The sequence below is a fragment of the Phaeobacter italicus genome (genome assembly GCF_001258055.1).
GTDB lineage: Bacteria > Pseudomonadota > Alphaproteobacteria > Rhodobacterales > Rhodobacteraceae > Phaeobacter > Phaeobacter italicus.
The window spans coordinates 280,523-335,376 of the sequence record NZ_CVRM01000022.1 but is presented as its reverse complement, the minus strand read 5'-3'; the positions used below and the strand labels follow the sequence as shown (position 1 = coordinate 335,376).

Below are 54,854 nucleotides of genomic sequence, written 5' to 3'. Positions count from 1 at the left end.
CTACCTGCACCTGGCCCCCGATCCCGAGCAGACCCACGACCTGCTGGAATCGGGCTGCACCGCCATCGCGTATGAGACCGTAACCGATGACCGTGGCGGCCTGCCCCTGCTGGCCCCGATGTCCGAAGTTGCGGGCCGTCTGGCCCCTCAGGTCGGGGCCTACACTCTGCAAAAGGCCAATGGTGGTCGGGGTGTTCTGATGGGTGGCGTTCCGGGCGTTTCCCCGGCCAAGGTTGTCGTGATCGGTGGCGGTGTTGTCGGCACCCACGCGGCCAAGATTGCAGCTGGCATGGGCGCGGATGTCACCATTCTCGACCGATCCCTGCCCCGTCTGAAGTATCTTGATGATGTCTTTGGCCGCGAGTTCAAGAACCAGTATTCCACCGCCGGTGCCACCGCTGATCTGGTGCGCGAAGCCGATATGGTGATCGGTGCGGTTCTGATCCCCGGCGCGGCCGCACCGAAACTGGTGTCCCGCGCGCAGCTGTCCGAAATGAAGCCCGGCGCAGTGCTGGTGGACGTTGCCATCGACCAAGGCGGCTGTTTCGAAACCTCCCGCGCGACCACCCACGCTGATCCGATCTACGACGTTGACGGCATCATGCACTACTGCGTGGCCAACATGCCGGGCGCCGTGGCGCGCACATCGACCCAGGCCCTGGGCAATGCCACCCTGCCCTTCATGCTGGCACTGGCCGACAAGGGCTGGAAGCAGGCCTGCGCAGATGATCCGCATCTGCTGAACGGTCTGAACGTCCACGCGGGCAAGCTGACCTACTTCGCGGTCGGCAAGGCGCTTGGCCTCGACGTTGTTTCTCCTCAGCTGATGATCAAGTAACTCCCTCCCCAAACTTGGCATCAGCCCCGACAAGGCCTCGCATCACGCGGGGCCTTGTTGCATTTGGCCCCCTCAAACAGCCCAGAAAAATACCCTAAAAAAATCCCTACCCCTAGACAATCGGTCTAGTGCTCCTATCTTCTCCGCATGAGCAACACGCGTACGCATATCCTCGACACCGGTCGCAAGCTGACGGCACAGCGTGGCTATACCTCGGTTGGCCTGTCCGAACTGCTTGCCACGGCTCAGGTACCGAAGGGGTCGTTTTATCATTATTTCTCCTCGAAGGAGGATTATGGATGCGCGCTGCTCAGCCACTATGTTGATCAATATCGCGGCGAACTGCGCCAGACGCTGGACAATCCGGCGCTCAGCGGTCGCGATCGGCTGTTGGCCTATTTCACCGCTTGGCAAGACCGGCAACTCTCCGGCCAGGCCGATCAGAAATGCCTGATCGTCAAACTGGGCGCTGAAATCTCCGACCTCTCCGCAGACATGCGCGCCATCCTGCAAACCGGGGTAGAGGCGATCGTCGCCAAGCTCGCAAGCTGCGTCCGCGCGGCACAGTCTGACGGCTCTCTGAACGCAACGGTCGATCCCCAGACCACCGCCACCACACTTTACCAAATCTGGCTGGGCGCCAGCCTCATGGCCCATCTGTCACAGGATGACCGCCCCTTCAAAACCGCCATGGCGCAGACCCGCGCCCTGTTGCCCACCAGCTGACCGAAACCGCAGCCTGCCCCTCACATTGTGTGCGCACTGCTAAAAAAATTTGCCGATCACTAGACGATCGGTCTAACGCCCAAATGCCCCAGGAAAGGAGCACATCATGCCACAATCCGAGACACAAAACCGCCAGTTCGTCCTTGCCGAACGTCCCAAAGGCGAGCCGACAGACAACACCCTGCGCCTTGAAACCACCGAGGTTCCAACCCCTGGCAAGGGCCAGATGCTCCTGCGGAATGAATATCTGTCGCTGGATCCTTACATGCGCGGCCGCATGAGCAGCGCCCCCTCCTATGCGCCGCCCGTCGAGATTGGCGAGGTCATGGTCGGCGGCACCGTCGCACAGGTCGTCTCCTCCGATGTTCAGGGCTATGAAGCAGGCGATTGGGTCGTCGCCTTTGGCGGTTGGCAGGACTACACGCTGTCGGATGGCACCGGTGTGATCAACATGGGCAAATCGCCGCAAAACCCGTCCTGGGCGCTTGGTGTTCTGGGGATGCCAGGGCTGACAGCCTGGGCAGGTCTCACCCAGATCGGCCAGCCCAAAGAAGGCGAAACACTGGTCGTGGCCGGTGCCAGTGGCCCGGTCGGGGCAACGGTCGGCCAGATCGGCAAGATCCTCGGCCTGCGCGTGGTCGGCATCGCCGGCGGATCCGAGAAATGCCAGCATGTGGTCGACACCTTGGGCTTTGACGCCTGCATCGACTACAAGGCAGACAGCTTCGCAGATGATCTCGCCAAGGCGGTTCCGGATGGCATCGACATCTACTTTGAAAACGTCGGTGGGGCTGTCTTCGACGCCGTGATGCCGCTCTTGAACCCCTCTGCCCGCATCCCCCTCTGTGGCCTGATTTCGCAGTACAACGCCACTGCCCTGCCCGAAGGCCCCGACCGGATGAACTATCTGATGGGCCAGCTCTTGCGCAAACGCATCACCATGCGCGGCTTTATCGTGTTCGACGATTTCGGCCACCTCTACCCGGAATTTGCCAAGCAGATGACCGGCTGGGTGCAGGAGGGCAAAGTGAAATACCGCGAAGAAATGATCGAAGGTCTGGAACAAGCCCCCGCCGCATTCGTTGGTCTGCTGAGAGGCGAAGCGTTTGGCAAACGCGTCATCCACCTCGCCGACTAACTGACACAGAATAAGGAGACCAAAGATGAAAATCCTGATGGTTCTCACCTCGCACGACAAACTGGGTGATACCGGCGAAAAGACCGGCTTCTGGCTGGAAGAGTTCGCAGCCCCCTACTACGTGCTGAAAGATGCTGGCGCCGACATCACATTGGCATCCCCAAAAGGGGGGCAGCCGCCGCTCGATCCCAAGAGTGATGATGAAAGCGCGCAAACCGATGCGACCCGCCGGTTCAAGGACGATGCTGCCGCACAGGGTGCGCTGGCCAACACCAAGGTTCTGGCAGAGGTCAAGGACGATGGCTATGACGCGGTATTCTACCCCGGCGGCCACGGCCCGCTGTGGGACCTGGCAGAGGACGCCGACAGCCGCCGCCTGATCGAGGCCTTCGCACATAGCGACCGCCCCGTCGGTGCCGTGTGTCATGCCCCTGCCGTGTTCCGCCACACCAAGGACGCAGATGGCGCGCCATTGGTGCAGGGCAAACGCGTGACCGGTTTCTCCAACAGCGAAGAAGACGGCGTCGGCCTGACCGATGTGGTCCCCTTCCTGGTTGAGGACATGCTGGGCCAAAACGGTGCGACCTACGAAAAAGGGGATGACTGGGCCTCATTCGTCGTCACCGACGGCAAGCTGGTCACCGGCCAGAACCCCGCCTCATCAGAAGAGGCCGCCAAACAGCTGCTCGCCCTGCTCTGAGGCACCCAGCTGATTTCGAAATAAGAAAGGCCGCCCAGCAGGAATGCGGGCGGCCTTTTGCATCGGCATATGACGTCGCGATCAGATCGCTTCTTTCATGCTTTCTTCCAGATAGATCTCGCGCAGGCGCTTGGCGATCGGGCCCGGTGTCCCATCCCCCAGTGCCACGCCATCAATCTCCACCACCGGCATCACAAAGGCACTGGCCGAGGTGGTGAAGGCCTCATCTGCGGCCTTGGCTTCCTCGATGGTGAACAGGCGTTCTTCCACTTTCAGCTGGGCTTCCTCGGCCATGCGCAGAACCGCCTTGCGGGTGATGCCATGCAGAATGTCATTGGACAGCGGGCGGGTAACAATCACACCGTCCTTCACGAAATAGGCGTTGTTCGATGTGCCTTCGGTCACGTGACCATCTTCGATCATCCAGGCATCATCGGCCCCGGCCTTCTTGGCCATCATCTTGCCCATCGACGGATAGAGGAGCTGCACGGTCTTGATGTCACGACGGCCCCAGCGGATGTCCTCGATAGAGATGATCTTGGCGCCTTTCTTGGCCGCCGGGCTGTCGGCCAGACCGGGTTTGTTCTGGGTAAACAGAACCAGTGTTGGCTTGGTGTCCTCCGACGGAAACACAAAGTCACGATCCCCGTCAGAGCCACGGCTGACCTGCAGATACACCAGCCCCTCGTCGATACCGTTCAGCTCAACCAGCTTGCGGTGGATCTCCAGCAGCTCTTCCTTGCTGCAGGGCTCCGCCATCTCCAGTTCGTCCAGCGACCGCTTCAGGCGCACGGCATGACCTTCGAAATCAATCAGCTTGCCGCCCAGCACCGACGTCACCTCATAAACCGCATCCGCCATCAAAAAGCCGCGATCAAAGATAGAGACCTTGGCTTCGGTCTCGGGCAGGTATTCGCCATTTACGTAAACGGTACGGGTCATCTGTGGTTCCTTATCCATCCGGGCTCAGCCGGGGTTGGTCTCTGGCAGGGCCAGAAAAATCTATGCGCATCCCATCAGCCGGACGCCAACCGCCTGCCTTATCCCCAGAGCGCAGCCTGAGGCGGGTGCACGCCCTTGTCATCGAATTCAAGCGGCGTATCGCGGTCTTCGGCCAACAGAAGCGGTCCGTCAAGGTCTGTGACAACGGCGCCCTGTGCCACCAGTGTCGCAGGCGCCATCGCAAGCGAGGATCCAACCATACAGCCAACCATCACCTCAAAGCCCCGCGCCAGCGCCGCCTCGCGTAGCTTCAGCGCCTCGGTCAGGCCACCGGTCTTGTCCAGTTTGATGTTGATGACGTCATATTTCCCATCCAGCGACGAAAGGCTCTCGCGGTCATGACAGCTTTCATCCGCACAGACGGGCACCGGGCGGTCCATCCCGATCAGGGCATCATCTTCGCCAGCAGGCAGCGGCTGCTCGACCAGAGCCACCCCCAACCGCACCAGATACGGCGCCAGATCAGCGTAAACCTCGGCGCTCCAGCCTTCGTTGGCATCCACAATGATCCGCGCATCGGGCGCACCGGCCCGCACCGCTTCAAGCCGCGCCATGTCATCTGCCGTGCCCAGCTTGATCTTCAACAACGGGCGATGGGCATTCTTCGCCGCCTGCGCCTGCATGTTCTCGGGACTGTCCAGCGACAGCGTATAGGCGGTGATTTCCGGCTCCGGCTCGGGCAGGCCTGCCAGCTCCCAGACACGCTTGCCCGCCTGCTTGGCCTCCAGATCCCACATCGCACAATCCACCGCATTGCGCGCAGCACCCGCAGGCAAAAGCGACTGCAGCTCTTCGCGGCTAAAGCTCTCTGGCAGACCTTCGATCTCGGCGGTGACACTCTCCAGCGTCTCACCATAGCGCGCATAGGGCACGCATTCGCCCCAGCCCGTGACACCATCCCGCTCGATGCGGACGGTCAACACCTTGGCTTCGGTGCGCGAACCGCGGGAAATGGTGAAAACCTGCGCCAGCTTGAATGTATCGGGGGTCACGCTGATCTGCATAGGTCTCTCCAGTGCTGTGGGTCTGTTGTTTTCTGTGGCCGTGAATGACCTTGGCCAAGACGCCCGCCGATGCGCGCGCCTGCTTGTCATCTTTCCAAAAATACTCCCGCCGGAGGCACCCGCATGGGCAAGCCCCCCGACGGCAGCTGGGTTAGATCACACCGCGTCCAGCGCGTCCACCAGGCGGCCTGCGCCGTGGCGATAGGGGTCAACAGCCGGCAGGCCCATCCGCGCCTCGACCTCGGCCAGATACTTGACCGCGTCTTCCTCGCCCAGGTGCTGGGTGTTGACAGAGATACCGACCACTTTGCAGTCGGGGTTTGCAACCTGCGCCAGACCAAGCGCCGTGTCGCGCAGCTGTTCAAGGCTCGGCAGTTTATAGCCCGGCAGGCCGCGCATATGCTCGCGGGTCGGTTCATGGCACAGGATCAGCGCATCGGGCTGACCGCCGTGAACCAGCGCCATGGTCACACCGGAATAGGACACATGGAACAACGAGCCCTGACCTTCGATCAGATCCCAGTGATCGTCATCATTGTCCGGGGTCAGATACTCGATCGAGCCCGCCATGAAATCGGCGATCACCGCATCCAGCGGCACGCCGTGGCCGGTGATCAGGATGCCGGTCTGGCCAGTCGCACGGAAAGTCGACTTCATGCCACGCTTCTGCATCTCGGCGTCCATCGCCAATGCGGTGTACATCTTGCCCACCGAACAATCGGTGCCAACCGCCAGACACCGCTTGCCGCTGCGCTTTACGCCATTGGCGATGGGGTAGCCGACGGTGGGAACACGCACATCATGCAGGGTGCCGCCGTGGGTCTGGGCAGCCGCCACCAGATCGCCTTCGTCGCGCAGAAGGTTGTGCAACCCCGACGCCAGATCATAACCCATCTCAAGCGCCTTGATCAGCACCTCTTTCCACGCGGCGGAAATGACACCGCCCCGGTTCGCCACGCCAATCACCAGCGTCTTGGCGCCGGCTTCCTTGGCCTCGGCAAGGCTCATCTCGGTCAGGCCAAGATCCGCACCGCAGCCCGGCAGGCTCAGCTGGCCAACCGCGTGGTCCGGCCGCCAGTCGCGGATACCGATGGCCACTTTGGCAGCCAGCATGTCGGGCGCATCGCCCAGGAACAGCAGATATGGGGTCTCGATCATGGCGGGTTTCCTTTTCTAACTCACGGGTGAGTTTGTGAGGAATTCATCGCAAGTTCATACCGATTTTGCAGACCTGTAGCAGCGACACGCAAGATCTTCCCGCAATTTGCACTTCAAGTCGAAGATTTCTGCGTTAGGTCAGCAGAGGTTCCATTATTATCCTCTTCCAACCACGATTCCGCCTGCAACACCCCCGCCTGTGGCGCACCAAGCACCGCAATAGCCTGCAAGTTGCCGGTTTCTTCCGGTGCATCCTCTTGTCGGCGGCGCACAACAGCAACCGCTGCAACTAGGAAACACAGGGCCGCGAGCGCAATCAGGAACCCCTTTCCGTCAGCAATGCTGACCGTATTTGGCCCGACCAACGTGCCGACAAACTGCCCGACGTTCAAAAGAAACAGCATCGTGCCGCTTGCAGGCACAATCTGCGCCCGGCTCAGCTGGTCGTTGGCATGGGCCGTACAGACCGCATACATCGGCAAACTCGCCCCCGCGAGAACACCAAACCCAACAATAAGCGAGGTCTGCCCGGGCTGCAGCAGCATCCACAGGCTCGCTGCGGCTCCGGCAACCGCCAACCCCAGCAGCACAAGCCGCCGGTCGGTCTTGTCGCTGATCCAGCCCACCGGATATTGCACCAGCGCCCCCACGATCATGGCGACAACCAGCACCCCAGACGCCTGCGCTGCGCTCATCCCCAGGGACAGCGCATAAAGCGGCAGCGAGATGAACCAGACGGCAACCGCAACAGCACTCAGGAGATTGCCGACAACGGCCATCGGCGACACCCGGTACAGTTTGCGCACAGGCATCTTGTCCGGCACCTCGTAATCCGGCGCCTTGTTTCCGGACAACAGCAGCGGCACGATCGACAGCGAAATCAGGATCGACACCACGCCAAACAGCAGATTGCCCCCCGGATCCGGAACAGCCACCAACGCCGTGCCGATCGCAGGACCCGCCATCCAGATCATGAAATAGATCGACAGAATCTGCGCGCGGTTGTGGTTTTCCGCCTTCGCCTGCAGCCAGCTCTCGGTGATCACATAAAGACCGGGATAGCAGAACCCCGCCAAGAACCGCATCGCAGACCATGACAGCGGGTCAGATGTCAGCAAATGCAGGATCGCTGCAATCGACACCAGCGAGGCCAGCGCCGAAAATGCCCGGATATGGCCCACATTCTCCACCATGCGCGGCGCCGCGGCGGTGCCCACCAGCGCCCCCAACGGATAGGCCGCCTGCATCAACGAGATGGTGAACTCCGAAAACCCCAGCCCAGCGCCCCGGATCGTCAACAATGTCACCAACAGCCCATTGGCGATCATCAGCAGCAACATGCCCAGAAACAGGGCCCAATTTTCAAGAAATGCATGTCTCATACTGGCGTCCTGACAGCGTGGCTGCGCAGGGTCTTGTCTGTTTGCGGCATGAAATGCGGCGCCGCATTGCAGCGCGAGCTTTCTGCGTGCGCAAAATTCCCTTGCGAATGACGGCGCAACTTCATAACAATCAAGCCGATCAATACGACATTTCATTACCCAGAGGTCGCCGACATGAGCTTTCGCATCCAACCCGCCGCCCCGGCCCGCCCCAATCGCTGCCAGCTGTTTGGCCCCGGCTCCAACACCAAGCTGTTTCCCAAAATGGCGGCGTCGGCGGCAGATGTGATCAACCTGGACCTCGAAGACTCCGTGGCCCCTTCGGACAAGGATATTGCCCGCGCCAATGTGATCGAGGCGCTCAATACCGTTGATTGGGGCAACAAATACATGTCGGTGCGCATCAACGGGCTGGATACGCCCTATTGGTACCGCGATGTCGTGGATCTGCTGGAGCAGGCAGGCGACCGCATCGACCAAATCATGATCCCCAAAGTGGGCTGCGCCGAGGATGTCTATGCCGTGGACGCGCTGGTCACCGCGATTGAACGCGCCAAGGGCCGCGGCAAACCCGTGTCGTTCGAGGTCATCATCGAATCTGCGGCAGGCATCGCCCATGTCGAAGCCATCGCCGCCTCCAGCCCCCGCCTTCAGGCGATGTCACTGGGCGCGGCGGATTTCGCGGCCTCAATGGGTATGCAGACCACCGGGATCGGCGGCACGCAGGAAGACTACTACATGCTGCGCGCGGGCGAAAAACACTGGTCCGATCCCTGGCACTGGGCGCAGGCCGCCATTGTCGCCGCCTGCCGCACGCATGGCATCCTGCCGGTGGATGGGCCGTTCGGCGATTTCTCCGATGACGAGGGCTACATCGCGCAGGCCAAACGCTCTGCCACCCTTGGCATGGTGGGCAAATGGGCCATCCACCCCAAACAGATCGCGCTCGCCAATCAGGTCTTCACCCCGTCTGATGAAGCGGTCTCCGAGGCCCGCGAGATCCTGGCCGCGATGGAAACGGCCAAGGCCAATGGCGAAGGCGCCACGGTCTACAAGGGCCGGCTGGTCGATATCGCCTCCATCAAACAGGCAGAGGTCATTGTCGCGCAGTCAGAGCTGATCGCCCAAAGCTGAGCCAACCCGGCACCTGCGGGCCTCCCCAACGTGGGTGCCGACCCAACAGAGGCTGTTTGCCAAGACAGGCAGACGCAAAAGGCAGAGCCGAATGACTGATCTGACCCTTCTGCACACAGCCGAGGTGCATGTCGCCACCTTTGATGCCCTCGCATCAGGGGCGGCGCTCAGCCATCTGGTCCGCCCCGACTGGCTGGCCCGCGCCCAGAACGACCCAAGCGGACTGGACGCAGAATTGCGGGCAGAAATCACCGCAGCCATCACCAGTGCCCAGCACACAACCGGGCAGCCAGTCCTGTGCACCTGCACCACTTTGGGCGAAATCGCCGAAGCCGCAGGCGCGATCCGGCTCGACTGGCCCATGATGCAGATGGCTGCACAGATGGGCGGGCCCGTCCTGCTGACCTATTGCCTGGACAGCACTGCCATCCCGTCAACATCGCTCTTGCAGCGGGCGATGACCGGCGCAGGCAATCCCCATCCGATCCTCTCGCTGCCTCTGCCCCATCTTTGGCCACTGTTCGAACAAGGTGACAGCGTGGCGTTCGCCACCGCCATCGCGCAGGCCATCACAGATTTTCTGGCCACCAGCCCCATCCCGGCAGATCATCCCAACGCTATTGTGCTGGCGCAGGCCTCTATGGCCGGGGCTGCGGATCTCGTAGACGCCGACACGCCGGTTCTCGCCTCACCCGCCATTGCCATGCAGCAGCTGCTCACCAAACGCTAGGGGCCGAGACTAGGTTTGCGCCGTCATCTTTCCCCAAATACTCATAATTCTCCGGCCGCGGCACTCAGCTGCGCAGATCCTTGGGGGATCCCATCACCACATAGGTCGTGATCGCTGTCACATAGGGCGATGTTCCAAGAATATCGGTGTGAAACCGTTTGTAGCTCGGCAGATCCGCACATTCGACACGCAGAAAATACTCGATCGTACCAGTGATGTTGTGGCACTCCACGACTTCTGGCGCCTCGGCCATCGCCCGCTCAAACGCCTGCTGCGCCTCTTTGGTATGCTCGCCCAGACCGACGCCGATATAGGTGACAAAGCCCAGCCCCATAGCCTGACGGTCCAGCACCGCGCGATAGCCGGTGATAACACCGCTGCGTTCCAGCTCCTGCACCCGGCGCAGGCAGGCCGAGGGCGACAGCCCCACCCGGTCTGCCAGGTCAAGGTTGCTGATCCGGCCATCGCGGGTCAGCTCTTGCAATATCTGCTGATTTATTCGGTCCATTTTCGCCATTAATTGCAGAGATAGCAGACTTGCGCACAAAAACGCAATTTCATTCCCGGCTGCGCGCGTCATTCTCCGCGCCATGACTTATGAACTCTTCCTCGCCCTTGCGGGCTTTGTCTTTGGCACGGTGTTCACCCCCGGCCCGAACAATCTGATGCTGATGGCATCGGGTGCCAATTTCGGCTTTCGCCGCTCCATTCCGCATCTGACAGGTGTGGCCGTGGGCTTTCCGCTGATGATCCTGCCCGTTGGCCTTGGCGTGATGCAGCTGTTTGATGCCTTCCCGCCGCTCACATGGATCATGACAGCCCTGTCTGTGATCTACATGCTCTGGCTGGCGTGGAAGATCGCCAATGCCGCCCCCCCGCGCGAGGGAGAGGCCCAGGGCACGCCGCTCAGCTTTGTGCAGGCCTGCGCCTTTCAGTGGGTGAACCCAAAGGCCTGGGCGATGGCACTGGGAGCCATCACCCTCTATGCGGCCAGCCGCGACCTGACGGCCATTCTCTGGGTCTCGGGCACCTATCTTCTGGTCGGTACCTTCTCTGCCTCGACCTGGACGCTGCTTGGCCAGCAACTCCGCCGGCTGCTGACCAAACCAGCGCAGCTGCGGGTGTTCAACTGGACGATGGCCGCCGTCCTCCTGGCCTCACTTGCCGCGATTTTGCTGCAACAATAGTCACTTCAACGGCAAACAGATCTCCGTCAACAGATCCTCGGGCGCCACCGTCTGGGGATCGTTCAGATAGATCTCATAGCAGGGCAGGTCTGCGGGCTCCTCGCCTGATTTGGGCAGCCAGGCCCCGAACAGATCGCCATAGGCACCGTGAATGCCAGAATATGGCCCCTTGTAGGTCATCACCGCTGTCCTGCCACCGCGCAGCGTCAGCTGCTCCATCCCGTCCGGCGCATCGTCCAGATCGCTCGACGCCCCCGCATAGCTGCGCAGATCGCTCTCTGCTACGGTGTCCGGCGCATCAAGATAGACCCCGATCATCTCTCGCATCCGCGGCCACAGCCCGCGCGAGGAACAGATGGCGGCAAAACTCTCGAAACTGCGGCCAATTTCGCCATATGCCCCCTTGTGGGCCACGGCGGTCAGGGTGCGGGCGGGTTCGTTGCGAATGTCGACGGGATACATGGGCGGTCCTTTCTGCAAAAGCGTCTGATCAAAGGGCAGAAGACGGCCCGCCTTGCGAAAGGCAGCAGGCGTCATGCCATAGGCCTCGGCAAAGACCCGCGCAAAGGATCGGCTGTTGGGATACCCCACCTGATAGGCCACCCGGTCGATGGACTCATCTCCCTGCACCAGCGCCATTGCAGCCAGATGCAGCCGGATCCGGCGCACCATCTGCGCGCAGGTCTCCCCGGTCAGAGCCCGAAACACCCGATGCCAGTGAAACCGCGACATCGCAGCCACATCCGCCAGAGCATCCAGCGACAAATCCCCGGCTGGGTTGTCATAGATATGTTCCAGCACACGCAAAATGCGGTCTTCGTAGGAATGTGCCATCGCAAATTGGTCCTCTTCTGCTGGTCTTTGAGTGCCATAGCAGCTGTTCACAAATCTTGCTGAGTTGCATCTACCGCCGCGTAAGGCCATATATCGGTCAAACCGCCCGAGTGAGACGACATGACCCAGTACCTGGACTTTGAAAAACCGCTGGCCGAGATCGAAGGCAAAGCAGAAGAGCTGCGCGCGCTGGCCCGTGCCAATGAAGAGATGGATGTAGCCGAAGAAGCTGCCGCTCTGGACGCCAAGGCGGCTCAGCTGCTGGTGGACCTCTACAAGGATCTGACCCCCTGGCGCAAATGCCAGGTTGCCCGTCACCCAGAGCGGCCCCATTGCCGCGACTACATTGACGCGCTGTTCACCGAATACACCCCTCTGGCTGGGGACCGCAACTTTGCGGATGACCTCGCCGTCATGGGTGGCCTGGCCCGTTTCAACGACCAGCCGGTTGTGGTGATCGGCCATGAAAAGGGCTCTGACACCAAGGCCCGCATTGCCCATAACTTTGGCATGGCCCGCCCCGAAGGCTACCGCAAGGCGATCCGCCTGATGGAGATGGCCGGCCGGTTCGGCCTGCCAGTCGTGACCCTCGTGGATACCGCTGGCGCCTATCCCGGTAAGGGCGCAGAAGAGCGCGGCCAATCCGAGGCCATCGCGCGCTCGACCGAGATGTGCCTCAAGATCGGCGTGCCGCTGATCTCCATCATCATCGGCGAGGGTGGCTCTGGTGGCGCCGTTGCCTTCGCAACCGCCAACCGCGTTGCCATGCTGGAACACTCCATCTACTCGGTGATTTCGCCCGAAGGCTGCGCCTCCATTCTGTGGAAAGACGCCGAAAAGATGCGCGAAGCAGCCGAGGCGCTTCGCCTGACGGCGCAGAACCTCCGCGAACTCGCCGTGGTTGATCGGGTGATCCCTGAACCGCTCGGCGGGGCGCACCGCGATGCGGATTCCGCTTTCTCTGCGGTTCGCGCAGCGCTGGCTGAAATGCTCAAGGAGCTGAGCGGCAAGGACGCCGCGGAACTGGTCAAGGACCGTCGTCAGAAGTTCCTGGCGATTGGCTCCAAGGGCCTGCCCGCCTGAAGCCAACCAACCCCATGATCTGATTGCGAAACCCCGGCCCCAGCGCCGGGGTTTTTGCTGTTGCGCCCTTGGAAGGGCACGCAGGAAAGGGAACATTTGGACAGGCCTGCGCATTGATCTCACACCTGCCCCCTACCGCGTCAGGAGCGTACCAATGCCGGATCATCAGACCCGAGATCACCAAAACACCGCAACATTTGCCAACGCGTCGACCGCGAAGGGCCTCGCCGGACGCGCCCTGCCCTCGCAGTCGACACGCGACGAGATCCTCGACCAGATCAATCCGGATGATTTTTCCTGGGCCGTGCCAATCATGCGCGCAGGTTACGCGGGCCGTGCGCTGGTGTATCTGACGGTCGCGGGCACTTCGCTCTGGTCGATCTGGCAGGGCGGCGAGGCCAACAGCACGACGGATGCGCTACGCTGGCTGGACGACGGGATTGGCCTCGCGGTGCTGCTGCTGATCATCCTCGGCCTCTCGGCCTATGCGCTATGGCGGGTCGTGGACAGCGTCTGGGATCTCGAAGCCTATGGATCGGGCCTCAAGGGCATGATCGCCCGCGCAGGCATGATTGTGACGGGTCTGGTGCACCTGGCGATGGCTGGCCTTGCTCTGACCGTTCTGATCGGCAGCCGCTCGGGTTCTGGCAGCGGCATCACGGACGCCGCCGCGTCTTCGGCCGGGACAGCAATCCTGGCAGTGGTCGGCCTGCTGACACTTGGAGCGGGGGGATACTACCTGCACAAGGCCTGGAGCGAGGGCTACCGCAACCACCTGCGCGGCAATCAGATCACGCTGCGGCTCAATACGCTGCTCAAGATCGGCGTGGCCGCAAATGGTGCGGTGATCGGCATCATCGGGCTGCTGATCCTGCAGGCTGCGCTGTCGGCCTCGGCAGAAAATCCCGAAGGGATCGGCAGTGTCTTTGACTGGCTGCGCGAACAGATGTTCGGCCAGATCCTTGTCACCAGCCTTTGCCTGGGCCTGCTCGGGTTTTCGCTCTTTTGTGCCGTCAACGCGCTTTACCGCATCGTGCCCAAGGCCAGCGATCGCGGCACGCAAACGCTGCGCGACGCATTGAGCAGCGGTTAACCCGCCAAAAGACGCAGCCCCTGCGTCACGTCAGAGCGAACTGCCAGCCGCAGGCCGGGCTCATCTCCGGCCTTCAGCGCTGCAATGATCAACTTGTGATTCTGCGGTGGTTCCGTCCGACGCAGCCGACCATAAAGCGCGCGCATGGTCGGCCCCAGCTGCAGCCATACAGTTTCCGCCATCGCCAGCATGGCAGGCGCCTGCGCCCGCAGATACAGGGTGCGGTGAAATTCCAGATTGGTGCGAAGATAGCCCACCGCATCCCGTTTCGAGATCATCTCGGCCACATTCGAATTGATGCTCTGGAGCCGGTCAATCAACGCCATATGCGCCCGCGGCAGCGCACGGCTGGCCAGCTCCACCTCAAGCAGCGCGCGCAGGGCGGCCAGCTCCTCAATCCGCTCGTTGGTCAGCTCAGGCGTGGACACGCGCCCCGACGTCGACAGAAACAGCGCCCCTTCTGCGACCAGCCGACGGACCGATTCGCGCGCGGGCGTCATCGAGACATCAAACTCCTTGCCGATCCCGCGCAACGTCAGGGCCGCGCCGGGCGCCAATTCGCCATGCATGATCCGCGTCCGCAACGCGCGATACACCCGATCATGGGCAGATCCGGTGGACAGTTCGGCGGCAGGGCGAGCAGGCATAGACATGACAGCGGTTGTGATCACAAAACAGCGGCCCGTCAATCAAAACGGCGACACCCCGGCGACAATCTGCGCCTCAGAACCGAAAGCGGTGCAGATGATTGCCTTCACTGCGCAGCCAGCCCCGGGCCCCGTCATAGTTGCCATATAACCCCTGCACGAGATCCCAAAAGGCCTGCGAGTGGTTCATCTCCTGCAGATGGGCAACCTCATGCGCGGCCACGTAACGCAGCACTTCAGGCGGCGCGAGTATGAGCCGCCAAGAATACATCAACGCCCCTTCCGAAGAACAGGACCCCCAGCGCGACCGCGTATCGCGGAGCGTGATCCGGCTGTAAGGCCGCCCCAAAGCGGCAGAATAGCGGTCTGATGCCTCTGCCAGCCGATCGCGGGCCAGTTCCTGCAAGTACCGCTGAATGCGACGGCCAGGACCGGCATCGCTGCGTAGATCGGGCACCATCAACGCGCCATCCTGCAACAGGATGCGGCGACCAGATCCCGCGACGATCCGACGGGGCTGACCATCAATGGGCAGCACCGCACCAAAGGTCACGGCAACCGCCTCGGGCCGTCCTGCCAGATGGCTGCGGATCCAGCTTTCCTTTTCCCGGGCAAAGGCCAGCGCCTCACGGTCCGGCACCCGCGTCGGCAGGGTCAGCGTCACCCGTCCATCCAGCCCTGAGATGCGCAGGCTGATCCGGCGCGCCCGCGCAGAGCGGCGCAGCGTCAGCGGAACCGGCGGATCTCCCGGCAGGTGATGATCAGCCATGAAGGCCTCCCTTTTGGCAAAGGCTTTGACAGCACCCGGCGCATATGGCAAGGCACCTGAATCGTCGAACCGACTCAGCAGAAAATCAAGGGGATCCACATGCCCAAGGAAGAATGGGGTGTAAAGCGCGTTTGCCCGACGACCGGCAAACGTTTTTACGACCTGAACAAGAACCCGATCGTCAGCCCCTACACCGGTGAGGTTGTCGAACTGGACAGCGGCAAAAGCCGCATGATCGAAGCCGACGCAGAGGACGCCGCAAGCCGCAAGGCAAAAGACACCGTCGACGCCGATGACGTGGTACTGGACGATGCAGATGACGTCGATATGGACCTCGGTGACGACGTCCTGGACGATGATGATGACGAGGATAACGTCTCCCTCGACGAGATCGCAGACGTCGCGTCCGAAGACGACGATTCCTAAGGTCTTCAGACCCTTGGGGGAGGTTTAACCACCTCCCCCGGACCTCCCTTTTGCCTCTCGATCGCGGTGTTCCGCTCGCTCTGGATGGGAAGTCAAAAAAATTGTGACAGGGATGCATTTTCCGCTTGCGGCCCGCCGCCCTGTCCCGTAAATCACCGTCACACACCGCGACGCAGCATCGCAGAGCGGTTGGTTCGGGGCCTTAGCTCAGCTGGGAGAGCGCCTGCATGGCATGCAGGAGGTCAGCGGTTCGATCCCGCTAGGCTCCACCAAACATCCTTCTCTGAAAACTCAATCCAGCCCCTTCCTGGGATCAGCTTGCCTATCGTTTGCGCGCCAAACAGGTCCGGCCGCCATATCCGCGCGCGGCATGTCAGATCACCCCGCCAACCGCAGGCCCGCTTAGGCAAAAACGATCTCAGGCGCGATGATCCGGCTGATCTGCCCGCCCGTGTTCACAGCCTCATAAGTCGATCTTGGCGGCCGGGCAGTACCATCAACGCTGCGCAAAACCCAACTCTTCGCCTCCATCGCCTTCAGCGACTGCGACAATGCCCGGTCGGTAATGTTTGGCAGCTGCTGCTTGATGTCGGTGAAATGTCGCGCCTCATGCAGAGAGCCGAGAACCGGCAAGGTCCAGGATCGGCGCAACAGGGGCCAATCGGCCTCTGCCGCAACATCGCGCACCCGGTCAGCCATCGCTGCAACCGTCCTGCCCAGCGGCGTCAGCCGGAACTCTGGCCGCAACGGATGCCCGTAGCCCGGATTGCGCTCCAGAAGGCCCAGCTCAATCAGATGATCGAGACTTTGCGCAAAGGCCGTCCGCCCTGCCCCCGTGGCCGCCAAAAGCGGCGCCTGCCGCCCCGCGACACCCGAATGCAGGCTCGACAAGATGGGCATCGCCCAGGCCCTTGAGGTGATGTTGACAAACAATCCAATGTCCATAAAGTATAGTTAGTATATTTTTAAAAGATAGGAAACCCCATGTCCCTTATTTCCGTTGATCAGACCATCACCATCGCCATGTCCGTTGCAGATCGCCACGCAAGCGCGAAATGGTACGAAACCATGCTCGGGTTTGAGCTGTTGTATCACGCAGATGACGCGGGCTGGTCCGAGGTTCAGACAAACACCCCGGGCGTTGTCATCGGGTTCGGTGAACACACCAAGCCAGCGCCGGGAAACTGCGTGCCTGTCTTTGGGATTGCCGATCTGGACACCGCCCGACACAAGCTGGAGCAGGCTGAGGTGAAATTTGACGGCGACACTGAGGTCATCGACGGCATGGTCAAAACCGCAACCTTCTATGACCCCGACGGCAATGCGCTGATGCTCGCGCAGGATCTGACAGGCGGGAACGGATAAGGCGCAGCTCCAGATCAGTACACCATCAGAGCGACGGCCAACGGTCTTTCCGGTCGCAGGCTGCGTTCATCAGGCTCTAACAAGGGCAAATACTGAAAAAGAAGAGAGGTCTGCGCCCCCCAGCGCAAACCTCTCCGGCCCGGCGGGCCCTGATCCGGGGGAGGGATGACATCCCCGGATCAAACCAAATCAGCATTCAGACATTCATTGCCGCAAGGCTGGCAGACATTCGACCAATCAGCGCGTCATCCTCGCCGCCGATCAGGATGTAGCGATACCCGCCTTGCTGCCACAACGCCGCGCTCAACCCCTCCATCCGGCGCAATTCTGGCGCGCGCTCTGCCCCCTCTTCGGCCCGCATGATGCACAGCGCCAGCGGGTCCCCCGTGCTGGTCAGAAAGGCAAGCTGGATCAGGGGCTGCCCCTCAAAGCTCAGGATCTGCGAGCGGGCAAACCGCACGTCCGGAAAGATCTGCAAATGTTCGACCGACATGCTCTTGCCGATAGAGGCCGCGACCCGGTCCAGCTCTGCCTGCTGCAACGGGGTTGGCACATCGATATGGGCAAGCGTGCTATTGGAGTAAAGCGCCTGATAGGCGGCAACATATTCTGCCCAACCATCGCGCGACGGGCTTAATGCGGCCCCCAGAAACACCCCCACCACCAAGGCGGCGGCAATCGCCCCAGCCCAGAAACCCGACCTCAGGCCCGCTCTGCCGTGGGGGGCTGGGTCTGCAATCTGACCCGACCAGCCGCCGTGTCGCGCACCCGGGGAAAGCACTGCAACAGACCGCAGGCCCGCCTCAGGCTGCAGGTCCGCAAACCCCTCGGCCAGCGCCGCCCTGTCGATCTCCAACGCCGCCAACCGCGCCTGCAACGCGGGATCCTGCGCCAGGACGGCGGTGATCTCTGCCACGGGCGCGAAATCCGTTTCCCCATCCAGATAGGCGACCAGTTCCTCGTCCGTGAAATATCTATCGTGCATTCCGCCCCCCTTTCTCAGTGCGGAACTTCTGCGCCAGAACGGCCCGCGCCGCCGCCAACCGGCTCATCAGGGTGCCGACAGGAACATCCAGGATCATGGCAGCATCCCGATAGGAATAGCCTTCGACGTAAACCAGAACCACCGCCTGGCGCTGCACCTCCGGCAGATGCAGGACGGCCTGCAACAGTTCGCGCCGTTCTTGCCGCACGTCACTGTCCTGAGTGGGGTCAACGATCTCTGCCGTCTCGATCCCGACCAATCCATTGCCGCTGCGCACCTGCCTGTGTCTCACCTCTGTCACCCACAGATTATGGGCAATGCGAAACACCCATCTGTCCAGATGCGAGTCCGGCTGAAACTGGTCGGCCCGCTCCATCGCCCGCAAACAGGCCGCTTGCGCCAGATCGTCGGCCTCTGGTCGTGATCCCGTAAGGCTGAGCGCATATCGCCAGACCCGCGGGAACACCTGGCTCAGCCCCTCGCGTACAGCCGCATCAGAAGGTTTACGCCTGAAAAAAGACACCATCGCCCGACCTCACCCTCTGCCAGAATCTGTCAGATCAGGGGTCGGGCGCAGGCTCATTTCTGAAACACCATGCGGACCGTGACGGGAACAGCGCGGGTGATACTGTCGAGACTTGCGAGCTCCTTCAGCGTGTCGATGCCCGCATCAATGCCCAGATCATCCGTGGACAGAACGATAAAATCGGCCGTCGTCACCAGCACCTTGTCCTCGCCCAGCCGCGCGACCAGCATCTCGGCTTCGACATCCGCCTCCACCCCGGCGAAACTCAGCACACCCTCAAAATCGGTCAACGCGGTATCGCCCACCGCCAGACCTTCGAAATCATCCAGCTCGACCGAACCGCTCAGCACCGCAGTCGGGGCAGCCGCGCGAAAGACATGTTCGATCATGCGTTTGTTTCGGATGTCGATGTTCGTCTCGACAGAGCCGAGATCAATGCTGATGGTGACAGCGCCATCTTCGCCAACCGTTCCGGCGACAGAGGTGAAATGATGCACCTCGCCATAGTCATTGCCCTTGATAGAGCCGAATGCCACCCGCGACTGATCCTCAACCGCAGACCAGACGCTGTGCCCGCCCGCAAAGGCGGCGCCGGCTGACACCACACAGGCCGCTACGCATGCCAACAATTTCTTCATGTGCCTTCTCCCAAGAGACCAGAACAAAAACGTTCCTATGAAACACAACGCGCCAGCGCCGGAATCCATCTGAACTTTTTTGTCCGCCCCTGCATTTTTTGCGAACACTTGCACCATGCCCGATCCAGCCAGGCATGTGGCTGCACGTTCGCTCACATCTGGGAGAGGGAGAGCGCAGGCGGCAAACGCCACCCTGCGCGCTCAGGACAGGACGTCGACCCCAGAAAGGTCAGCCGATATCCGGATCAGCGGGCTGGTCACACCGGGACAGAGCCGCCCCAGCCCCGCCAGCCCCATCAGTTCGGCCGGGACACGCGTCGCTGCCGCCAGCGCCTGTTCCAACGGCACGCCGACCTGGTGGTGCAGCACCCGCAGCGCCGTGGTCAGATCCAGATCCGCCCCGGCCAATGTGCCATCGGCCAGCGTCAGTCGGCCGTCCACACGGCAGATCTGCCGGCCTTCCAGCTCAAACGCGGTCTGATCTGTTCCCGCAGGCGCCATCGCGTCACTCACAAGAAAGATCTTCCCCGGTCCCCGCTTTGCAGCCCAGGCCGCGCGCATGGCTTCGGGGTGAACATGGATCGCATCGGCAATCAGACCCGCGCTCAGATCACCACTGGCCAGAACAGCCCCCACAAGACCCGGCTCGCGATTGCCAAGCTGGCTCATGGCGTTGAACAGATGGGTGGCGCAACGCGCGCCCGCCTCGGCATATCTGAGGCAGGTCGCAAACCCGGCGTCCGTATGCCCCAATGACACCACAGCCCCGGCTGCAACCAACGCCCTGACCTGATCCGTGGTGGCGTTCTCCGGCGCAAGCGTCAGCATCAGCGCAGGCAAGTCCTGCGCAGCCGGAATCAATGCCGCAAGATCCGCCTCTTCCATCGGACGGATCAGCGCGGCGTCATGCGCGCCCTTCCGTGCCACCGACAGATGCGGCCCCTCCAGATGCAGCCCGGCAATCCCCGGCACTCCCGCAGCAATCGCGGCCTTGGCGGCCGCAATCGCAGCAACGGTCTTCTCCCGCGCGTCCGTGATCAGGGTTGGCAGAATCGCCGTCGCGCCAAGCCCGCGATGGGCCAGGGCAATCCGACGCAGCGTATCAACCGATGGATCATCATTGAACATGACCCCGCCGCCGCCATTCACCTGCAGATCCACAAAGCCCGGCGCCAGAATGTCACCGCCCAGATCCACCCTCTCTCCCGCGCCAAGGCTGGCCACAGGTCCGATCGCGGCCACGCCCCCCTGCTCGACGCGCAGGCCAAGCCCCTCTTGCAAGGCCACACCGTCAAAGACGGATCCACCGTGATAGATGGTTGCCGGGCCGCTCATACCGTTTCCGTCACTTTGCGCAGATGGCGGGGCGCATCCGGGTTGATCCCGCGCTGCACCGCGACCTGCTCAACCATCGCATAGAACGAGACGATGGCCGCCACCGGGTCAGTCAGCCAGTGATCGGTCCTGACATGGGGCAGCTCTTGCGCGGTCTTGACCAGCGGGCTGGTCGCAAACACCCGCGCGCCCTTGGCCGCCAGCGTATCAGCGACCTCCGCCAACAGCGGCTCTGCCGCATCCTTGGCAGCAAAGGCAATCACCGGAAAGCCACCCGCCACAATCGACACCGGCCCATGCAGCACCTCGGCCGAGGAATAGCTCTCGGCATGGATCTGGCAGGTTTCCTTGAACTTCAGCGCCGCCTCATTGGAAATCGCCATGCTCGGCCCCCGCCCCAGCGTGAACAGCGAACTTTGCGTGACCGCCTGGGCAGCGGCGCTCCAATCACACCGCGTGGCCTTGTCGAGATGCTCGGGCAAGCTGCGCAAAGCCGCCAACAAATCGCCATCGCCTTTCAGTTCTGCCAGCAACCACAGGCCAGCCACCAGCGAGGTGACAAAGGTCTTGGTCGCCGCCACACTGCGTTCTGGTCCCGCATGCAGCGGCAGCGCCGCCTCAGCCGCCAGAGCAAGCGGCGAAGTCGGATCATTGGTTATCGCCACCGTACTGGCGCCAGAGGCGCGCGCGCTCTTGGTCAGCTGCACGATGTCCGGGCTCTGGCCGGACTGGGACACCGACAGGCACAACGCGCCCGCAGCCTTCAACTCGGCCCCATAGACAGAGGCGACAGACGGGCCAACCGAGGCCATAGGCAGGCCAAGCAGCAGCTCGCTTGCGTATTTCAGATAGGTGCAGGCATGGTCGGACGAGCCGCGCGCCGCAGAGATCACGAACCGCGGCCCCTCCCGCCCAGCAACAGCCACAGCCGCAGCCAGCGCATCGGTGCCCTTGGTCAACAGACGCTCAACGGCGACAGGGATTTCTTCGATTTCCTGACGCATCAGGGTGGAGTTCGGGGTCATCGTGGCAGCCTTTCCATCAGGTGTCCGGATCACGGTGTCAGCCGCAGCTCTGCCACGAAATCGTAGGCATCACCGCGATAATTGGATCTGGTGAACTCAGCCACGCGGCCGCTCTCAAGATATGAGATCCGCTGAATGCTGAGCCCGGCCACACCCTCGGCAACCCCCAAGAGGGTCGCATCTTCTTCCGCCAGGTTGACGGCTGAAATCTTTTGAATTGCGCGCACTGGCCTGCTGCCGCTTTCGCCAAGCAGATCGTACAGAGAATCGCGCACCGCCAGCGGGTTGGGCAGGATATCCAGCGGCAGCGAGGCCCGCTCAACCGCCATCGGCCTCCCCCCCGCCTCGCGCAGGCGACAGATCCGCGCCACCTGCCCATCCGCAGGCAGGCCCAGCACCTCTATTTCCTCGGCGGACGGCAGAAAGACGCCCCGCTCCAACCACTTGGAACTGGTCTCCATCCCGCGATGGCGCATGTCCTCGGTAAAGGACGTCAGATGCGACAGCGACTGCTCAAGCCGCGGCGCCGCATCCCGCACGAAAGAGCCGGACCCCTGCCGCTGCACAATCGCCCCCTGCTTGACCAGCTCCTGAATCGCTTTGCGCACGGTGGCGCGGGACAGACCGGTGATATCGGCGATTTCGCGTTCTGGCGGCAACGAAGAGTTGGGCGGCAGAACGCCATCCTCTATTCCCTGCTCCAGCCTCTGCCGCAGACGCACGTATCGCGGCCCACCGCTGGTTTCGAGCCACTCATCAGGGGAAAGAAACGCCGCCGCATTCATTGTGTCTGCTCCTTCTGAAGCGCGTAAGCCAGCGCAATCGCACCCTCGATCGGCGCCCCCTTGGGCGCAACAATCGCAGCCTGCGCCTCTGGTGGGAGATAGGGCGCATATAGCGGACCAATCCCGCCCGTCAGGCACAACGCCATCTGCGGTGTCCATCCCATCGCGCCCAGCGCCTGCCACAGATAGCCCGCGCCCTCCCGCATCAACCCTTGGCCGGCCACATCCCCGGCCTGCGCAGCCGCAGTCACCCGCCGCGCGATCTGACCCAGCTCATGTGGCGGGGCCTCAGCGGCAAAGGCAACGATGCCGCCCGTGCCGTCATAATCCGCAAGCAGGCGTCGGGTCAGATCGCTTTGCTCCGCAAGGCCGTCATGGGCGTTCAGCGCCACCGCAAGGGCCCGGCGACCAATCCACTGCGCCGACGCCTCGTCACCCAGAACAGGCCCCCACCCTCCGGCAAAGCGACGCGCCTCACCCGCTTGCAAGGCCAGAAACGATCCGGTGCCACAATGGGCAATCGCCCCGTTTGCGTCGCCATGCGCACCCGCCAGGGCAGGATGGCGATCATCTTCCACCCGCACGACCTGAAACGGCAGATCCGCCGCAACGCGGGCGGCGATTCGCGGGCTCGCAACACCGGCCAGACCAAGATACGCAGGCGCCCCGTACAGCGCCTCTGCGCCGCCGGTCACATGGCTCGCCAGCTCGGCAATTCCGTCACGAAGACGGCCAAGGGCACCATCGTAGTCACTGCTTACATTGGCTGGGCCAACCTCAACGACACATCGCCCCTGCGCACTAACGCAGGCGATCCGACAGGTTGTTCCGCCACCGTCAACGGCGACCACGGGGGAAAGGATTGGATGAGGATATGGCAGGTTCATGACCACACCTATACGCATCCACCACCCTCGTGTAAATACCAAAACCAGTCCAATGCACTCCAAAACCAGACCTAATAGCCTGTTTTCACCAACCAATTGCGCTTCAAAAAATATTTGTAGACAAATGGTACTGTATAGGTATGCTTTTGGCCAACGAGGAGAGAAACCGTGCTGCCACACACCACAGAGCAAGTGCACCCGGATGCGCACAAGCTGAGCGATGCCACGCTGAAAGACGCCGCCCGCGCCCTAGCCAAGGGGCAGAGAGAGGCCGCAAAAGCGCCCCAGCAGGCCATCTCCGCCATCTGCAGCGGCGCCAGCGCAATGGCGCGCAGCCTCACCTCTGACGGATCGCTCTATTATGTCGCGGCGGGCTCCTCCGGCCTGATGGCGGCAGCAGATGCAATGGAACTGGGCGGTACCTTCAGCATTGATGAAAGCCGCATCCACATTCTGATGGCCGGCGGCCTTCCCCAATCCGCTCATATGCCCGGTGACACAGAGGATGACATCCACGGCCTCTCGGAACAGCTCGCACAGCTGCGTCCGCAGGACACGGTGATTGCCGTATCCGCCAGCGGCACCACCCCCTTCACACTGGAAGCCGCGCGCCTGGCGAGGGCCGCGGGGGCCGCATTGATCGGCATCGCAAACAATCCCGGCAGCCCCCTTCTGGAGCAGGCAGACCATGCCATCGCGCTTGCAACCCCGGCAGAGCTGATTTCCGGCTCGACGCGAATGGGCGCCGGCACGGCCCAGAAAATCGCACTCAACATGCTGTCCAGCCTGATGGCGGTTGAGCTGGGCCATGTCCATGACGGCATGATGGTGAACCTGCGCGCAGACAACAGCAAACTGCGCGCCCGCGCCGTCGGCATCGTCAGCCGGATCACCGGCGCAAGCGCGACCGACGCGCAAATCGCCCTGGATCAGACCGGTGGCGCGGTAAAGCCCGCAGTGCTGATCTGCGCGGGCGCCACCTCTGTCGGGCATGCGCTCACTCTGTTGCAAGACAGCGCCGGGCGGCTGCGCCCCGCGCTTTTGGAACTACCGAAAAGACAAAACAAAACAGACTAACCTTGGGAGGAAATAATGCTACGAAAGTCTCTTACCATTGCGCTGACAACAACGGCGCTGACGGCAACCGCGGCCTGGGCCGAGGATGTGACGCTCACCATCGAAAGCTGGCGCAACGACGACCTGACCCTGTGGCAGGACAAGATCATCCCCGCCTTCGAAGCAAAACACCCCGGCATCAAGGTGAAATTCACCCCCTCCGCCCCTGCGGAATATAACGCGGTGCTCAACTCCAAACTTGATGCGGGCTCTGCGGGCGATCTGATCACCTGCCGCCCCTTTGATGCCTCTCTCGCCCTGTTCGAAGCAGGCCACCTGGCCGATCTCGACGACATGGAGGCGATGAACAACTTCTCCGACGTGGCCAAATCCGCCTGGCAGACCGATGATGGCTCCGCCAGCTTCTGCGTGCCGATGGCTTCGGTGATCCACGGGTTCATCTACAACGCCGATGCCTTTGCCGAACTCGGCATCGACGCCCCCGAGACCGAAGCAGAGTTTTTTGCCGCGCTGGACAAGATCCGCGAAGACGGCACGTATATCCCGATGGCGATGGGCACCAACGACCAGTGGGAAGCCGCCACGATGGGCTACAACAACATCGGCCCGAACTACTGGAAAGGCGAAGAAGGCCGCCGGGCTCTGATCGCAGGTGAGCAGAAACTGACCGACGAGGCCTGGACCGCCCCCTATGCGACCCTTGCCAAATGGGCGCCGTATCTCGGCGATGGCTATGAGGCGCAGACCTATCCGGACAGCCAGAACCTGTTCACCCTTGGTCGCGCCGCCATCTACCCCGCGGGCTCGTGGGAGATTTCGGGCTTCAACACCCAGGCCGATTTCCAGATGGGCGCCTTCAAACCGCCGGTCCAGAATGCAGGCGACACCTGCTATATCTCTGACCACACCGATATCGGCATCGGCATGAATGCAGCCACCGACCATCCTGAGGCCGCAAAGACCTTCCTTGCATGGGTCGGCTCGCCGGAATTTGCGTCGATCTTCGGGAACGCCCTGCCCGGCTTCTTCCCGCTGTCCAAGGAACCTGTCGAACTGGCCGATCCGCTAGCCAAGGAATTCGTCAGCTGGCGTGGCGAGTGTGAAAGCACCATCCGCTCCACCTATCAGATCCTGTCCCGCGGCACGCCGAACCTCGAAAACGAGACCTGGGGCGCATCTGTCGCTGCCATCAAGGGCACGGCCTCGCCTGAAGAGCTGGGTGCCAAGCTGCAGGATGGCCTGGCCAGCTGGTACGCACCGCAGCAGTAACCCCTGCGCTGCAATTGTCTCCGGGCGGTGCATCGCCGCCCGGACACCTCAGGAGACTCCCCATGACCAAGCCCCGCGTCCGCTGGCACATCGCCGTCTTTCTGGCGCCTGCCGTGCTGATCTACTCTGCCGTGATGATCTTTCCGCTGTTCAACACCCTGCGGCTCGCGCTCTACAGCCGCGTCGATCAGGAGCGGATCTTCACCGGATTGGACAATTTTCGCACCCTGTTTTTTGACCCCATCTGGGCCGAGCAGTTCTGGAACGCTCTGGGCAACAACTTCTGGTTCTTTCTGGTTCACATGCTGGTGCAGAACCCGATCGGCATCGCACTCGCCGCGATCCTCAGCCATCCACGGCTTCGCTTTGCCGCGCTTTACCGCTCTGCGATTTTCATTCCCACCATCCTCAGCTTTGTCATCATCGGCTTTGCCTGGAAACTGATCCTCTCGCCGATCTGGGGCATTGCCCCCTCAATGCTGGACGCGGTTGGTCTCAAATCCCTGTTTGCTCCGTGGCTGGGCAAGGAAGAATACGCCCTCACCACACTGGCGCTCATCTCTGTATGGCAGTTCGTCGGCATTCCGATGATGCTGATCTACGCCGCCCTTCTGTCGATCCCCGAAGAAATCCTGGAAGCCGGTGAAATCGACGGCATCACCGGTCTGGCCGCCTTCTGGAAGATCAAGCTGCCGCTGATCCTGCCGTCAATCGGGATCATCTCGATCCTGACATTCGTTGGCAATTTCAACGCGTTCGACCTGATCTACGCATCCCAAGGCGCGCTGGCTGGGCCCGACTATTCAACCGATATCCTGGGCACGTTCATGTATCGCACGTTCTTTGGCTTCCAACTCCAGCTGGGCGATCCGCATATGGGGTCGGCCATCGCCGGGGCGATGTTTGCGATCATCCTCGTCGGCGTCTGTATCTATCTCTTTGGCATCCAGACCCGGATGCGCCGCTACCAGCTGTAAGGAGGTCGGACCATGAACAAGGCCCGCACAAACCCCCTAAACGCGTTCGCCATGCACGGCGCGCTGATCCTTTACACGCTGATTGCGCTGTTTCCGGTCTTTGTGATCCTCATCAACAGCTTCAAGACGCGCAAGGCGATATTCCGCGAGCCACTGGCGCTGCCGGATGCCGACAGTTTCTCGATGATCGGCTACCAGACAGCTCTCAAACAGGGCGATTTCTTCCTCTATTTCCAGAACTCGCTGATCGTCACGGTCGCCTCACTGGCGCTTGTGCTGCTGTTTGGCGCCATGGCGGCCTATGCGCTGAGTGAATACCGCTTCAAGGGCAACACGCTGATGGGGCTGTATCTGGCCCTTGGCATCATGATCCCGATCCGCATCGGCACTGTTGCGATCCTTGAGATGATGGTGGCGACAGGACTGGTGAACACCCTCTGGGCGCTGATCCTTGTCTACACGGCCCAAGGCCTGCCGCTGGCGGTGTTCATCCTCAGCGAATTCATGAAACAGGTGAGCGACGATCTGAAAAACGCAGGCCGCATTGATGGGCTCAGCGAATACACCATCTTCTTCCGACTGGTGCTGCCCCTGGTGCGCCCGGCAATGGCCACCGTCGCCGTGTTCAACATGATTCCGATCTGGAACGATCTGTGGTTTCCGCTGATCCTGGCCCCGGCCGAAGAGACCAAGACGCTGACACTGGGCAGCCAGGTCTTTATCGGGCAATTCGTCACCGACTGGAACGCGGTTCTGTCGGCGCTGTCGATGGCAATCCTGCCGGTGCTGATCCTCTATGTGATCTTCTCCCGCCAGCTGATCCGCGGCATCACATCGGGGGCGGTGAAATGATCTGTTCAGCCCTTGCATCAACAGGCCCGCTCCCGTCCGCGTGGGGGCGTGAAGCGCCCCGGCTCAGGCTGCGCAAGACCGCTTGTCCTGATCTTCTTGCAGGAGTCTGCTCATGACCCGTGTTCTGATCGCAGGCCTTGGCAATATGGGCCTGTCCCATGCCCTTGCCCATCACGGCCACCCCGACGCCGAAATCATCGGTCTGGTGAACCGCTCCGGCACCGTCGACCACCCAGACCTGCAGGGCTACCCTGTCTTTACCGACTTTCACGCCGCCCTGCACAAGACCAAACCGGACCTCGTGGTCGTGGCCACCTATTCCGACAGCCATGCCGACTACGCCGTGGCCGCGATGGAGGCAGGCGCGCATGTCTTTGTCGAAAAACCACTCGCCACAACCGTCGCCGACGCCCGCCGCGTGGTGGCAAAAGCGCAGGAAACCAACCGCAAGCTCGTGGTCGGCTACATTCTGCGCCACCACCCCAGCTGGGTCCGCCTGATCGCTGAGGCCCGCGGGCTTGGTGGGCCATATGTCTTTCGCCTGAACCTCAACCAGCAATCCAGCGGCGCCGAATGGGAAACCCACAAGGCGCTGATGCAGATCACCTCTCCCATCGTGGACTGCGGGGTGCACTACGTCGATGTGATGTGCCAGATCACCGATGCCGCACCGGTCCGCGTCCACGGTATGGGGCTGCGCCTGTCGGATGAAATCGCTGCCGACATGTATAACTACGGCCAGTTCCAGGTGGTGTTCGCTGATGGCTCTGTCGGCTGGTACGAGGCAGGCTGGGGGCCGATGATGTCGGAAACCGCCTTTTTTGTGAAAGACATCATCTCCCCCAATGGATCCGTCTCCATCACCGACGGCAACAAAGGCGCCTCTGCCGATGTGGACGGCCATACGCGCGTCGGCAGCATTCTGGTGCACCGTCCCGGCGGCGACCACAGCATCGACCTGCCGGATGAGCCGGGCCATCAGGCCCTGTGCGATGCGGAACAGGCCTACATGCTGCGCGCCATCGCCGAAGACATTGATCTCACACGCCATATGACCGACGCCGTGCAATCCCTCGCCATTTGCCTGGCCGCGGATGAAAGCATCCGCACCGGCCAACCCGTTTCTCTTGAGGAGCCCCGCTCATGACCGCCCTGTCGCTGAAGAACGTCAACAAATCCTTTGGCCCTGTCCACGTCCTGAAAGACATCAACCTTGAGGTCGAAGACGGCGAGTTCGTGGTCTTTGTCGGCCCCTCCGGCTGTGGCAAGTCCACCCTTTTGCGGGTGATTGCAGGGCTGGAAGACGCAACATCAGGCGAAATCCATATCGCAGGCGAACAGGTCAATTTGACCCCGCCCTCCAAGCGCGGGATCGCAATGGTGTTCCAGAGCTATGCGCTCTACCCCCACCTGAACGTACGCGGCAACCTGACCCTTGCGCTGAAACAGGAACGCCAGTCCAAAGCCGTGATCGAAGAGCGCGTGGAAACCGCCAGCCGCATGCTGGGGCTGGAACCGTATCTCGACCGCTACCCGTCAGAGCTGTCCGGTGGCCAGCGACAGCGCGTTGCCATTGGCCGCGCCATCGTACGCCAGCCCAAACTGTTCCTGTTTGACGAACCGCTATCAAACCTCGACGCGGCCCTACGCATGAACACCCGCATCGAAATCGCCAATCTGCACCGCCAACTGTCGGCCTCGATGATCTACGTGACCCACGACCAGACAGAGGCAATGACCCTTGCGGACAAGATCGTGGTTCTGCGCGACGGTCGGGTAGAACAGATCGGCAGCCCGATGGATCTCTACAATGATCCGGCAAACCGCTTTGTCGCGGGCTTCCTTGGGGCGCCGTCGATGAACTTCCTGCCCGCCAGCACCCTGACGCCGGATGACCCGCGCGAAATGGGTCTGCGCCCGGAAGACATCCGCCTCGAAGGGGGTGGCCCGATTGCTGGGACGGTCTCTCACGTGGAACATCTGGGCGGCGACACCAATGTGATTTTGCAAACCCAGACCACGCCGCTCACCATCCGGCTGTTCGGCCAGCACGCCATCGCACCGGGAGAAAGCGCCCAATTCGGCTACGATCCCGCCCGCGCCTATTACTTTGCACAGGACGGCCAGCGCCTGCGCTGATCACCACAAGACCCCACCGCTGCAGACCCGCCTGGGCGGGTCTGCCTCCCCGTGCAGCAACCACACACAGCAGCCAACGACACACCGCAGCCAACAAGTGCGTCAGCCAGTTGGCTGGCCTTGACGCGTCACAATCGCGCCAGACACCACGTCAACCGGGCCAAGCTATCCCGACCAGCTGCCAAGCATTTTCGGCCCCAACCGGACCATCACGGTGATCCGGATGGAGGTCAGTAGCGCGGACAAAGTGTGAATTCGCTGCGGTTGCGCGAATGGCAGCTTTGTAGGAACATGTTCGAATGAAGCGATTTATGAAATCAGCATTTGTTATCGTGGCCGTTTGCTTGGCGATTGCTGGAAATTTATCAGCGCAAAGGTCTCAGCAGTTCTTTCGACGCCTGCTTGCCACCAACCTCAGGTGGCAACGTGAACGCCGAAGACTGCCCTCTGACATATCGCCCACCACCACCAATTGGGCAAAGCGTTGTTGTAATCGAGTGCCATTTTCTACCGGAACGAGCGGAATTTCTTGGTAAAGTCTTTTTGACGATGCAATGTTCCATTTCGAACCGCTCAGAGGAGCGTGTCGCCTCCTTCAATTATGGTGTTCGTTACTTGGCGGCAGGCAATTCGACAGTTCTCAAGGAGGTTGGCTTCGAAGGCGAACAACGCTTTGGTACGGCACTTTTGGTGCCAATTTTACTACCACAAGAAACGCAGTCGCTCAGACTAGTCGCCTCCGACTTGCCAACTGATGTTGTCACTGCCGATTTGGACATTTCAGTGGAAGTCATAAGCGTACGTACGCCGGACGGTCGCATCCTAAGATAACTACAGGAAGCCGTCATTCGTGCGGTCTGCAGCATTCGGTAAAGTGGGCTCGAAGCCCGATTTCGCTGCGCGAGGGGCGAAGGTCCGCCATCCTGTGCAGCTCACAACCTGGGTCAGCGACATGACACGGGTGTCAGCTTTGCCTGATCTTCAACAATGAGGGGGTAGTGGCGGACCGAGGAGGATTCGAACCCCCGACCCCTTGATTCGTAGTCAAGTACTCTATCCAGCTGAGCTATCGGTCCACTGCGGCGGGGTTTACTGGGGCTGGGCGCAGGGCGCAACCCCAAAATGTCACAAACCTGCAGCTTTTCTCAAATTATCTGCCGAACCCCAGAAAAACATCAGAAAACCAAAGGCTTCTGTGGATAAATCCCGCTCAGATCGTGCCGTCCCCCTTGGGAAGGCAGATGTCGAACACGGTGCCCTCAGGCCCTGTTTCACGTAAAACCACCATGCCGCCGTGACCGCGGGCCAGCTCATTGGCGATGGTCAGCCCAAGGCCGGTGCCCCCCTTGCGATAGCTGCCCTGAAAGGCGGTGAACAGGTTCTCTGCCGCCTTTGCAGGCAGGCCCGGCCCGGTGTCCGCAACAGAGATCCACCAGCTTTCCCCGTCCTCGCGGGCCGATATGGTGATGCGCCCCGCCTTGCCCGTGGCCTCGATGGCCTGACGGGCATTGCGCACGAGGTTCATGACGATGCGGAACAGCTGCTCAGGGTCCGCCCGCAGGCTGAGATCACTGGGCACCGCATTTTCAAATGTGACCAGTTCCTTGTCCCGGTTCGCAAGCCCCTCGGCCTCAAGGATATCCTCGACCTGCCCATGCAGCGTGACGCGGGCAAAGGTCGGCGCCGGTTCCTCGGCCTTGCCAAAGGCCAGCGTGCCTTCGCACAGCGACACCGCGCGCGTGATCGAATTCACCAGTTTGGGCGCCAACCGCCGCACAAGGGGGTCTTCGCTCATCTCGATCCGGTCGGTAAACAGCTGCGCCGAGGTCAGGATATTGCGCAGATCGTGGCTCACCTTGGCCACCGCCCCTCCCAACTGGGCCAGACGCTCGCGCTGCTTGAGAGCCTGCGTCAGCTCTGTCTGCAGCTTCATCAACGCCTCTTCGGCCTCGCGCAGCTCGGTCACACCGGCACTGGGGTGGATGATCCCGCGGGCATCCTCCGGCGCCGCCGCATAGCGCTGCATATAGCCGATAACGCCCTTGATCGGCTTCACCATGAACCGGCGCACCGCTGCAAACAGCAAAACCGCCGTAAAGATCGAGATCACCGCCGACAGCAGCAGAATGCGCACGCCATAGTCGATCATGGCGGCGCGCAGCCCCTTGGTTTCGATGGTGATCTCGATCAAAAGGCCCGCCTCGCGCACGGGCGAGCCGATGACACGGATGATTTCATTTTCAGGGGTCAGCAACCGTTGCATGGCCTGCCCGATCAACGAAAACGGGCTGCTGTTGCGCAGATCATAGGTGCCTGCAATCGGCGACGGGATGGGCGAGGACAACACCAGCTGGCGCACCTCGTCGCGGCGCAGCACCACGTTGAAGACGCCCGCGTTTTCCAGCAGCTCCGCCTCCAGCTCTGTCTCCAGCATATCATCCGCCAGCAACGCCAGCGACGCGATCTGCGCCCGCTCCAGCCGGTCCGACAGGTAATCCAGCCGGAACCGCGCGATGGACGGGACAAAAATCAGAACCTCGGCCAACATCACGAAGACCGTGGTCAGGATCAGGAATCGGCCTGATAGCGTGTTGAGCATTCCGCCCCTTCCGGCGTTACGGGAGCCAGCGCTGCACAAAGCGCACCACTTGTTTCACTCTTGGACTATCAAAAAGCCGTGGCGAGAAATAGGCCCCTGCAACACGTTTATTCATTTCGGAAATTGTCGGATAGGGCGCAACCATCGCGGCGACCTGGCTCATCTTCATGTTGTTGGCGATGGCCATCGACCACAGCGCAACCAGTTCCCCCGCCTGATGGCCGACAACAGAAACACCAACCGGGCGACCCTTGACCACCATCACCTTGATCAGGCCCTTGCTCTTGCGCTCCCCCAGGGCGCGGTCGTTGTGGTGGTAATCAAATCGCGCCACCTCCAGCCGGTCGCCATGTGCCTTGCGCGCCTCCGCTTCGCTCAGACCGACCTGCGCCAGTTCAGGGGCCGTATAGGTCGACCACGGAATGTGGCTGGTCTTGGCCTTGGACGGCAGGCCGAACAAGATCGACTTGATGATGACGCTGGCATGATAGCCGGCCACATGAGTGAACTGCAGCCCCCCGGCCACGTCCCCGATGGCATAGACACGGCGGTTCTTGCTGCGCAGGCTCTCATCGACAACCACCCCGGCGCGGTTGGTTTCCACCCCCGCAGCCTCAAGATTGAGCCGGTCGATATTGGCTTTGCGCCCGACCGCCATCAAAAGGTGGCTGCCCTCAAAGACGCGACCGTCCTTGGCGGTGACCCGCACGCCCCCTGTTGGCGTTGCGCCGATATGGGCGGCCTGCGCCTCTTCTGCGATTTCGACACCCTCGCTGCGCAGCTGATCCAGCACGATCTCGGCCAGCTCCGGGTCGTCCTTGCCAAGCGCCTTGGCCCCCTCGATCACCGTGACCTTGCTGCCCAGGCGAATATGGGCCTGCGCCATTTCCATGCCGATGGGGCCACCGCCGATAATCAGCAGGTGATCGGGCCGCTCGCGCAGGTCGAACAGGGTTTCATTGGTGTAATACGGCACATCTTCCAGCCCCTCGATCGCAGGGACAAAGGGGGATGAGCCGGTGGCAATCACAATGCGCCGCGCCGTGATGCGAAACGCACCGGCCTCGACCACGCGATCATCGACGAACCGGCCATATTCACGAACGACCCGCACGCCAAAGCCCTCGAATCGCTCCTGGCTGTCCACTGGGGCGATGGTGGCGATCACGTCATGCACGTGATCCTTGGCTGCCGAATAATCCACCACCGGGGCCTGATCGGCCACGCCATAGGCGCTGGCGTGGGACTGGGTATAGGCGGTTTTCGCCGCCGCCAGCAGCGCCTTGGAGGGCACACACCCATAGTTCAGGCAGTCGCCCCCCATCTTGTGACCCTCCAAAAGGATCACGTCCGCCCCCATCTGGCTTGCCCCCGCCGCAACCGACAGACCGCCGGATCCGGCCCCAATCACCAGAAGATCACAGGTCAACTCTTGCATGGTCACTGCTCCGATTCTTGGGTGGTTGCCGCCGCAGGCGCATTGCCCGCACGTGGTTTGCGTTTCTTCAGAAGGATGGGCAGCGCTGCCAGCACACACAGGCCGATGATCGGGCCAATCACATGTGGCTCCCACAACAGGGACAGGTCAGGCGTCTCACCGCGGTCAAAGACAGAACCAAGCCCAACACCGATCCAGGTAAAGACGATGGCACCGGGAATGATGCCGACGGCCGTGGTCCACAGGAAATTGACCAGTTTGACCCCCACCAGCGCAGGCAGCAGATTCGCCACAAAGAAGGGCACCGCCGGGACCAGCCGCAGCAGCAAGAGGACTTCGATCTCGTTTTCCCGCAACGCCTGCTTCAGCATCTTGACCCGACCCTCAGCCGTCTCCAGCCGCTGCGTCAGCATCGCGCCAAGGCCCCAGCGCGCAGCCAGAAAGATGCCCAGCGCCCCGGTTGTGGCGGCCAGCACATTGAACGTCGTGCCCAGCGCCAGACCAAACAGGAAACCGCCCGTGACCGACGCCACCGCCGCACCGGGCAGCGAAAATACCACAATGACCACATAGGTCAGCATGAACAGCCCGACGAGCCCGGCATAATTGTTGTCGCGAAACGCCATCAGCGCCTCGCGGTTGTCGCGCAGGGTTTCAAACGTCAGATAGTCCCCCAACGTCATGGCACCGATCGCGGCCACCACCAAAACAGCGGCAAGGGGCAGAAACCGCCCCAGACCCGGCTTCTTTGCCGATTCTCTGGCCTCACTCTGAGAGGGCTGCGATGGGGTCTGATCCTGCATGGGGCGATGCTCCTGCTCTTCTGGCCGTCTGCCTGTCTGATGTCTGCTCTGGCCTCGTGCCAGAACAGGCGCGTCTGCGACCATCCCCGTTGACAGGGCGGGGTCGCGGTGTTGGTGGTACCTGCAAAATAGCCCCGGCACGAGCGCTGCAGCGCTTATCTCACAGCGGCTTGATCGTGCCCGCGAAAAAAGTGAGCCATTTGTCCCATTCCGTGCTGTTTCGGGGCTATCTGTTACAAAACCCTTCTGTTAAAAGGCCGCGAGCGCCCGATTTTCGGGGAAATGTTGCATTTCGCGCAGAAAACACCCCGCTGGGGTTTGACTCGCACGGCATTCCCTTCTAGAGACCGGGCTTCGAGATAGACCCCGGGTGGCCGATTCCGCGCCGTCCCGATGTAAACAGTTGGAGACCGGAGCGATGAAACGCACCTATCAGCCTTCGAACCTGGTTCGCAAACGCCGCCACGGCTTCCGTGCGCGCATGGCCACCAAGGCAGGCCGTAAGATTCTGAACGCACGCCGCGCACGCGGTCGTAAAGAACTGAGCGCATAAGCTCAGTTCACGTTCTGACGGACATGACACCGCCGGAGACCCCCAAGGATGGCAACGCTGCCCGCGGGGATCAGTCTCCGGCGGTGTCCGTTTGTGCATCTGATGCAACCGCCGCCCGCGCGTTGCCGCAGCCACAACCCGTGGTGATCGCCAAGCGTCGCGATTTCCTTGCCGCTGCCCGCGCCCGTCGTCAGGGCACCAAGGGCATGATGGTCCAGGGCCGCAACCGCCGGAGCGATGAACCCGGTGGCGATGGCATTCGCATGGGCTTTACCTGTTCCAAAAAGGTCGGCAACGCAGTGGCCCGCAACCGCGCCAAACGGCGCCTGCGCGAAGTTGCGCGGATGATTCTGCCTCTGCATGGCCGTGCGGGATGGGACTATGTGCTGATCGGACGGGCCGATCAGACGGCAGATCGCCCCTTTGAAGAGCTGAAGCGGGATCTGATCTACGCCCTGAAAAAGATCCACGGCCAGTAAGGTTGCACCAGTAAAGCTGCAACGGGCTCCCTCCCCGGCTGGGGCGCTGTCCTGATTGCCATATCGCGCAACTCTGCCTATCTATCCGCCATGACCCCGCTGGCCCATCTCTTTGCGCTGCCTGTGCGCGCCTATCGGCTGATCTTCAGCCCCTGGGTTGGATTTAACTGCCGCTATCAACCGACCTGCTCGGCCTATGCGCTGGAGGCGCTGGAAAAACACGGCGCCATCCGTGGCACATGGCTGACACTGCGCCGGATCGGCCGCTGCCACCCGTTTGGCGGCGACGGCTACGACCCGGTACCCGGATGCAGCTGTGCCGATCACGGCCCTGACCAGCAGCAAGACACATCAAGCACCACAGACCCCAAGGGCCCTGCCCCGCACCACCGCGATCAGAACCCGCGCTAGTCGTCCTTCTTCTCAAAGAAGATCGTGACCTCGCCCAGTGTCACGCCAAAGCGGCTCATATAGGCCTTGTTCAAGAGCCGCTCGTCCTCCAGCAGCCACATCCAGTCGTCAAAGGACACCCGCATCGTGTCTCCGCCCGGCACCGGCAGGTCGATTGTATAGGCCCAGTTAAAGGTATCGCCCCGCTCTTCGCCGCGTGCCTTGCCCTGCACCCCGTCCGCCGTGCCCTCCCAGCTGTCCGGCCCGGTTTTGGTCAGGGTCCAGATCCGCTGTTCCGTGCTGCCATCGGCATAGCGGAAATCCTCGGTCAGGGTCAGATCCCTGCCATCCCACTCTCCCGTGATGTCGACAACAAACCGCCGCCGCACCGTGCCAAAACGGTCGGTGAACTGGCCGTAGGCCACTGTCTGCCCCACGAAATACTCTTCCAGATTAAGCGCCTTGTCGCTCAGCTTCTCATCCGACAGGCTTGGCCGCCCACAAGAGGCAAGCGCCGCAACCCCGGCAACCGCGCCTCCGATCAGCGCCAGTCGCCCCAGACGGCGCATCGCGCTGCGCTTGGAACGGTGGCGGGTGGTATCTTGGCTGGCAGGGGTCATGTCTTTCACCTCATGTTGGGGGCGCTGCATCGTCTGATGACTACGCATCACGCCCGCCTTCGGATGACTTTGCAGGCCCGGCCACCCGCGCCCGGATCGCCCAGATCACCTTTTTTCCTTGGCAAAACGCCGATCCTCGGCTAGGGCGCGGCCATGCTTGATGATGATCTCGACGATATCCACCCGCTGTTTGCCGGCGCCCCCTCCACAACGGAGTTCAAGAAACTCCGCAAACGGATCGTGCGCTACGCGCGCGAGGCGATCGAACAATACGGCATGGTGGAACGCCGCGCCGATGGCAGCACGCCGAAATGGCTGGTGTGCCTGTCTGGCGGCAAGGACAGCTATACCCTCCTCGCGGTTCTCTATGAACTGAAATGGCGCGGGCTGCTGCCCGTGGATCTGCTGGCCTGCAATCTTGATCAGGGCCAGCCCGGTTTCCCGGCCACCGTCCTGCCCGAATTCCTGGAAAAGATGGGTGTGCCGCACCGCATCGAATATCAGGACACCTACAGCATCGTGATGGACAAAGTGCCCCAGGGCCGCACATATTGTGCACTCTGCTCGCGTCTGCGCCGGGGCAACCTCTATCGCATCGCCCGCGAAGAAGGCTGCTCTGCGGTGGTCCTTGGCCATCACCGAGACGACATTCTGGAAACCTTCTTCATGAACCTGTTCCACGGCGGTCGCCTGGCGACCATGCCGCCCAAACTGGTGAACGAAGAAGGCGATCTGTTTGTCTTCCGCCCCCTCGCCCATGTGGCCGAGGCCGATTGCGAGAAATTCGCCCGCGCGATGGACTATCCGATCATCCCCTGTGATCTCTGCGGCAGCCAGGACGGGTTGCAGCGCCAGCAGGTGAAACAGATCCTCGATCAGTGGGAATCAAACAGCCCCGGTCGCCGTCAGGTGATGTTCCGCGCGCTGATGAATGCCCGCCCCTCGCATCTTTTGGATCCAAAACTGTTCGATTTTTCTGCTCTTAGCCTGAAAAATCCGGAATTAACTGCTGATTCAGACGAGATTCCCGACCTGCGTTAACTAGACGGTGAGACGCCGATTCTAATCTGTAGCCACTGCCCCTCGTCGTAGGTGAAAGGTCTACAGATGACAAAAACGCTGTCGCAGACACTTGCGCACGTCAGAAAACGGATTGTTCCGGTGCTTCTTGGCCCGCCTCTTCTGGCGTTTCTGCCTGCCCTGACGCTTGCGACCTTCTGGATGGGGGGAGAGGCCGCCCTTTTGATCGTGGCCCTTGGTCTGCCGCTGGTCTTTGCCGCGATGGGTGGCTTTGCCCATCTGCGCCGCCCCGGCCAGCCGCGCGACCGCCTTACCGGGATGTTGCTGCGCGACGGGTTCGAGGAAATCACCTGCGAAATCTATGACAGTGCCGCCGAAAGCGGCCTGCGCTCTGCCGTGTTCATGGTCGAACTGGACGATTTCAAGGATCTCGCCCAGCGCCACGGCCAGGAGACCGCCGATATGCTGGTCAACCGGTGCGGCGACCGGATCCTGTCGATCCTGCGCCCGCAGGACAGCGTTGCCCGCATCAGCGACAGCCGCTTTGGCGTCTGCCTGACCCCGGTGCTGCAAATGGATCTGGAACTGGCCATTCAACTGGCAGGCCGCCTGCAGACCGCGATTGAGGAACCGATTTCCGTGGATGGCGTCTCTGTCTACGTGTCCTGCTCCATCGGGTTCTGCCTTCACGGGCGGGCGCCGAAACCGGCGGGCTCTGACTGGATCAATGCCGCCACCACCGCCCTGATGGAGGCCCAGACAAACGGCCCCTCCGGCATTCGCGCCTATACCGAAGACATGGACAAACGCGGCAAGGCCCGCGGCGACGTCAAGGAAGAACTGGTCAACGCCTTGGAAAGCGGCCAGATCCAAGCCTGGTTCCAACCCCAGATCTGCACCGACACGGGCCGCGTTTCCGGGTTCGAGGCGCTGGCGCGCTGGAACCATCCCGTGCGCGGCATGATCCCGCCCATGTCCTTCCTTCCCGCGCTGGAAGACGCAGGGCTGATGGAACGGCTCAGTGAAATCATGCTGTACAACGCCCTCACCGCGCTCAAGGCGTGGGATGCGGCCGGGCTGAATGTCCCCTCTGTCGGCGTGAATTTCGCAACGGACGAGCTGCGCAACGTCAATCTCGTTGAGCGCATCCAATGGGAGCTGGAGCGCTTTGGCCTCACCCCGGACCGGCTTTGCGTCGAAATCCTGGAAACCGTGATGACCGATCAGCCCGACGACATGATCGTACGCAACATTGCCGCGCTTGGTGAATTGGGCTGCAATATCGATCTGGATGACTTTGGCACCGGCCATGCCTCTATTGCTGCGGTCCAGCGGTTCCGTGTCTCCCGGATCAAGATCGACCGCTCCTTTGTGATGAAGGCCGACCGTGACCCCGAACAGCAGAAACTGATTGCCGCCATCCTGACCATGGCCGAGCGGCTGGATCTCGCAACCCTGGCCGAAGGTGTGGAAACCGTGGGCGAACACGCGCTGCTGGCGCAGCTGGGTTGCGATCATGTGCAGGGCTTTGGCATCGGCCGCCCGATGCCCTTTGACCAGACGCTGGACTGGATTGCCGCCCATGAGGCAAAGCTGCAGGACGCCCCGGTGATTGGCCGTCAGGGAAAATAACCGAAAGACACTGAACCAGCGGCACGCCACCGGGATCCGCGCGCCGGGTTTTTGCCTGCGCCCCTACGGCCAAGTCTGATACATCGGGCCAGCCAACCGTCGGCTTCAGCCGACCGTCATCGCCCCGGATCATCCGGCCTGCCTGCACGCTTTCGCCCCTCCCCGAACAGCCGACTCGCGTTTGGTGCAAATGACCAATTGCTGCGAATCCGGCGGGAATGCCCGGAAATCCCGGCTCATCGCGACTGCGACACCGCTGCGGGGGCGATTCCACTTGACCTTTGGGGTCCACCTCTGTTGAACCACACCCTGTCATTCCATGCACGAGGTGGCGGTCCCCAATGGACGATCAGAACAAGAACCTTCTTCTCGCAACCGCGCTCAGTTTCCTGGTGATTCTGGGCTGGTATATCTTTTTCCCGCCCCCGGAGCCTGCCCCGCAGCCCGACGCCGAGATCGCGCAGACCGCGCCTGCCGGCGATGGCGTCTCTGCCCCTTCGGCGGCTCAGGCCATCGCAGGTGACGCGGCAGCCGCTGGCGCAGCCGAGGCCGAAACCGCAGCCGATGCACCGCGCGTGGCGATCGACACCGCGCGTGTCACCGGCACCATTTCGCTGCAGGGCGGCCGTCTGGATGATCTGGCGCTGAAAGATTACCGCGTTTCGCTGGAGCCCGACTCTCCCATCGTCAAGATGCTGTCTCCCGCAGGCAGCCCGAATGCCTATTACGCGCTGTACGGCTGGGCACCGGGTGCCGGTCTGGGGATCGATGATGTCCCCGGTGCAAACACGCTCTGGTCGCTTCATGAAGGTGAGACCCTGACGCCCGAGACCCCCGTGACCCTCTCCTGGCGCAACGGTAAGGGCCTGACCTTCTTCCGCACGATCTCCATCGACGAGAACTACATGTTCCAGGTCGTACAAAGCGTGATGAACGAAGGCGCAGGCACTGTTTCGCTCGCACCTTACGGCACCATCGCCCGCCACGGCATGCCCCAGGATCTGAAGAACTTCTTCATCCTGCACGAAGGCGTCGTTGGCATGGCAGACGGCACGCTGGCGGAAATCGACTATGACGACATGGCGGATTTCGATCTGGACGCCCGCAGCGGCGCCCGCAGCGAAATCACCCAGGTTGAAGGCAACGGCTGGATCGGTTTCACCGATCACTACTGGATGTCCACCCTGGTGCCCGAGCCCGGCCAATCCTTCCGCTCGATCGCGAAATTCGACGAACGCCGCGAGATCTATCAGACCGACGTGGTGCTGCCGACCGTGACCCTTGCCAATGGCGAAGGCACCGAGGTCACCACCGAGCTGTTCGCCGGTGCCAAGGAATGGGCCACCATCCGCGGCTACCAAAAAGACGGCATCGAAGGCTTCCTCGATTCCATCGACTGGGGCTGGTTCTTCTTCCTCACCAAACCGATCTTTGCGGTTCTGCACTGGCTGAACGCGCTGATCGGCAACATGGGCTGGGCGATCATCGGCCTGACCGTGCTGATCAAGATCCTCGTCTTCCCGCTGGCCTATAAATCTTATGCCTCGATGGCAAAGATGAAGGAACTGCAGCCGGAGATGGAGAAGATCAAGGAAAAGGCCGGCGATGACCGCCAGAAGCTCCAGCAGGAGATGATGGCGCTCTACAAGAAGGAAAAGGTGAACCCCGCCGCAGGCTGTTTGCCGATCCTGATCCAGATCCCGATCTTCTTCTCGCTCTACAAGGTGATCTTTGTCACGCTGGAGCTGCGCCACGCGCCCTTCTTTGGTCCCTTCCAGGATCTCAGCGCGCCTGACCCGACCTCCATCATGAACCTGTTCGGCCTGCTGCCGTTCACAGGTCCGGAGCCGGGCAGCATTCTGGCAACCGTGCTGATCGGTATTCTGCCGCTCCTCCTGGGTATCTCCATGTGGCTGCAGCAAAAGCTGAACCCGGCACCGACCGATCCGACCCAACAGATGATCTTTGCATGGATGCCCTGGGTATTCATGTTCATGCTGGGTGGATTTGCATCGGGTCTGGTGGTGTACTGGATTGCGAACAACACCATCACCTTCACCCAGCAGTACCTGATCATGCGCAGCCACGGCTATAAGCCGGATGTGTTTGGCAACATCAAGTCGAGCTTCAAGAAGTCGCCCAAGGCGGAGAAGTAATGACAGCAACTGTCAAGGAAATGTGGCGGCACCCGATCAAAGGTATCGGGGCCGAACCACTCTCAGAGGTCCGTCTGGAAACAGGCGGGCCTATGCCGTTTGACCGGGCCTGGGCGGTGCTGACCGGCACCTCTCAGGACACCGGCGCATGGCAGCACTGCCGCAACTTTGCCCGCGGCTGTTTTGGCCCGGAACTGATGGCGATCACCGCACGCACCGACCTTGCCCAGGACGGAGCGGCGCAGATCACCCTCAGCCATCCCCGCCAGCCCGATCTCAGCCTCACCCTCGGCGCAGATATTGCCGCCGAAAGCGACCGGCTGATCGCGTGGCTAAGCCCGCTTTATCCCAGCGAACGCCCCCAGCCCCACAGCCTGATCAAGGCCCCAGAGGGCGGGATGGCAGACGCCAGTTTTTCGGCCGTGGCCATCCTGTCGCTCAGCTCTCTGCGCGCGCTTGGGGATGTGCTGGGTCAGGAACTGGATCCACGCCGGTTTCGCGGCAACATCTGGATCGATGACACCGCCGCCTTTGGCGAATTCGACTGGGTCGGCCAGCAGCTGCAGATCGGCGAAACCCGTCTTGAGGTGGTGGATCGCATCACCCGCTGCCGCGCCACGGAAACCAACCCCGACACCGGGGTCCGCGATGCTGAAACATTAAAAGCCCTGCGTGACACATGGGGCCACACCGACTTTGGCATTCGCGCCAAGGTTCTGGATGCTGGCCAGATCCGCATCGGCGACAAACTGGAGCTGTTGTGATGCAGATGTCCTTTCCCCTGGCCGAACAGCCGGATGAAATCATGACCGAAAAGGGTCGCAAGCTGTTTGCGGGCGAATCCACCTTTGTCAAAGGCGTGGTCGCCATGTCCGGCCTGCCGGATGCCGACCGGATGGAGGTCTGCTTTGCCGGGCGCTCCAATGTCGGCAAATCCAGCCTGATCAACGCCCTGACCGGGACCAAGGGTCTGGCGCGCGCGTCAAACACGCCGGGGCGCACGCAGGAGATCAACTACTTCACACAGGGGCCAGAGCTGTATCTCGTCGACCTGCCCGGCTATGGCTACGCCAATGCGCCGCTGCCCGTGGTCGAGAAATGGCAGCGCCTGCTCAAGCAGTATCTCTCTGGTCGCCAGACCCTGCGCCGCGCCTTTGTGCTGATCGACAGCCGCCACGGCATCAAAAAGGTCGACGCCGAGATCATGAAGCTGCTCGACAGCTCTGCGGTGACCTTTCAGGTGGTGATGACCAAGGCCGACAAGGTCAAGGAAAAGGACCGTGCCGCCGTGCTGTCACAGGTGCGCGAGGCGCTCTCCAAACACCCTGCCGCCTATCCCGAGATCGTGCTGACCTCTTCGGAAAAGGGCGACGGCATCCCCACGCTGCGCGCCATCATCGCAGGGCTTGAATAACCCTCAGATCGCGCAAAAACAGCCGAACAAAAATGCCCCCGTGATCTGCTGATCCGGGGGCGTTTTTGTCTCTAACCCGCAGGTCAGAGCCACATGGTCAGGCTGGCTCAGACGTGCTGGGCGCCGTTCACCTCGATTTCTGCCCCAGAGATATACGAGCTCTCTTGCGAGCACAGGAAATAGATCGCGGCTGCGACCTCCTCTGGCTGACCCAGACGCTGCATCGGCAGTTTCTTGACAATCTTGTCGGTGCCGGGGCTCAGGATCGCGGTCTCCACTTCGCCCGGCGCGATGGCATTCACCCGCACCCCCAGAGGGCCAAAGTCATGCGCCATCTCCCGCGTAAGCGCAGCCAGCGCCGCCTTGGATGTGGCATAGGCCGCACCAGCAAAAGGATGCACCCGACTGCCCGCAATAGAGGTCACGTTGACAACCGATCCTTTGGCAGCGGCCAGCTCATCCTTAAGGCCCCGCGCCAGGACAACAGAGGCAAAGAAGTTCACATGGAACACCTTGCCCCAGGTCATCAGGTCGGTATCCAGCGTATTGAGCCGCGCCCCATCCGCCCCCTTGGGGGACACCCCCGCATTATTGACAAGCGCATCCAGCCGACCGTCCAGCCGCTCCTGGATTTCACCCACCTTGTTGATGGTGTCGGTCGGGTCGGACAGATCCACCTGAACATGGTTTTCCTCGCCGCCGCCCCAGGGGCATTCCGCCGGAAACGGCTGGCGCGAACAGGTGATGACCCGCCAGCCCTCGGCATTGAAACGACGGACGGTGGCATGGCCGATTCCACGGCTCGCCCCGGTCAGCAAAAGGGTCTTCTGGCGCATCTTATCATCCTTGGGATGGGGCCAGCGGGGAGAGTGGCCCGAACATGAAACAGATCGCACCAGCGGGTATCAGCAGGGGCCCGGCTCATTGCGATCAGCCCAAACTTAGGCGCGCGCCGTAGTGGCCGCAATGGGGCGAATGCAGCCTCTTACCTTGGCAGGGGGGGCAGAACCGCGTAACACGGTGCCCATGGTCTGACTGCCTCGCGTTTGGGGCAGCCGCCATGTCCAGGGATTGCAATGATGAAGAAACAAGACATGAACCGCGATTGGATTGCCACTGCCGAGACCCTGTCAAGCGCCCTGCCCTATCTGCAGCGCTATGACGGTGCCATCGTTGTCGTGAAACTTGGCGGCCACGCCATGGGCAGCGATGACGCAATGGAAACATTTGCCCGTGATATCGTGTTGTTGCGACAAGTCGGCGTGAACCCCGTGATCGTGCATGGCGGTGGCCCGATGATCAATGCAATGCTGGACAAGCTGGCGATCCAGTCCGAATTCGTGAACGGCAAGCGGGTCACCGATGCAGCCACGATGGAAGTGGTGGAAATGGTGCTGTCCGGCGTGGTGAACAAACGCATCGTGCAGGCAATCAACCGTCAGGGCGGCGCAGGCGTCGGTCTGTCGGGCAAGGACGCCAATCTCATCACCTGCACCCAGGCCAACCCCGATCTCGGCTTTGTGGGCACACCGGATCAGATGGATCCGTCGGTGCTGCATCACCTGTTTGAACAGGACATGATCCCGGTCATCGCCCCGATCGGCGCAGGCCCCAATGGCGAAACCTTCAACATCAACGGTGACACAGCCGCAGGGGCCATTGCCTCGGCGCTCAAGGCCGACCGCCTGCTGCTGCTGACCGATGTGTCCGGCGTCAAGAACGGCGCAGGCGATGTGGTCACCGAACTGAAGGCCGCCGATGTCGAAGAGATGACCGCAACCGGTGTCATCGCCGGCGGCATGATCCCCAAGACCGAAACCGCATTGTCCGCCGTCCGCAATGGCGTGCGCGCCTGCACCATCGTTGATGGCCGCGTGCCCAATGCCGTGCTGCTGGAACTGTTCACCGATCACGGTGCAGGCTCCATGATTCGCCCCTGATCCAGGGCTGATCGACAGCAGACAGCGGCCATCAGGTCTCAAGCCCGGTCGCCAAGATAACGGATGGCAAAAGGGGGCAGGCAGCTCTGCCCCCAACCGACCACGGGCGCAGGGCCCTGTCTCCTTGCCTGTTTTCAACCTGATGTCTTTGCGCTGCCGCGTCATGATCTGGTGCGCTTTGCGGCGTCAGTTGCCGTTTTTATGCGCCGATCCGCTGCCATCTGCGCTAGTCTGGGGGCATGAGCCCCGCCACGCCCCCGACCTACACTGACATCGCCCATAGCGCCGCCGAGGCCGGGCTGGAGATCTACGGCGCCTTTCACGCGGTGGCCGACGATCTTGGCAGTGATCTCAGCAATACTGTCGCCACCAAGGGGCCGGATCTGCCCCCAAACAGCGCAAAGCCTGACGGTCCGCAACCTGACGGAACAATGGTGCTTTTCGGGACGGGACCGGGGTTCTGGGCGCAGTTTGAAACCACGCCCGAGTTCCGCGATGGCACAGCCGATCCGGTTGACCGCTGGTCCAGACGCACCATCGATACCCTCGCCGCCGCCTGGGGCGCGCAGGCGCGCTACCCGTTCACCGGCCCGCCCTATCAGCCCTTTGTCGCCTGGGCGCGTGCCTCTGGCCGCTGTTTCACATCCCCGTCGCAAATGCTGGTGCATGATCGCCTCGGCATGATGATTTCCTTCCGCGGCGCTCTATATTTTGCGCATTACATTGATCTACCGCCCCCACCCCGCAGCACCTCCCCCTGCGAGAGCTGCACAGGGCGGCCCTGCCTGACGGCCTGCCCCGTTGATGCGCTTGTCGCCGGTGGTCCCTACGGCGTTGCCGCCTGCCATGACCACCTGAACACGGCTGCCGGGGCCAGCTGCCTGTCTGGCGGATGCCTTGCGCGCCGCGCCTGCCCGCTGTCGGCCAGAGCCGCGCGCCCCTTGTCGCAATCCGCCCACCACATGAGGTATTTTCACAACCAATGACTTGCACGCTGATCCTCACCCGCCACGCCAAATCCGCCTGGGACACCTCAGCCCCCAGCGACCATGCCCGCCCGCTCAACCAACGCGGCCAGCGCTCGGCCCCTGCCATCGGTGACTGGCTACGCGATATCGACATGATCCCGCATCAGGTGATCTCTTCCTCTGCGCAGCGCACCCGTGAAACCTATGACCTGATGGGGTTGGATGTCCCCGCCATCTTTATCGAACGGCTGTATCACGCCACCGCTGATGTGCTGTTTCAGGTCCTGCGCGAGGCAGAGCACCGGCGCGTGCAGATCCTCGGCCATAATCCGGGCATTGCCGATTTCGCCCATCAACTGCTGCGCAACCCGCCCGACCACTCGCGATTTGAGGACTACCCGACAGGGGCCACATTGGTCGCAACCTTCCCGATCGACAATTGGTCCGATCTCAGCTGGCGCAGCGGCAAAGTGGTGGATTTCACCGTCCCAAGAGAGCTGCTGGGCGCCTGACAGCCTGCCCTGCCGCCTGCGACAAAGCCGCACATCCAGCGCAGGACACCCATGGCAGGCCGGGCTGCAGCGGCGCTATTGTCTGCCCAGACACCAATGACAGGAGCTCTCTCATGCGTCGCCGTTCCTTTATTCTGGCAGCCCTCGCCCTGCCCGCTCTGCGCCTGCCAGCCCACGCAGCCCAAGGCCCCGAAATCCGGGTGCTGAAATCCCCAAGCTGCGGCTGCTGCACCGCTTGGGCCGACCATCTCAGCGCCGCGGGCTTTTCGGTGGATCTGCGCGACGTGCCCGATGAACAGCTGTGGACGATGAAGGACCGGCTCGGCATCCGCGATGAAACCGCCTCCTGCCACACCGCCATGATCGAGGGCTACGTGATCGAAGGCCATGTTCCGGCCGAGGATATCACCCGCCTCATCAACGAACGACCCGATGCCCTGGGCCTTGCCGTGCCCGGCATGCCCATTGGATCGCCCGGTATGGAAATGGGTGACAACACAGAGCCCTTTACCACGCTTCTGCTGCTGGCAGATGGCGAGACCCGCGCGTTTGCCCGCCACGGCTGAGCGCGCGCCTGCTGTCATCTTTCCCCAAATACTCCGGGGGTCAGGGGGCAGCGTCCCCTGCCTTGAACAGCCGGAGACAAACAGAAAAGGCCGGGCAGATGCCCGGCCTTTCCAATTCAACAGGTCACAGACCCTATAGGCTGATCTCAGTGGCCGAGGATCTGGCTCAGGAACTGCTGGGTCCGCTCGGACTTGGGGTTGTTGAAGAACTCTTCCGGTTCGTTCTGCTCAACAATCTGGCCATCCGCCATAAAGATCACGCGGTTCGCCACCTGACGGGCAAAGCCCATTTCGTGGGTCACGCAGAGCATGGTCATACCTTCTTCCGCGAGCTCGATCATGGTGTCGAGCACCTCTTTGATCATCTCCGGGTCGAGCGCCGATGTCGGTTCATCGAACAACATGATGCGGGGCATCATGCACAGCGAGCGGGCAATCGCCACACGCTGCTGCTGACCACCGGACAGCATGCCCGGGTACTTATGCGCCTGGTCGGGGATCTTCACCTTTTCCAGGAAGTGCATTGCGCGCTCTTCGGCTTCTTTCTTGGGCGTCTTGCGCACCCAGATCGGGGCCAATGTGCAGTTCTCAAGGATCGTCAGATGGGGGAACAGGTTGAAGTGCTGGAACACCATGCCAACCTCGGACCGGATCTTGTCGATGTTCTTGAGGTCGTTCGAGAGCTCGGTACCATCCACCACGATCTTGCCCTGCTGGTGTTCTTCCAGCGCGTTGAGACAGCGGATCAGGGTGGATTTACCCGACCCCGACGGGCCCGCGATAACGATCCGCTCGCCGCGATTGACGGTCAGATTGATGTCGCGCAGCACGTGGAAAGAGCCGTACCACTTGTTCATGTTGTTGATTTCGATGGCAACCTCGTCGCTCACCTGCATTTTGGAGCGGTCGATTGCGCGGTCAGACATAAGTTCAGACATAAGTTGAACTCCTTAACGGTGATCGGTGGCGAGACGACGCTCGAGCCACTGTGAGTATTGAGAGATGCCGTAGCAGACGACGAAGAACAGGAAGGCGGCAAAGCCGAGGAGTTCCCAATAAACGCCATTCCACTCGGTGGAGGCGAGGATCGGGCCACGGATCATGCCCAACAGGTCGAACATCGAGATGACCGACACCAGCGTGGTATCCTTGAACAGGCCAACAGCCACGTTCACGATACCGGGGATAGAGATCTTCAGAGCCTGCGGCAGGATGATCAGACGCATCGCCTGCGGGTAGTCGAGACCCAGACTGTCTGCTGCTTCGTACTGCCCCTTGGGCAGAGCGGCCAGACCGCCCCGGATCACTTCGGCGATATAGGCCGAGGAGAACAGGGTGATCATGATGACCACGCGCAGGAACAGGTCCACGGTGGCATCTGGCGGGAAGAAGTAGGACAGCATCACCGATGCCACGAACAACAGGGTGATCAGCGGCACGCCACGAACGAATTCGATGAAGACGACGCAGATCCACTTGATCAGCGGCATGCTCGACTGACGGCCCAGTGCCAGCGCGATACCCAGAGGCACCGACAGCGACACACAGGTGACACCCAGCATCATGTTCAGCATGAAGCCACCCAGATCCCGCGAGGGCACAGCCGCCAGCATCGCGTTCTCAGAGGCCCCTTCCGGGATCAGGAAACCACCGACATTCCAGACAACAATCGCCGCGAGGATCCCACCAAAGAACCCGACAGCAAAACTGCCCTTGCCGTATTTCTGAAACACCACCCCAGCCGCAACAAAGCCAAGCAGGGCAACGATCGGCACCAGAATGGACCCACCCCAGATCAGCCAGAAGGCGATGAAGGGATAGACCGCCGTAAAGGCCAACAGCTTGCGCGGCAGGTCAAAGAACAGAACCGGCGCCAGCGCGATCAAGAGCAGAAGCAGGGCCAGATTGGGGCGCCAGTACTCTTCAACCGGATACTTGAAGCCATAAAGCAGCTGATTCCAGCGCTCGGTCAGGACCGAGAAACAGGCGCCAACCTGGCCATCCAGAACCTCACGGCATTCCTGCAGCGAGCTGGTGTTCCAGACCCCGTTCAGCAACCACGGCAGGGTGCCGCTCAGCAGGGAATAGATCAGGGCCAGTGCAACAATGGTCAGGACCGAGTTCGGAATGCTGGAGAACAGGTTCTCGCGCATCCACTTGTAGACCCCCGTCTCGCGGCCGGGCGGCGGCGCGGGCGGGATTTCGGTTTCGCGGACAAAGGCGACAGTTTGTGCGTGTGTATCGCTCATGTCTCAGCGCTCCTTCAGTTTCACAGAGGCGTTGTAGACGTTCATCACCATGGAGATGGTCAACGACGCGGTGAGATAGAACAGCATCAGCAGAAGCACGCATTCAATCGCACGGCCCGTCTGGTTCAGCGTGATGCCGCCCAGGGTCGCGGTGATATCGGCATAGCCCACGGCAATCGCCAGCGAGGAGTTCTTGGTGATGTTGAGGAAGTTGGAGATCAGCGGCGGAATGATCACGCGCAGTGCCTGCGGCAGTACGACGAGGTTCATGATCCGGCCCGGACGCAGACCCAGTGCCGCGGCGGCTTCGGTCTGGCCTTTGTTGATCGCCTGGATACCCGCACGGACGTTTTCCGCGATGAAGGCACCGGTGTAGATCGACAGGGCGAACCACAGGGCGATCAGCGGACCACCGATTTTGATACCGCCGGAGAAGTTGAAGCCCTTGAGCGCCGGAACTTCCCAGGACAGACCCATCAGGAACAACAGCAGCACCAGCGGCACCAGCCAGACGCCCAGAGCGATCCATTTGGTGTTGGGGCGGATACCGGTTTCTTCCTGCGTTTTGGTCGCGTTGTTCTCGACCTTGCGCATCACGAAGAATGACCCAACGAGGGTCGCGATGACCAGCAGCCAGTTCATCGTGGCAGAGGCAAAAAGACCCGTCTCAAACCAGGGCATCGGGATGTAGACGCCGCGGTTGGTAAAGGCAAAGAGGTCAAGCACCATGCTCGACGTGGCATTGTCACCACGGAATTCCCGTGGGCCAGGCATCACGGCGGTCATGATGGTAAAGATGATGATGATCCAGATCAGGACCGGGATATTGCGGAAGATTTCCACGTAAACCGCCATCAACTTGGATACGAGCCAGTTGTTGGACAGACGCAGAACACCCGCAATCACACCAAAGATGGTTGCAGTGATACAGGCCAGAACAGACACCAGCAGGGTGTTGAGAACCCCGACAAGCGCGGCACGTGCGTGGCTCGACTGGCTGTCGTATTCCACAAGGCGCTGGTTGATGTCGTAGCCGGACGGATCCCCAAGGAAGTTATAAGAGATATTCAGACCGGCAGCGCGAAGGTTCTGGATCAGGTTGTTGCCGAGATACCAGATGGCCAAGGCCAGGACGAGCGCAGCAATCGCCTGGAAGGTCAACGAACGATAGCGGGTATCGTTGACCAACATGGACAGCTGAAACTGCTCCTTTGGTGGGTCAGTGAGAGTTGACATGAATGAGTGATCCCCGTGGCTTACAGGTCATCTGTTCGGCAGAGTTGGTTCCCTGCTCGCGAAAAACCTGAAGCGTTTTTGTTAGGATAGGTAGGGAGGAAAAAGGGCGCAGGATGACCTGCGCCCTTTTCCAAATGGGTCTTAGCGGAACGGCGGTGCGTACAGCAGACCACCTTCGGTCCACTGAGCGTTCAGGCCGCGTGCCAGACCGATCGGAGTGTCTTCACCGATGTTTTTCGCGAAGACTTCGCCATAGTTACCGCCAGCGGCAACAGCGTTTTTCGCCCAGTCAGCAGACAGGCCCAGCATCTCGCCCAGGGTACCTTCGGTGCCCAGCAGACGGTTGATTTCCGGGTTCTCGGTGCCAGCTGCCATCTCGTTGATGTTGGCGGAGGTCACGCCCAGCTCTTCAGCTGCGATCAGCGCGTTCAGGCTCCAGCGAACAACGTCACCCCACTCGTGGTCGCCGTGACGGACCAGCGGGCCCAGCGGCTCTTTGGAGATGATTTCGGGCAGCAGGACGTGGCCAGCCGGATCGTCAAAGGTCGCGCGGGTTGCCGCCAGACCGGATGCGTCGGTGGTGTAAACGTCACAGGCGCCAGCCAGATACTGCTGCTGCGCTTCTGCGTTGGTTTCGATCGGAACCGGCTCGTAGCTGATGTTGTTGGAGCGGAAGAAGTCCGCCAGGTTCAGCTCGGTGGTGGTGCCGGTCTGGATACAAACGGTCGCGCCGTCCAGTTCCTTCGCGGAGGATACGCCGAGGTCTTTGGGGACCATGAAGCCCTGACCGTCGTAGTAGTTGATGCCGACGAATTCGAACTTCAGGTCGACGTCGCGGGAGAAGGTCCAGGTGGTGTTACGGGCCAGCATGTCGATCTCGCCGGATGCCAGCGCGGTAAAGCGTGTCTTACCGGTGGTCGGAACGAATTCAACAGCGGTGGAGTCACCCAGAACAGCAGCAGCAACCGCGCGGCAGACCGCAACGTCAAAGCCTTCCCATTCGCCATTGGCATTGGGCGCAGCAAAGCCAACCAGACCGGTGGTCACACCGCAGTTCAGCTTGCCACGCGCCTTGACGTCATCAAGGGTGCCCGCCGCAGCTGCACCAGCGGCCAGACCAGCAACAGTCAGCGCGCCCAGAAATACCTTATTCTTCATGTTTACCTCTTCCTGATAGTCCGCCTATTTGGCGGCTCTTTTTGACCGGCACCAGCCATGCCGGATAACGGTTGCGAAACGGGGATTTGCCCCCCTTTCAGATGCGAGTGTGGTCGCATTCATCAACAAACGTCAAGTCTGTGATCAGGAATTTCGATGGCCGTATAGAGAACATTTTTGTGCGCGCGCACGATTTTTGCGGCACGCGCGCATTTTCGGTAATTTATTGCATCAGCTGGAAAAATCGTAGAATCGCTTGGCGTGCATAAAGGCGAGCCGTTTCAATTCAGCTGTTGCGCTCGCCTCGTCGTCTTTGCCCCATTGTTCCTCCTGCCACAGCTCATCCAGCCGCGAAATCTGCCAGATTTCCTCGGCCGGACGCCAGTCGCGAGCGGCGGCAAATCCCAGCACAAGAGAGCCCGACATGGACACGAGATCGTGAAAGGCGGCCAGCTGAAATGCTGACATTTCATGCACTAAGCCGCGCAAACGGGCGACAGCGGCTGCATCCTGGGCCACATGCAGGATGCCGCTGCGCGGTGCCAGCTTTGCGCCCAGAACCTCTTCTGCCCAGGCCAGTGCCGGATCCCAGCTTTCGGCCTGACGGGCCACCAGTTCCGCCGGACTGTCCGCGCGATAGCACAAAAGATCGGAATCACCGTAGTCCGCCAGCATATCCGACACTTCGCCATGCTGATGCGACACCTTGTCGATTGCAGCATTCGCAGAACGAGTCGTAGGCATCGTCGAGGGGTCGACTGATTCGGTCTGTGCATCCCATTCCGCTGCAATAGCATCCGCCATCGCACGGCTTGGAACCACCAGCGCAGCCTTGGCTGGCGTCTTGATCCGACGCCCATCCAGCTCAACCGCAAAGCCGCCCTCGGTGTCGGCCACGGTGACCTCTTTCCAGAATCGTTTCTGTTTCCACTCGCTCATGTTGTCAGACCTCTCCGGTGTCTTACCAAGTGTTGCGCAACAGGGGCGCCAGTTCGCCAAAGCTCTTGATGATGTGATCCGCACCCAGCCGCTCTGCCGGGTGAAATCCCCAGTCGACCGCAATCGTGCGCACACCTGCCGCACGTCCCATATCGATGTCGAAACTGGTGTCGCCAATCATCACCGTATCTTCGGGCCGCACCCCGGTTTCCGCCATCGCGCGCAGAACCATCGACGGATGCGGTTTGGACGGGTGGTGATCGGCGCATTGGCGGGTCACGAAACACCGCAGCTCATGGGCTTCGATCAGCGCATCGAGCCCGCGCTGCGATTTGCCGGTGGCCACCCCCAGCAGGTATTCGGGAACAGCGTTCAGCTCTGCCAGAACCTCTGCCGCACCGGGATAAAGCGGCGAATGCCCGGCGCCTGCAGCCAGACGGGCGGATTTATAGGCCGACTTGTAGCCCTCGACCAGAACCGCCTGCACATCCGCTGGCTGCTCCCCCGCCAGTTCGGCCATCGCCAGCGGCAATGACAGACCCACAATCGACAGGATCTCCGCCCGGCTGGGCGACGGCAGGCCAGCGCCGGCAAACGCCGCCGCCATCGCCGAGGTGATCGCCCCCAGGCTGTCGGCCAAGGTGCCATCCACATCAAACAGGATCAGGCGCAACGCATCGCTCATCGGCGCAGGCCTTATCGCAGGCTCTCGAAGGGATCGTCCTCAGCCAGATCCTCGCTCCAGCCAAAGGTGTCCCAGCTCTCTTTCATATGCTCCGGCAACGGTGCGGTGATCGACAGCGGTTTCTTGGTGGTCGGATGTTCAAACGCCATGCGACGGCAGTGCAGATGCAGCTTCTTGGAGATGATCCCCCCCAGCTGCGCGCCCCAGCCATCGCCCAGGTTTTCCTGACCCGATCCACCATATTTGCCATCGCCGGCAATCGGGTGGCCGATCTCGGCCATATGCGCGCGCAGCTGATGGGTGCGGCCGGTGATCGGCTCCATCGCAACCCAGGCCGCACGGCTCGCCACGCGGTAGAGCGTGGCATATTGCGTATGCGAACGTTTGGCGCCCGGCGTGCTGTCCACTTCGTTGGAGTGGATGGCGATCATTTTCTCGCCCTCACCGGATTTGCCGTGCCCCGGCGCCTTGACCAGACCACATTTGATCTCGCCCAGATAGGGTGTCGGCACGCCGGCCACCAGCGCCCAATAGATCTTGCGGGTGGCATGATGACGGAAGGCCGCGGTCAGGGCCTGTGCGGCCTGACGGGTGCGGGCCAGAACCAGAACGCCCGACGTGTCCTTGTCCAGCCGGTGCACCAGACGGGGCTTTTCCTCGGCATCAAACTTCAGCGCCTCGGACAGCCCATCCACATGTTTGGTGGTGCCGCTGCCCCCCTGCACCGCAAGCCCCGCTGGTTTGTTCAGCACGATCACCGCGTCATCCTTGTAGATCACGCAGCCCCGGATCATCTTGGCATCCGCATCGGAAATCCGGCGGCTCGGTGCCTCGGCCGGTTTCAGATCCGACGCAGGCAGCGGCGGCACGCGCACGGTCTGCCCCGCCTCAACCCGAGAGCTGGCCTTGACCCGCCCGCCATCCAACCGCAGCTCGCCCTTGCGGCACATCTTTTCGATGCGCCCCTGGCTCACATGCGGAAACAGACGCCGCAACCAGCGGTCAATGCGCTGGCCTGCGTCATCTTCTGTGACGGTAATCATCTGTACGCCGCTCATGCGAACACTCCTCTGGCCGCCATCAGGCCCAAAAACAGCCCGCCGACCGACAGGCCCACGGACAAAAGCACATATAGCGCAGCCTGCCCGAAGGCGCCGCGCTCGATCAGGTTGGCCGTCTCAAGCGAGAAGGCCGAAAACGTCGTGAAGCCGCCCAGAAGGCCGGTCATCACAAGGGGGCTCAGGTGGCTCAACCCCTTATGGGCCGCCGTGACAACAAAAGCCCCCATCAGGAAAGAGCCGATCACATTCACCGTCAGGATCGCCACGGGGAATTCCCCCACTCCAACCAGGCGGGTGATCCCCAAACCGGCCAGATAGCGGCAGCAGGCGCCGATCGCGCCGCCCAGGGCCACATATAGAACCGAAAAAACCATCAACGGTCTGTCGCCGGCTGGCGCGTGGATGTCAAGTTTTGCTGGCGCATGGCTGCTTTGCTTGCAGCTGGCGTCGCTGTCATCTTTCCCCAAATACTCCCGCCGGAGGCCCCGGTCTGGCGCAGCCAGGCCGGATCAGCTGTTCCGCTTGGTCCTGAGGTTGGCGAAATACTCGCTGCGCCGTTTCAGCTCGCGTTCAAACCCGCGTTCAACCGGCTGGTAGAGCACCGGGCGTTTCACCCCGTCGGGGAAGTAGTTCTGACCGGAAAACCCGTCTTCGGCGTCGTGGTCGTAGGCATAGCCATCACCATAGCCCTGCTCCGACATCAGCTTGGTTGGCGCGTTCAGGAT

Annotated in this window: 60 protein-coding genes and 2 tRNA genes (2 of these 62 running past the window's edge); 31 read left to right on the top strand and 31 right to left on the bottom strand. The window is 61.6% G+C overall.

The window, feature by feature from the left end; translation table 11 throughout:
- The 4 genes from ald to NIT7645_RS10375 form a co-directional block, all read left to right on the top strand.
- A protein-coding gene (gene ald / locus NIT7645_RS10390) for an alanine dehydrogenase (RefSeq protein ID WP_008562844.1) crosses the window boundary here: on the top strand, positions 1-838 show its 3' portion. The gene continues 278 nt to the left of window position 1, outside the view; the window shows 838 of its 1,116 coding nt (coding positions 279-1,116); the start codon falls outside the window, past its left edge; its stop codon occupies positions 836-838.
- Between the two features lie 147 nt (positions 839-985).
- Positions 986-1,564 (top strand): TetR/AcrR family transcriptional regulator, encoded by a 579-nt coding sequence (locus NIT7645_RS10385; RefSeq protein WP_050686985.1) that lies wholly within the window; start codon positions 986-988, stop codon positions 1,562-1,564.
- A gap of 106 nt (positions 1,565-1,670) precedes the next feature.
- Positions 1,671-2,702 (top strand): NADPH-dependent curcumin/dihydrocurcumin reductase, encoded by a 1,032-nt coding sequence (gene curA, locus NIT7645_RS10380; protein WP_050686983.1) that lies wholly within the window; start codon positions 1,671-1,673, stop codon positions 2,700-2,702.
- A gap of 25 nt (positions 2,703-2,727) precedes the next feature.
- Positions 2,728-3,402, top strand: coding sequence for a type 1 glutamine amidotransferase domain-containing protein (locus tag NIT7645_RS10375; protein WP_008559991.1), 675 nt, complete (start codon positions 2,728-2,730; stop codon positions 3,400-3,402).
- A gap of 81 nt (positions 3,403-3,483) precedes the next feature.
- Here NIT7645_RS10375 and NIT7645_RS10370 read toward each other — a convergent pair whose 3' ends face one another.
- The 4 genes from NIT7645_RS10370 to NIT7645_RS10355 form a co-directional block, all read right to left on the bottom strand.
- Positions 3,484-4,344: a D-amino-acid transaminase gene (locus NIT7645_RS10370; RefSeq protein ID WP_008559628.1), complete on the bottom strand. Its 861-nt coding sequence runs from the start codon at positions 4,342-4,344 to the stop codon at positions 3,484-3,486.
- 98 nt (positions 4,345-4,442) lie between these two features.
- Positions 4,443-5,408: an N-acetyl-D-Glu racemase DgcA gene (gene dgcA / locus NIT7645_RS10365; protein ID WP_050686973.1), complete on the bottom strand. Its 966-nt coding sequence runs from the start codon at positions 5,406-5,408 to the stop codon at positions 4,443-4,445.
- Between the two features lie 156 nt (positions 5,409-5,564).
- On the bottom strand, positions 5,565-6,566 hold the full coding sequence (gene dgcN, locus NIT7645_RS10360; protein ID WP_046211821.1) for an N-acetyltransferase DgcN: 1,002 nt from the start codon (positions 6,564-6,566) through the stop codon (positions 5,565-5,567).
- Between the two features lie 113 nt (positions 6,567-6,679).
- Positions 6,680-7,948, bottom strand: a complete 1,269-nt coding sequence (locus tag NIT7645_RS10355) for an MFS transporter (RefSeq protein ID WP_008561876.1) — start codon at positions 7,946-7,948, stop codon at positions 6,680-6,682.
- A gap of 174 nt (positions 7,949-8,122) precedes the next feature.
- On the opposite strand from NIT7645_RS10355, the gene NIT7645_RS10350 reads away from it, so the two are divergent.
- Both NIT7645_RS10350 and NIT7645_RS10345 read left to right on the top strand, forming a co-directional pair.
- On the top strand, positions 8,123-9,082 hold the full coding sequence (locus NIT7645_RS10350; protein ID WP_008561778.1) for an L-malyl-CoA/beta-methylmalyl-CoA lyase: 960 nt from the start codon (positions 8,123-8,125) through the stop codon (positions 9,080-9,082).
- 91 nt (positions 9,083-9,173) lie between these two features.
- Positions 9,174-9,812 (top strand): hypothetical protein, encoded by a 639-nt coding sequence (locus NIT7645_RS10345; protein ID WP_050686971.1) that lies wholly within the window; start codon positions 9,174-9,176, stop codon positions 9,810-9,812.
- 64 nt (positions 9,813-9,876) lie between these two features.
- Here NIT7645_RS10345 and NIT7645_RS10340 read toward each other — a convergent pair whose 3' ends face one another.
- Entirely contained in the window at positions 9,877-10,329 is a 453-nt protein-coding gene (locus tag NIT7645_RS10340) for an Lrp/AsnC family transcriptional regulator (protein ID WP_037302660.1), read from the bottom strand.
- Between the two features lie 73 nt (positions 10,330-10,402).
- Here NIT7645_RS10340 and NIT7645_RS10335 point away from each other — a divergent pair, with 73 nt between their 5' ends.
- The gene (locus NIT7645_RS10335) at positions 10,403-10,999 is read left to right on the top strand and encodes a LysE family translocator (RefSeq protein WP_037302659.1); all 597 of its coding nucleotides are present in this window, start codon (positions 10,403-10,405) and stop codon (positions 10,997-10,999) included.
- On the opposite strand, the gene NIT7645_RS10330 is transcribed toward NIT7645_RS10335, so the two are convergent.
- Positions 11,000-11,833 carry an AraC family transcriptional regulator gene (locus NIT7645_RS10330; protein WP_050686969.1) on the bottom strand — a complete coding sequence of 278 codons (834 nt, stop codon included), beginning with the start codon at positions 11,831-11,833 and terminating at the stop codon, positions 11,000-11,002.
- A 120-nt stretch (positions 11,834-11,953) separates the two neighbouring features.
- On the opposite strand from NIT7645_RS10330, the gene NIT7645_RS10325 reads away from it, so the two are divergent.
- The gene (locus NIT7645_RS10325; protein WP_050686967.1) at positions 11,954-12,916 is read left to right on the top strand and encodes an acetyl-CoA carboxylase carboxyltransferase subunit alpha; all 963 of its coding nucleotides are present in this window, start codon (positions 11,954-11,956) and stop codon (positions 12,914-12,916) included.
- Between the two features lie 154 nt (positions 12,917-13,070).
- Positions 13,071-14,009 carry a DUF1206 domain-containing protein gene (locus NIT7645_RS10320; RefSeq protein ID WP_242656121.1) on the top strand — a complete coding sequence of 313 codons (939 nt, stop codon included), beginning with the start codon at positions 13,071-13,073 and terminating at the stop codon, positions 14,007-14,009.
- On the opposite strand, the gene NIT7645_RS10315 is transcribed toward NIT7645_RS10320, so the two are convergent.
- The gene (locus NIT7645_RS10315) at positions 14,006-14,662 is read right to left on the bottom strand and encodes a GntR family transcriptional regulator (protein ID WP_037303060.1); all 657 of its coding nucleotides are present in this window, start codon (positions 14,660-14,662) and stop codon (positions 14,006-14,008) included. The two genes, NIT7645_RS10320 and NIT7645_RS10315, sit on opposite strands and share 4 nt — an antisense overlap.
- 70 nt (positions 14,663-14,732) lie before the next feature.
- Positions 14,733-15,425, bottom strand: a complete 693-nt coding sequence (locus NIT7645_RS10310; RefSeq protein WP_050687105.1) for a M48 family metallopeptidase — start codon at positions 15,423-15,425, stop codon at positions 14,733-14,735.
- A gap of 99 nt (positions 15,426-15,524) precedes the next feature.
- Between NIT7645_RS10310 and NIT7645_RS10305 the strand changes: the two genes are divergently transcribed.
- Both NIT7645_RS10305 and NIT7645_RS10300 read left to right on the top strand, forming a co-directional pair.
- Entirely contained in the window at positions 15,525-15,851 is a 327-nt protein-coding gene (locus NIT7645_RS10305) for a TIGR02300 family protein (protein ID WP_046211815.1), read from the top strand.
- A 196-nt stretch (positions 15,852-16,047) separates the two neighbouring features.
- A tRNA-Ala gene (locus tag NIT7645_RS10300) sits at positions 16,048-16,123 on the top strand.
- Positions 16,124-16,253: 130 nt separating this feature from the next.
- Here NIT7645_RS10300 and NIT7645_RS10295 read toward each other — a convergent pair.
- Positions 16,254-16,796, bottom strand: a complete 543-nt coding sequence (locus NIT7645_RS10295) for a winged helix-turn-helix transcriptional regulator (RefSeq protein ID WP_050686965.1) — start codon at positions 16,794-16,796, stop codon at positions 16,254-16,256.
- 39 nt (positions 16,797-16,835) lie between these two features.
- Here NIT7645_RS10295 and NIT7645_RS10290 point away from each other — a divergent pair, with 39 nt between their 5' ends.
- Positions 16,836-17,216 (top strand): VOC family protein, encoded by a 381-nt coding sequence (locus NIT7645_RS10290; protein WP_050686963.1) that lies wholly within the window; start codon positions 16,836-16,838, stop codon positions 17,214-17,216.
- Positions 17,217-17,412: 196 nt separating this feature from the next.
- Here the strand turns inward: NIT7645_RS10290 and NIT7645_RS19415 are convergent, their stop codons facing one another.
- The 7 genes from NIT7645_RS19415 to NIT7645_RS10255 all read right to left on the bottom strand — a co-directional run bounded on the left by NIT7645_RS19415 (position 17,413) and on the right by NIT7645_RS10255 (position 23,397).
- Positions 17,413-18,201, bottom strand: a complete 789-nt coding sequence (locus NIT7645_RS19415; protein ID WP_050686961.1) for an anti-sigma factor family protein — start codon at positions 18,199-18,201, stop codon at positions 17,413-17,415.
- The gene (locus NIT7645_RS10280) at positions 18,191-18,727 is read right to left on the bottom strand and encodes an RNA polymerase sigma factor (protein WP_046212197.1); all 537 of its coding nucleotides are present in this window, start codon (positions 18,725-18,727) and stop codon (positions 18,191-18,193) included. The genes NIT7645_RS19415 and NIT7645_RS10280 overlap by 11 nt, the downstream gene beginning before the upstream one ends.
- 53 nt (positions 18,728-18,780) lie before the next feature.
- Positions 18,781-19,365, bottom strand: a complete 585-nt coding sequence (locus tag NIT7645_RS10275; protein ID WP_050686959.1) for a YceI family protein — start codon at positions 19,363-19,365, stop codon at positions 18,781-18,783.
- Positions 19,366-19,566: 201 nt separating this feature from the next.
- Entirely contained in the window at positions 19,567-20,700 is a 1,134-nt protein-coding gene (gene nagA, locus NIT7645_RS10270; RefSeq protein ID WP_050686957.1) for an N-acetylglucosamine-6-phosphate deacetylase, read from the bottom strand.
- Positions 20,697-21,725: an SIS domain-containing protein gene (locus NIT7645_RS10265; RefSeq protein ID WP_050687103.1), complete on the bottom strand. Its 1,029-nt coding sequence runs from the start codon at positions 21,723-21,725 to the stop codon at positions 20,697-20,699. The genes nagA and NIT7645_RS10265 overlap by 4 nt, the downstream gene beginning before the upstream one ends.
- Before the next feature lie 29 nt (positions 21,726-21,754).
- Positions 21,755-22,510, bottom strand: coding sequence for a GntR family transcriptional regulator (locus NIT7645_RS10260; RefSeq protein WP_008560113.1), 756 nt, complete (start codon positions 22,508-22,510; stop codon positions 21,755-21,757).
- A complete protein-coding gene (locus tag NIT7645_RS10255) occupies positions 22,507-23,397 on the bottom strand; it encodes a glucosamine kinase nucleotide-binding domain-containing protein (protein ID WP_050686955.1) in 891 nt (296 codons plus the stop codon). The genes NIT7645_RS10260 and NIT7645_RS10255 overlap by 4 nt, the downstream gene beginning before the upstream one ends.
- Positions 23,398-23,565: 168 nt before the next feature.
- Here NIT7645_RS10255 and NIT7645_RS10250 point away from each other — a divergent pair, with 168 nt between their 5' ends.
- From NIT7645_RS10250 to NIT7645_RS19445, 7 genes are all read left to right on the top strand, one after another.
- A complete protein-coding gene (locus NIT7645_RS10250) occupies positions 23,566-24,474 on the top strand; it encodes an N-acetylmuramic acid 6-phosphate etherase (protein WP_050686953.1) in 909 nt (302 codons plus the stop codon).
- 15 nt (positions 24,475-24,489) lie between these two features.
- On the top strand, positions 24,490-25,743 hold the full coding sequence (locus NIT7645_RS10245; protein ID WP_050686951.1) for an ABC transporter substrate-binding protein: 1,254 nt from the start codon (positions 24,490-24,492) through the stop codon (positions 25,741-25,743).
- A 62-nt stretch (positions 25,744-25,805) separates the two neighbouring features.
- Positions 25,806-26,720: a carbohydrate ABC transporter permease gene (locus NIT7645_RS10240; RefSeq protein WP_008560149.1), complete on the top strand. Its 915-nt coding sequence runs from the start codon at positions 25,806-25,808 to the stop codon at positions 26,718-26,720.
- A gap of 12 nt (positions 26,721-26,732) precedes the next feature.
- Positions 26,733-27,572, top strand: coding sequence for a carbohydrate ABC transporter permease (locus NIT7645_RS10235; protein ID WP_050686949.1), 840 nt, complete (start codon positions 26,733-26,735; stop codon positions 27,570-27,572).
- 112 nt (positions 27,573-27,684) lie between these two features.
- Positions 27,685-28,719: a Gfo/Idh/MocA family protein gene (locus NIT7645_RS10230; RefSeq protein ID WP_050686947.1), complete on the top strand. Its 1,035-nt coding sequence runs from the start codon at positions 27,685-27,687 to the stop codon at positions 28,717-28,719.
- Positions 28,716-29,711 carry an ABC transporter ATP-binding protein gene (locus NIT7645_RS10225; protein ID WP_050686945.1) on the top strand — a complete coding sequence of 332 codons (996 nt, stop codon included), beginning with the start codon at positions 28,716-28,718 and terminating at the stop codon, positions 29,709-29,711. Before NIT7645_RS10230 ends, NIT7645_RS10225 begins: the two co-directional genes overlap by 4 nt.
- 426 nt (positions 29,712-30,137) lie before the next feature.
- Positions 30,138-30,542, top strand: a complete 405-nt coding sequence (locus NIT7645_RS19445; RefSeq protein WP_131724148.1) for a hypothetical protein — start codon at positions 30,138-30,140, stop codon at positions 30,540-30,542.
- 168 nt (positions 30,543-30,710) lie between these two features.
- Here NIT7645_RS19445 and NIT7645_RS10220 read toward each other — a convergent pair.
- The 4 genes from NIT7645_RS10220 to NIT7645_RS10205 form a co-directional block, all read right to left on the bottom strand.
- Positions 30,711-30,787: transfer RNA gene (locus NIT7645_RS10220), tRNA-Arg, on the bottom strand.
- A gap of 134 nt (positions 30,788-30,921) precedes the next feature.
- Complete coding sequence (locus tag NIT7645_RS10215; RefSeq protein WP_008559593.1) at positions 30,922-32,310, bottom strand: sensor histidine kinase; 1,389 nt, start codon at positions 32,308-32,310, stop codon at positions 30,922-30,924.
- A 16-nt stretch (positions 32,311-32,326) separates the two neighbouring features.
- Positions 32,327-33,748 (bottom strand): dihydrolipoyl dehydrogenase family protein, encoded by a 1,422-nt coding sequence (locus NIT7645_RS10210; RefSeq protein ID WP_050686943.1) that lies wholly within the window; start codon positions 33,746-33,748, stop codon positions 32,327-32,329.
- Between the two features lie 2 nt (positions 33,749-33,750).
- The gene (locus NIT7645_RS10205) at positions 33,751-34,551 is read right to left on the bottom strand and encodes a TVP38/TMEM64 family protein (protein ID WP_050686942.1); all 801 of its coding nucleotides are present in this window, start codon (positions 34,549-34,551) and stop codon (positions 33,751-33,753) included.
- A gap of 418 nt (positions 34,552-34,969) precedes the next feature.
- On the opposite strand from NIT7645_RS10205, the gene rpmH reads away from it, so the two are divergent.
- The 3 genes from rpmH to yidD all read left to right on the top strand — a co-directional run bounded on the left by rpmH (position 34,970) and on the right by yidD (position 35,994).
- The gene (rpmH, locus tag NIT7645_RS10200) at positions 34,970-35,104 is read left to right on the top strand and encodes a 50S ribosomal protein L34 (protein WP_008554144.1); all 135 of its coding nucleotides are present in this window, start codon (positions 34,970-34,972) and stop codon (positions 35,102-35,104) included.
- A gap of 23 nt (positions 35,105-35,127) precedes the next feature.
- The gene (gene rnpA / locus NIT7645_RS10195; protein WP_050686940.1) at positions 35,128-35,583 is read left to right on the top strand and encodes a ribonuclease P protein component; all 456 of its coding nucleotides are present in this window, start codon (positions 35,128-35,130) and stop codon (positions 35,581-35,583) included.
- A gap of 90 nt (positions 35,584-35,673) precedes the next feature.
- Positions 35,674-35,994: a membrane protein insertion efficiency factor YidD gene (gene yidD, locus NIT7645_RS10190; protein WP_050686937.1), complete on the top strand. Its 321-nt coding sequence runs from the start codon at positions 35,674-35,676 to the stop codon at positions 35,992-35,994.
- On the opposite strand, the gene NIT7645_RS10185 is transcribed toward yidD, so the two are convergent.
- The gene (locus tag NIT7645_RS10185; RefSeq protein WP_050687101.1) at positions 35,991-36,542 is read right to left on the bottom strand and encodes a DUF3833 domain-containing protein; all 552 of its coding nucleotides are present in this window, start codon (positions 36,540-36,542) and stop codon (positions 35,991-35,993) included. The genes yidD and NIT7645_RS10185 overlap by 4 nt on opposite strands.
- Positions 36,543-36,746: 204 nt before the next feature.
- On the opposite strand from NIT7645_RS10185, the gene ttcA reads away from it, so the two are divergent.
- The 5 genes from ttcA (at position 36,747) to yihA (ending at position 42,815) form a co-directional block, all read left to right on the top strand.
- Positions 36,747-37,634: a tRNA 2-thiocytidine(32) synthetase TtcA gene (gene ttcA, locus NIT7645_RS10180; protein ID WP_008560305.1), complete on the top strand. Its 888-nt coding sequence runs from the start codon at positions 36,747-36,749 to the stop codon at positions 37,632-37,634.
- 66 nt (positions 37,635-37,700) lie between these two features.
- Entirely contained in the window at positions 37,701-39,245 is a 1,545-nt protein-coding gene (locus NIT7645_RS10175; RefSeq protein ID WP_050686936.1) for a putative bifunctional diguanylate cyclase/phosphodiesterase, read from the top strand.
- A 341-nt stretch (positions 39,246-39,586) separates the two neighbouring features.
- Positions 39,587-41,401: a membrane protein insertase YidC gene (gene yidC, locus NIT7645_RS10170; RefSeq protein ID WP_008562959.1), complete on the top strand. Its 1,815-nt coding sequence runs from the start codon at positions 39,587-39,589 to the stop codon at positions 41,399-41,401.
- Entirely contained in the window at positions 41,401-42,165 is a 765-nt protein-coding gene (locus NIT7645_RS10165) for an MOSC domain-containing protein (protein ID WP_050686933.1), read from the top strand. The genes yidC and NIT7645_RS10165 overlap by 1 nt, the downstream gene beginning before the upstream one ends.
- A complete protein-coding gene (gene yihA, locus NIT7645_RS10160) occupies positions 42,165-42,815 on the top strand; it encodes a ribosome biogenesis GTP-binding protein YihA/YsxC (RefSeq protein WP_008559961.1) in 651 nt (216 codons plus the stop codon). The genes NIT7645_RS10165 and yihA overlap by 1 nt, the downstream gene beginning before the upstream one ends.
- A gap of 107 nt (positions 42,816-42,922) precedes the next feature.
- On the opposite strand, the gene NIT7645_RS10155 is transcribed toward yihA, so the two are convergent.
- Entirely contained in the window at positions 42,923-43,651 is a 729-nt protein-coding gene (locus NIT7645_RS10155) for an SDR family NAD(P)-dependent oxidoreductase (RefSeq protein WP_008562619.1), read from the bottom strand.
- 243 nt (positions 43,652-43,894) lie between these two features.
- Here NIT7645_RS10155 and argB point away from each other — a divergent pair, with 243 nt between their 5' ends.
- From argB to NIT7645_RS10135, 4 genes are all read left to right on the top strand, one after another.
- Entirely contained in the window at positions 43,895-44,755 is an 861-nt protein-coding gene (gene argB / locus NIT7645_RS10150; protein WP_037303054.1) for an acetylglutamate kinase, read from the top strand.
- A gap of 239 nt (positions 44,756-44,994) precedes the next feature.
- Positions 44,995-45,741 carry a hypothetical protein gene (locus tag NIT7645_RS10145; RefSeq protein WP_050686931.1) on the top strand — a complete coding sequence of 249 codons (747 nt, stop codon included), beginning with the start codon at positions 44,995-44,997 and terminating at the stop codon, positions 45,739-45,741.
- Positions 45,738-46,235, top strand: a complete 498-nt coding sequence (locus NIT7645_RS10140) for a SixA phosphatase family protein (RefSeq protein WP_050686929.1) — start codon at positions 45,738-45,740, stop codon at positions 46,233-46,235. Before NIT7645_RS10145 ends, NIT7645_RS10140 begins: the two co-directional genes overlap by 4 nt.
- Before the next feature lie 113 nt (positions 46,236-46,348).
- On the top strand, positions 46,349-46,801 hold the full coding sequence (locus NIT7645_RS10135; RefSeq protein WP_050686927.1) for a DUF411 domain-containing protein: 453 nt from the start codon (positions 46,349-46,351) through the stop codon (positions 46,799-46,801).
- A gap of 146 nt (positions 46,802-46,947) precedes the next feature.
- Here the strand turns inward: NIT7645_RS10135 and NIT7645_RS10130 are convergent, their stop codons facing one another.
- The 9 genes from NIT7645_RS10130 to NIT7645_RS10090 form a co-directional block, all read right to left on the bottom strand.
- Positions 46,948-47,739, bottom strand: coding sequence for an amino acid ABC transporter ATP-binding protein (locus NIT7645_RS10130; RefSeq protein WP_008562928.1), 792 nt, complete (start codon positions 47,737-47,739; stop codon positions 46,948-46,950).
- A 12-nt stretch (positions 47,740-47,751) separates the two neighbouring features.
- Complete coding sequence (locus NIT7645_RS10125) at positions 47,752-49,050, bottom strand: amino acid ABC transporter permease (protein ID WP_050686925.1); 1,299 nt, start codon at positions 49,048-49,050, stop codon at positions 47,752-47,754.
- 3 nt (positions 49,051-49,053) lie between these two features.
- Complete coding sequence (locus NIT7645_RS10120; RefSeq protein WP_008560409.1) at positions 49,054-50,286, bottom strand: amino acid ABC transporter permease; 1,233 nt, start codon at positions 50,284-50,286, stop codon at positions 49,054-49,056.
- A 141-nt stretch (positions 50,287-50,427) separates the two neighbouring features.
- Positions 50,428-51,444, bottom strand: coding sequence for an amino acid ABC transporter substrate-binding protein (locus NIT7645_RS10115; RefSeq protein WP_008562771.1), 1,017 nt, complete (start codon positions 51,442-51,444; stop codon positions 50,428-50,430).
- Between the two features lie 231 nt (positions 51,445-51,675).
- Entirely contained in the window at positions 51,676-52,383 is a 708-nt protein-coding gene (locus NIT7645_RS10110) for an ATP12 family chaperone protein (RefSeq protein ID WP_008561201.1), read from the bottom strand.
- Between the two features lie 22 nt (positions 52,384-52,405).
- Positions 52,406-53,068, bottom strand: coding sequence for an HAD-IA family hydrolase (locus NIT7645_RS10105; protein WP_050686923.1), 663 nt, complete (start codon positions 53,066-53,068; stop codon positions 52,406-52,408).
- 11 nt (positions 53,069-53,079) lie between these two features.
- Positions 53,080-54,126, bottom strand: coding sequence for an RluA family pseudouridine synthase (locus NIT7645_RS10100; RefSeq protein WP_008562196.1), 1,047 nt, complete (start codon positions 54,124-54,126; stop codon positions 53,080-53,082).
- Positions 54,123-54,503: a fluoride efflux transporter CrcB gene (crcB, locus tag NIT7645_RS10095; RefSeq protein ID WP_008559307.1), complete on the bottom strand. Its 381-nt coding sequence runs from the start codon at positions 54,501-54,503 to the stop codon at positions 54,123-54,125. The genes NIT7645_RS10100 and crcB overlap by 4 nt, the downstream gene beginning before the upstream one ends.
- A gap of 135 nt (positions 54,504-54,638) precedes the next feature.
- Positions 54,639-54,854, bottom strand: the final stretch of a protein-coding gene (locus NIT7645_RS10090; protein ID WP_050686920.1) for a replication-associated recombination protein A. The gene runs 1,119 nt beyond the window's last position; the window shows 216 of its 1,335 coding nt (coding positions 1,120-1,335); the start codon falls outside the window, past its right edge — the gene reads right to left on this strand; its stop codon occupies positions 54,639-54,641.

Bases quoted from the DNA above. Each gene is read 5' to 3' on its own strand.
- NIT7645_RS10385 (WP_050686985.1), top strand. From the start codon at position 986: ATGAGCAACACGCGTACGCATATCCTCGACACCGGTCGCAAGCTGACG.
- curA (WP_050686983.1), top strand. From the start codon at position 1,671: ATGCCACAATCCGAGACACAAAACCGCCAGTTCGTCCTTGCCGAACGT.
- NIT7645_RS10375 (WP_008559991.1), top strand. From the start codon at position 2,728: ATGAAAATCCTGATGGTTCTCACCTCGCACGACAAACTGGGTGATACC.
- NIT7645_RS10370 (WP_008559628.1), bottom strand. From the start codon at position 4,344: ATGACCCGTACCGTTTACGTAAATGGCGAATACCTGCCCGAGACCGAA.
- dgcA (WP_050686973.1), bottom strand. From the start codon at position 5,408: ATGCAGATCAGCGTGACCCCCGATACATTCAAGCTGGCGCAGGTTTTC.
- dgcN (WP_046211821.1), bottom strand. From the start codon at position 6,566: ATGATCGAGACCCCATATCTGCTGTTCCTGGGCGATGCGCCCGACATG.
- NIT7645_RS10355 (WP_008561876.1), bottom strand. From the start codon at position 7,948: ATGAGACATGCATTTCTTGAAAATTGGGCCCTGTTTCTGGGCATGTTG.
- NIT7645_RS10350 (WP_008561778.1), top strand. From the start codon at position 8,123: ATGAGCTTTCGCATCCAACCCGCCGCCCCGGCCCGCCCCAATCGCTGC.
- NIT7645_RS10345 (WP_050686971.1), top strand. From the start codon at position 9,174: ATGACTGATCTGACCCTTCTGCACACAGCCGAGGTGCATGTCGCCACC.
- NIT7645_RS10340 (WP_037302660.1), bottom strand. From the start codon at position 10,329: ATGGCGAAAATGGACCGAATAAATCAGCAGATATTGCAAGAGCTGACC.
- NIT7645_RS10335 (WP_037302659.1), top strand. From the start codon at position 10,403: ATGACTTATGAACTCTTCCTCGCCCTTGCGGGCTTTGTCTTTGGCACG.
- NIT7645_RS10330 (WP_050686969.1), bottom strand. From the start codon at position 11,833: ATGGCACATTCCTACGAAGACCGCATTTTGCGTGTGCTGGAACATATC.
- NIT7645_RS10325 (WP_050686967.1), top strand. From the start codon at position 11,954: ATGACCCAGTACCTGGACTTTGAAAAACCGCTGGCCGAGATCGAAGGC.
- NIT7645_RS10320 (WP_242656121.1), top strand. From the start codon at position 13,071: ATGCCGGATCATCAGACCCGAGATCACCAAAACACCGCAACATTTGCC.
- NIT7645_RS10315 (WP_037303060.1), bottom strand. From the start codon at position 14,662: ATGTCTATGCCTGCTCGCCCTGCCGCCGAACTGTCCACCGGATCTGCC.
- NIT7645_RS10310 (WP_050687105.1), bottom strand. From the start codon at position 15,425: ATGGCTGATCATCACCTGCCGGGAGATCCGCCGGTTCCGCTGACGCTG.
- NIT7645_RS10305 (WP_046211815.1), top strand. From the start codon at position 15,525: ATGCCCAAGGAAGAATGGGGTGTAAAGCGCGTTTGCCCGACGACCGGC.
- NIT7645_RS10295 (WP_050686965.1), bottom strand. From the start codon at position 16,796: ATGGACATTGGATTGTTTGTCAACATCACCTCAAGGGCCTGGGCGATG.
- NIT7645_RS10290 (WP_050686963.1), top strand. From the start codon at position 16,836: ATGTCCCTTATTTCCGTTGATCAGACCATCACCATCGCCATGTCCGTT.
- NIT7645_RS19415 (WP_050686961.1), bottom strand. From the start codon at position 18,201: ATGCACGATAGATATTTCACGGACGAGGAACTGGTCGCCTATCTGGAT.
- NIT7645_RS10280 (WP_046212197.1), bottom strand. From the start codon at position 18,727: ATGGTGTCTTTTTTCAGGCGTAAACCTTCTGATGCGGCTGTACGCGAG.
- NIT7645_RS10275 (WP_050686959.1), bottom strand. From the start codon at position 19,365: ATGAAGAAATTGTTGGCATGCGTAGCGGCCTGTGTGGTGTCAGCCGGC.
- nagA (WP_050686957.1), bottom strand. From the start codon at position 20,700: ATGAGCGGCCCGGCAACCATCTATCACGGTGGATCCGTCTTTGACGGT.
- NIT7645_RS10265 (WP_050687103.1), bottom strand. From the start codon at position 21,725: ATGACCCCGAACTCCACCCTGATGCGTCAGGAAATCGAAGAAATCCCT.
- NIT7645_RS10260 (WP_008560113.1), bottom strand. From the start codon at position 22,510: ATGAATGCGGCGGCGTTTCTTTCCCCTGATGAGTGGCTCGAAACCAGC.
- NIT7645_RS10255 (WP_050686955.1), bottom strand. From the start codon at position 23,397: ATGAACCTGCCATATCCTCATCCAATCCTTTCCCCCGTGGTCGCCGTT.
- NIT7645_RS10245 (WP_050686951.1), top strand. From the start codon at position 24,490: ATGCTACGAAAGTCTCTTACCATTGCGCTGACAACAACGGCGCTGACG.
- NIT7645_RS10240 (WP_008560149.1), top strand. From the start codon at position 25,806: ATGACCAAGCCCCGCGTCCGCTGGCACATCGCCGTCTTTCTGGCGCCT.
- NIT7645_RS10235 (WP_050686949.1), top strand. From the start codon at position 26,733: ATGAACAAGGCCCGCACAAACCCCCTAAACGCGTTCGCCATGCACGGC.
- NIT7645_RS10230 (WP_050686947.1), top strand. From the start codon at position 27,685: ATGACCCGTGTTCTGATCGCAGGCCTTGGCAATATGGGCCTGTCCCAT.
- NIT7645_RS10225 (WP_050686945.1), top strand. From the start codon at position 28,716: ATGACCGCCCTGTCGCTGAAGAACGTCAACAAATCCTTTGGCCCTGTC.
- NIT7645_RS10215 (WP_008559593.1), bottom strand. From the start codon at position 32,310: ATGCTCAACACGCTATCAGGCCGATTCCTGATCCTGACCACGGTCTTC.
- NIT7645_RS10210 (WP_050686943.1), bottom strand. From the start codon at position 33,748: ATGCAAGAGTTGACCTGTGATCTTCTGGTGATTGGGGCCGGATCCGGC.
- NIT7645_RS10205 (WP_050686942.1), bottom strand. From the start codon at position 34,551: ATGCAGGATCAGACCCCATCGCAGCCCTCTCAGAGTGAGGCCAGAGAA.
- rpmH (WP_008554144.1), top strand. From the start codon at position 34,970: ATGAAACGCACCTATCAGCCTTCGAACCTGGTTCGCAAACGCCGCCAC.
- rnpA (WP_050686940.1), top strand. From the start codon at position 35,128: ATGACACCGCCGGAGACCCCCAAGGATGGCAACGCTGCCCGCGGGGAT.
- yidD (WP_050686937.1), top strand. From the start codon at position 35,674: ATGACCCCGCTGGCCCATCTCTTTGCGCTGCCTGTGCGCGCCTATCGG.
- NIT7645_RS10185 (WP_050687101.1), bottom strand. From the start codon at position 36,542: ATGCGCCGTCTGGGGCGACTGGCGCTGATCGGAGGCGCGGTTGCCGGG.
- ttcA (WP_008560305.1), top strand. From the start codon at position 36,747: ATGCTTGATGATGATCTCGACGATATCCACCCGCTGTTTGCCGGCGCC.
- NIT7645_RS10175 (WP_050686936.1), top strand. From the start codon at position 37,701: ATGACAAAAACGCTGTCGCAGACACTTGCGCACGTCAGAAAACGGATT.
- yidC (WP_008562959.1), top strand. From the start codon at position 39,587: ATGGACGATCAGAACAAGAACCTTCTTCTCGCAACCGCGCTCAGTTTC.
- NIT7645_RS10165 (WP_050686933.1), top strand. From the start codon at position 41,401: ATGACAGCAACTGTCAAGGAAATGTGGCGGCACCCGATCAAAGGTATC.
- yihA (WP_008559961.1), top strand. From the start codon at position 42,165: ATGCAGATGTCCTTTCCCCTGGCCGAACAGCCGGATGAAATCATGACC.
- NIT7645_RS10155 (WP_008562619.1), bottom strand. From the start codon at position 43,651: ATGCGCCAGAAGACCCTTTTGCTGACCGGGGCGAGCCGTGGAATCGGC.
- argB (WP_037303054.1), top strand. From the start codon at position 43,895: ATGAAGAAACAAGACATGAACCGCGATTGGATTGCCACTGCCGAGACC.
- NIT7645_RS10145 (WP_050686931.1), top strand. From the start codon at position 44,995: ATGAGCCCCGCCACGCCCCCGACCTACACTGACATCGCCCATAGCGCC.
- NIT7645_RS10140 (WP_050686929.1), top strand. From the start codon at position 45,738: ATGACTTGCACGCTGATCCTCACCCGCCACGCCAAATCCGCCTGGGAC.
- NIT7645_RS10135 (WP_050686927.1), top strand. From the start codon at position 46,349: ATGCGTCGCCGTTCCTTTATTCTGGCAGCCCTCGCCCTGCCCGCTCTG.
- NIT7645_RS10130 (WP_008562928.1), bottom strand. From the start codon at position 47,739: ATGTCTGAACTTATGTCTGACCGCGCAATCGACCGCTCCAAAATGCAG.
- NIT7645_RS10125 (WP_050686925.1), bottom strand. From the start codon at position 49,050: ATGAGCGATACACACGCACAAACTGTCGCCTTTGTCCGCGAAACCGAA.
- NIT7645_RS10120 (WP_008560409.1), bottom strand. From the start codon at position 50,286: ATGTCAACTCTCACTGACCCACCAAAGGAGCAGTTTCAGCTGTCCATG.
- NIT7645_RS10115 (WP_008562771.1), bottom strand. From the start codon at position 51,444: ATGAAGAATAAGGTATTTCTGGGCGCGCTGACTGTTGCTGGTCTGGCC.
- NIT7645_RS10110 (WP_008561201.1), bottom strand. From the start codon at position 52,383: ATGAGCGAGTGGAAACAGAAACGATTCTGGAAAGAGGTCACCGTGGCC.
- NIT7645_RS10105 (WP_050686923.1), bottom strand. From the start codon at position 53,068: ATGAGCGATGCGTTGCGCCTGATCCTGTTTGATGTGGATGGCACCTTG.
- NIT7645_RS10100 (WP_008562196.1), bottom strand. From the start codon at position 54,126: ATGAGCGGCGTACAGATGATTACCGTCACAGAAGATGACGCAGGCCAG.
- crcB (WP_008559307.1), bottom strand. From the start codon at position 54,503: ATGGTTTTTTCGGTTCTATATGTGGCCCTGGGCGGCGCGATCGGCGCC.